This is a genomic window from Arthrobacter sp. R4 (genome assembly GCF_051365025.1).
Lineage (GTDB): Bacteria > Actinomycetota > Actinomycetes > Actinomycetales > Micrococcaceae > Arthrobacter.
The window spans coordinates 56,500-113,282 of record NZ_JBLWIJ010000003.1 but is presented as its reverse complement, the minus strand read 5'-3'; the positions used below and the strand labels follow the sequence as shown (position 1 = coordinate 113,282).

The following is a 56,783-nucleotide window of genomic DNA, read 5'->3' as shown; positions in this document are numbered from 1 at the left end:
AGCAGGCCAATCCTGCCCACGCCCTGTATGCACGCAAGGGACCCAACGGCTGGACGGACATCACGGCCCAGAAGTTCCTCCAGGATGTCAGCGCCCTGGCGAAGGGCCTGATCGCCGGCGGGCTGGAGCCTGGCGACACCGTAGCGGTCATGTCCGCCACCCGCTACGAGTGGACGCTGGTGGACTTCGCCATCTGGTTCGCCGGGGGCGTCACGGTGCCGATCTACGAGACTTCGTCGGCAAGCCAGATCGAGTGGATCCTGCATGACTCCGGGGCTCTCAGGGTCTTCGCGGAGGACCACGGAAAGGTTGCGCTGGTAGCCAAGGTCCTGGCGGCTTCCGAGCTCCTCAAGGACCGTCTGGTTAACGTCGTGAGAATGGACCACGACGGCGTCGCCCCGGATCTCGCGAGCCTCGCCGCTGCCGGCATGGGGGTTACCGACGCCGAGCTCGAACGGCACCGCTCCGCGGCTGCACTGAACGACGTCGCGTCCCTCGTGTACACGTCCGGGACTACCGGTAACCCGAAGGGCTGTGAAATCACCCATGGGAACTTCGCCCTGGTGGCCAAGAACATCGTGGCCTTCCTCCCGGAGCTCCTGGTGCAGGAGAACGCCCGAACCTTGATGTTCCTGCCGCTGGCTCACGTCCTGGCACGTGCGGTCCAGGTGGTGTGCCTGAGTGCCGGGGCCACGCTGGGGCACACGGGCACCGCAGCACAGCTACTGGAGGACCTGGCCACCTTCAGGCCGACGTTCTTGTTGGTGGTGCCGCGAATTTTCGAGAAAGTCCGGGCCGGCGCCGCGCAAAAGGCCGCCCTTGCCGGCAAATCGGGCATCTTCAGTACCGCATCGGCTGCTGCGATCCGTTTTTCGAAGGAGCAGGACGAAGCTGCCCGGGGTGAGGGCAGCGGGCCCGGTTTCCTGTCCCGCACCGCTCATGCACTCTTCGACCGGCTGCTGTACCCCAAACTCCGCCAAGCCATGGGCGGTCAGATCCGCTACACCGTTTCCGGGGCCAGCCCCCTTGCTGCTGAGGACGCCCATTTTTTCCGTGGTGCCGGCATTCCCGTCCTTGAGGGGTATGGCCTGACCGAAACTACCGCACCCTGCACTGTGAACACCCCCACCATGACCAGGGTGGGCAGCGTGGGCATACCCATTCCCGGCACTACCATCCGAGTCGCTGAGGATGGCGAGATCCTGGTGAAGGGCATCGGCGTTTTCAAGGGATACCACGCCAACGAGGCCGCCAACGCGGAGGCTTTTGTGGACGGATTCTTCCGCACCGGGGACCTTGGCCGGCTTGACCCCGAGGGGTTCCTGACGATCACGGGACGGAAGAAGGACATGCTGGTCACTGCCGGCGGGAAGAACGTTGTTCCCGGTCCCCTCGAGGAAAAGATCCGCGCCCACCAACTGGTGGGTCACGCCGTGGTCGTGGGAGAAGGGAAGCCGTTCGTCTCCGCCCTTGTCAGCCTGGATCAGGAAGGCCTGGAGAGCTGGTGTGCGCTGCACAAGGTGCCGGCACTGTCCCGGCGCGAAGCCGCGGCTGATCCGCGGGTGCGGGCGGCCATCCAGGAAGCAGTGGACCAGGCCAACGCACTGGTCTCCCAGGCCGAATCCATCCGCAGCTTCGCAGTGCTGGACGCCCAGTTCACCCTCGATTCAGGGCACCTGACGCCGTCGCTCAAACTCAAGAGGGCCGCCGTCGTCCGCGATTTCGACGCGGAAATCACCAAGCTTTACGGCTGAACTGCCCCCGGGGGCGGAGCCGCCCGCCCCTACACGGCCTCGACCTTTGCCGAGGCCTCCTGCTCGTCATCGGTCAGGCCGCGGCGGCGGCGTGTAGGCCACGTCAGAACCAGGGTTGCCAGCGCCACAAGCAGCACGAGGGCGGCTATCACGATTCCGGCGTCGATCCAGAACTGGCCCGGGAACAGCCTGATCAGGGTGTCCTCCAGCGCAAAGGTCCATGTCCCGCTGGCGAAGAAGATGCGGTGGAATTCGGTGAAGAACTGTTGCCAGCCCAGCACGGCCAGCGCACCGAGACCCAGGATGATCACCAGGGTCAGGATTGATCCTGCGAAGAGGCCGCGGCGCACCCCGCCATTGCTTCGGCGGCGCAGGTAGGCGATCGCGATGATGCTGACGAGGATCAGGAGGGCACCGGCGCCGAAAGCGGAAAGGATGACGAGTTTCACGTCCGCCATGTGGCTGACCTCGCTGCCTTTGAAGAGCTCGTCTCCGCTGCGGTTGACGAGTTCGCCCAGGTAGCGGGGCCCGGACCAGTTGCTGAGGTAGTCAACGGCGTAGGAGCCGTAGGTCATTCTGTCGTCCGTGCTGAAGCCGTAACCGTCGCCCGGAAATCCGGGGCGGTTGTACTCGATCCAGAGGAACAGGGGGCTGGTGACGGCGCGGACTCCCAGGACCAGGAGGATGACGGGATACATGATGGCGAGCAGCACCTGCATCACACGCGGCGTCAGCGGCTTGGCCTTTGCCGCACTCTCGCGCTCGGCGTTGCGCCGCTCAACTTCTTCCTGTGGCGGACGGACCTGGAGGGCCGAGGTGGGCAGCGGTTCGCTGAACAGCGGCGGACCTTCTTCGCCCGCAGGTTCGACGGCGGCCTCGGCAGCCTTGCGGCCAGCCCGGCTTTCGGGCTGCGGGGAAGTTTCCCCGTTGCTGCCTGTGCTCTTCGACGGCCCGGTGCTGTCAGGCCGTTTTGAGGGCCCCGTCTTGTCCGGGCTGCCTGACGGGGAGTCACTCATCCACGAAAAGGCCGGCTCATCCGAATCCGCCGAGGTGTCCAAGAGGGGATCCGGCTGCGGCTCCTTGCGTTTGGCAGGGGTCGGAGAATTGTCATTCACAGCAGCGTCACTTCCGTTGGGGTCCGTGGAGCCGGCTCGGGTCCGGGCAGCACAAGTATCTCTTGACGAGCCTACCGTCCGGTCCTCCGGCAGTGCGAGGTGCCACCCCGGGCAGGCATCGATTCAGGCTGCGATTTCGCTGTACCCGGCATCCTCGGTGCCAAGGTCACCGCGGGCCCCCGCCAGATAGGCCCGCCGGCCCCAGACCAGTACATACAGCCAGTACGCGGCCAGTACCGCGGACCCAATGCCAATCTTCGCCCACACAGGCAAGGGACTGGGGGTCACGAATCCTTCCACCAGGCCGGAGACGAACAGCACCAGCACCAGCCCCAGCGCCACGGTGATCAGGGACCGGCCTTCCTGCGCGACGGCACGGCCGCGGGTGCGGCGGCCAGGGGAAACCATGGCCCAGAAGATCCGCAGCCCCGCGGCGCAGGCGATGAACACCGCCGTCAGTTCCATCAGGCCGTGCGGGAGGATGTAACTGTAGAAAACGTCGGTCTTGCCGGAGGCGGCGAAAATACCGGCAGCAATGCCAACACCCTGGGCGTTGCTGAACAGGATCATGGGCACCCAAAACCCTGTGATCCCCAAGGCAACGGCCTGCGCGCTGATCCAGGCGTTGTTGGTCCAGACGGCACCGGCGAACGAGGCTGCCGGGTTTTCCGAGTAGTAGTCGATGAAGTCCTCTTCGACGTACTGCCGGACAGCTTCTTCGGACGCGACAGCACGGAGCGCCTCCGGCGAGGTCCCAATCCACAGCGCGTACGCGGCGCCGATCAGGATGAACGCTGCCCCGCAGGCCACCGTCAGCCATCGCAGGCGGTACAGCGCGGCAGGCAGTGCGACGACAAAGAAGCGGGCCAGATCGGCCGCAAAATTCGAGCGGGCTCCCGTGAAGCGAGTCCTCGACTGGGCCAGGGTTGCCGAGAGTGACGCCGAGAGCCCACTTTCAGGGGCGATGGAGCGGATGAGGGAAAGGTGCGCGGAAGTCAGCTGGTACAAGCGCAGCAGTTCGTCGGCTTCGGCCCCGCTGAGGCGGCGTTTGAAGGCAAGCTTGTGCAGCCTCGACCAAGTATCCCCATTGACGGCGGAGAAGGCATCCATATCCACGGCTACAGCCTAACCTCACGCCATTAGACTGTGAGCGTCTGCAGGATAATTCGCGTGGAACGGAACACCGCATTGAGCTCAATCGTCACGGGCGAGGCCGTTGTCCTGGAACTGCGTCCCGCCTCCTTCGCCGCGCGTGCGCTGGGGCTGCTGCTGGATGTGATGGTCAACGTGGTCCTGCTGGTGCTCATGCTGTTCGGCGTGGCCGCCGCCAGCGCCGAACTCGATGAAGCTGCCGCCCGGGCCCTGATGCTTTCCAGCGTGGTGTTCTGCTTTGTGATTGTCCCGGTGGCGGTGGAAACCCTGAGCCGGGGCCTCTCGCTGGGAAAGCTGGCTGCGGGTCTGCGCGTGGTGCGAGACGATGGCGGCGCCATCCGCTTCCGGCATGCCGTCATCCGCGGGCTGACCGGCTTCCTGGAGATCTACCTCACCCTCGGCGGTCTTGCCATTGCTGTGGCGCTCTTCAATGACAGGTCCAAGCGGCTCGGGGACATCATGGCGGGAACGTACGCCCTCCGGAGCCGCGTGCCCGTTGAAGGGGCGGCCCCGGTGTATATGCCGCCCCGGCTGCGCGCCTGGGCAGCAGCAGCCGATATCGGCCGCATCCCGGACGCCACTGCCCGCCAGGCATCCCAGTTCATTCGCCAGGCGGGCCGGATGTCACCACTGTCGCGTGCAGGCATGGCCGCCTCGATTGCGACCGAACTGGCAAGGCATGTGGCACCTCCCCCGCCGCCGGGAACCGGCCCTGACGAGTACCTGGCCGCCGTGGTTGCCGAGCGCCGCAACCGGGAGCTGTCGCGGCTCGGCGAGGCCCGTCGTCGTAATTCCGTAGTGGGCGAGCGCCTGGAACGGCTCCCGTTTGGGTCGTGACGGTCAGTTGTCGTACTCAGCCCAAGGGATGTTCCAGTCACCGTAGCCGTCTTCGTGGGCCGCGTAATCCCCTTCGGTGTTGATGATCTGCACCACATCACCAGTGGTCATGTTGTCAAAGACCCAGGCGGCGCCGTCGGGGGCGAAGCCGATGCAGCCATGCGAGACGTTTTTGTTTCCGATGTACGGGAATGCTGATTCGAGCGCCTGATGAATGTAGGCGCCGCTGAGCGTCAGGCGGATTGCGTACTCAACATCCACTTCGCCGTAGTAGGCGGGATCCCCGGGCTTGAGGCCGATGCTCGCTGCCCTGAAGTGGTCGTAGCGGTTCTTCTCCATCAGAACGGCATAGCCGCGGGCGGAGGGGAAGCGCTCATCTCCCATGCTGACCGGCAGCGTCTTCACTACTTGGTCGTTGACGCTCAGGGTAAACGTGTGCGCGGCGGCGTCGGCGACGGCCACCCGCTTGTCGCCGAAGTTGACCTTGACTTTTTTGTTGAAGTTGGCGATCTGCCCGTTTCCGAGGTCAACGCCGAAGAGCTGCATGTCCATGGTGACTGTGGAATTGGCCGCCCAGAAGGCCTCCGGCCGGTACCGGACCATTGTGTCGCTGAACCAGTGGAAGGCTCCGGTCTGGCCGGCGCTGGAGGTGATCTTGATGGCCTTTTCGACGTCGGCACGGTTCACCACCGGTTCGCTGAAAATGACCTGGAGGGGCTGGCCCACACCGACCTTCATGCCATCCAGCGGGTAGATGGCTGCATCCGCTTCATGCGTGCTTGAAACAGTACTGAACGAGTGCGTTGTGCTGGTTTCGCGCCCGGCCCCGTCGGTGACCACGTAGGTGTAGCTGTACTCGGTGTTGAACTTGAGGGGTTCGGCGGCGGTCCAACTGCTCCCGTCGTCAGCAAAGGTGCCCTGAACGGGGTCGCCGGCCGTGCTGGTCAGCGTGACGCTCTCGATCCGCCCGTTGCCAACCTTGACGGCGACAGGCGCTGCTGGATTGACCTGCTTGGCGCCGTCGGCCGGTGCGACATCCACCTTCACCGGAGCAATCACGGGCGACGCGATGCCGGGGGCCGAGCGGACAGCAGAGCCCGCCTCGGATTCCAAAGAAGCATTGGCCAGGCCCGGCGCTACCGCGGCGAACGCCCCGCCGGCAGCGGCCAGGACGCACACCATAGCCACCAGGAAGATCTTCTTGGCGGTTCCGGGACGGCGCGGCTTATTGTCAGGCTCCATATATCGATCTTATGGGTAACAGGTAACAACCCCGGGCACGGCCGGCGCCCGGGGCGTCACGCCTCAGTAACGATAGTGCTCTGGCTTATAGGGGCCCGCGACGTCGAGGTCAAGGTAGTCGGCCTGCTCCTTGGAGAGTTCCGTCAATTCGACGTCGAGGGCCGCGAGGTGGAGGCGGGCAACCTTTTCGTCCAGGATCTTCGGCAGCACATACACCTGGTTGACGTACTCGCGCTCCCCTTCGGGCTGGTCGCGCTTGGTCCACAGCTCGATCTGGGCGATCGTCTGGTTGGCGAAGGAGTTGCTCATCACGAAGGACGGGTGGCCCGTGGCATTGCCAAGGTTCAGCAGCCGCCCCTCGGACAGGACGATGATGGAGCGCTCTTCTGCGGTCCCGGCGTCGAAGACCCACTCATGCACCTGGGGCTTGATTTCCACTTTCTTGATGCCGGGGATCCGGGCCAGTCCTGCCATGTCGATCTCGTTGTCGAAGTGGCCGATGTTGCCCACGATGGCCTTGTCACGCATGCCGGCCATGTGCTCGGCCAGGATGACATCCTTGTTGCCGGTAGTGGTGATGAAGATGTGGCCTTCGCCCAGCACGGACTCCAGCTTTGCCACCTGGTAGCCGTCCATGGCAGCCTGGAGCGCGCAGATGGGGTCGATTTCAGTGACAATGACCCGCGAACCCTGACCGCGGAACGCCTCAGCGGCGCCCTTGCCGACGTCGCCGTAGCCGCAGACGACGGCGACCTTGCCACCCATCAGGACATCGGTGGCGCGGTTGATGCCGTCCGGCAGTGAATGGCGGATGCCGTACTTGTTATCGAACTTGCTCTTGGTGACGGAGTCGTTGACGTTGATAGCCGGGAACAACAGCTTGCCCTGTTCAGCCAACTGGTAGAGGCGGTGCACGCCGGTGGTCGTTTCCTCCGTGACGCCGCGCAGGCGGGAACCGATGCGGGTCCACTTTTGCGCGTCCTCCTGCAGGGACGCACGCAGGACATCCAGGAAGACAATGCCTTCTTCGGATTCGTCCGCGGCGGCGGCCGGAACGGCGCCAAGGGCCTCGAACTCGACTCCCTTGTGCACCAGCATGGTGGCGTCTCCGCCGTCGTCGAGGATCATGTTCGGCCCGAGGTCAGGGTCGGTGTCGGCCCCGGGCCAGGTCAGGATCTGCTGGGCAGTCCACCAGTATTCTTCAAGGGTCTCGCCCTTCCACGCGAAGACTGGAACGCCCTGTGGATCCTCAACAGTCCCTTTGCCTACGACGACGGCAGCAGCGGCTTCGTCCTGGGTGGAGAAGATGTTGCAGGAAGCCCAGCGGACCTCCGCGCCCAGGGCTGTGAGCGTCTCGATCAGCACGGCGGTCTGGACCGTCATGTGGAGGGAACCGGCGATCCTCGCGCCCTTGAGCGGCTGCGTGGGTCCGAATTCTGCGCGGAGCGACATTAGCCCGGGCATTTCGTGCTCCGCGAGGCGGATCTGGTGCCGGCCGGCCTCTGCCAGTGAGATGTCGGCAACCTTGTAATCAAAAGTCATGGGGATCCTTTGCTCTGTCCGATGGGGGCGACGGGCGTCAGTGCGCCTGCGGTGGGTGGGGCGGGTGATGGAGGCTTATGGCGTGTCGTCAGCGGCGGCCGAACCAGACCGGGAGTCGTGCTGGTCCGAGCCGGCGGCGTTGGCAGCCTGAAGCAGTTCCGGCGGCAGGAGCAGCGGAATGCCGTCCTCGATCGCGTAGCGGAGCTTTTCGCCGGAGTCCCCAGCCGCCGTCGAGACGAGTTCCTCGCCTTCCTGGATCAGCTTCGACCCGGTGACGGGGCAGCGCAGGACTGACAACAGTTCAGGACTGATCTTTGGCATGGTTGATGCTCCCTGGAGGGCCTGTTTGCCCCGGTGGCTGACTGATTAGCAGGTTCCAGCCTACCGCCAGATGGGCGTCAGGACGGTTCACGGAGCACACGGAGGTGGCCACGGCGGGCACCTTCGGCAGCAGCCGGCGCCTCGAGTGCTGAGTGGGTCAGTCGCTGCGCCTGCGACGCGGGAGCCTGCGGTGGGAGAGCTGCGGCTTCCCGGACGGCATTGGCCAATGCCAGGAGGTCATCGGGCCCGGGCTGGTGGGGTGTGGACGGCATCGCCAGCCGGAGGACTTCCCAGCCGCGGGGCACTGTCAGTGACCCGGCATGCTGCTCGCACAAATCGTAACAATGCGGCTCGGCGTACGTGGCCAGGGGGCCCAGGACGGCCGTGGAGTCTGCGTATACGTACGTCAGAGTGGCCACCGCCGACTGGCGGCAGCCTGATCTTGAACATTGACGGATAGCTCCCACGACATCCCAGACTACTCGCTGTCGCCGCCGGTTCCCTGCATTGCCCCCGCACGCCGCGCCATGGCGGCCGTGGCACTTTATGTCGCGCAATCGAGCCGCCGGGTTTAGAGTCAATGTATGCAGTCATCGAACCATGATTCAGGCTTTACGGTCCGGTTGGCTGACCCGGGTGTCCGCAGTGGGGACACCGGTTCGGACTCCCCGGGCAGGAGTTTCGCGATGCGCCGCCGGAACAGGCACGGGCGCGGCCTGCGGGGCGAGCTGATGCTGCCCACCCATCCCGGTTACCGGACCCGGTCAGACCGGTTCGATGACATGGTTCTCGACTCCGCGCAACGGCTCCACGATATCTGGGGCAAAACCCTGGACGGTGTCCGGTTTGCCGTGGACGAAATACCCCCTCAGCTGGAACAACTCGTGGCCGACGCCGGTGCGGCCCCCATGGGTTCCTATACTCCGGCCACCGCTGACGAGGGTCCCATCATCACCCTGTACCGCCGAGTCGTGGAACAGGGCTGCGCCAGCCGGGAAGAGCTCCAGGACCTGGTCCACGACGTCGTTGTGGAACACACAGCCGAGATGCTTGGCGTGGCGCCCGAAACCCTCGACCCGGTGTACCGCCGCCGTTACTGATTACTGACTACCGGACAGTGGTCCTGCCGCCACGAGTTCGGTCAGTACCCGAGCGTGACCGGAACTTGTTCCTGGCCTGACGCGGCGGGCATGAGGGCGAGCGAAGAGATGTCCTCCCGCCCGTCCTGCTGCAGCAACAGCGCCCCGTACGCGGCGTCTCCCGAGGCGGAAACGATATACCCCACCACGGTGGATTCTTCGACCTTCTCGGGGACATCGATTGACGTGGTGGTTCCCCCTGCAATGTCCGCCGTAGACGCGGCCTGGATCTTGCCGTCGGCTGTGATGGCCGAGTAAGAAATGGAAGCCCGGTCCGCCAGGGCGCCAAAAATCAGGATTCGTTTGCCGCCCTGGGGCACCGGCACCACGTGCTGGCTGCCCAGCCGAACTCCAGCCGCGGCCCACGCGACGTCGGACGCCTGGTTGTCCTTGAGCCCGCGCGTCACCCGTGCCGCAGCTACAAACGACACGTCGGAGGTGGCGGCCACGGTGTAGTGGCCTGTCGGAACGCCCGCCAGGGAAACCTCGGTCACTGAACCGGCTTTGGCAGTAACCACTCCCCCGCCCGGCAACGCTTTCTGGCCGTCGCGCCCAAACAACTTGATCTCCACCACCGCGTCTGATTGCCCCGGGACAGTGATTTGCAGTGCAGGGCCGGCGTCCTCGTAGCCCTTTTCGCGGGTAAGGGACGAGAGGGCGCCGGCGTCCTGGATGTCGATGCCGGTCATGACCTGGCGTGCCGCCGGGGCGGCCCCGGGGGAAATGAAATCCACCCCGCCGGGCGTCAGACCCCTCAGTACACTCTGCTGGATCGCTGCGGCCACGGGACCTCCGGCGCTGCGCACGTGGACGCTGAGCTGCGCTTCGCCGGGAGCGAGTCCTGCCAGGACGATGGACCTCGTACTGCCTGGTGCCACCAGCAGGCCGCGGCTTCCTGGCGCCTGGATCTGGCCCTTGGTGCCGTACAGCTCCAGGCTTACGGTAGCTGGCGTGGTCGAGGCATTGCTGAGGGTCAGGACGGAGGTGCGCCCCAGCGTGGTGCTGGCACCGGCCAGCCATACGTCGTTGGAAGGCGGCTGGCAATTGGCAGCAGCGAAACCCTGGAGATCGCCATCGGTTGCCGAGAACTTCATCAGTGCCGCCGCCGAGGCCTTTTGGCCGTTCCGGGCATCAGCGCTCAAGACGCTCGCGGCGTCCACGGCCCGTTGTTCGATGACGCCGGCTTTGAGCTCCTGCGGACCGGCTGCCCCGCCTGCCTGGGCGTCGTCCCGCGCGATTTCGACGGCGGCGGTCCCGTCAAGGGCGGACAGCCGGCTGCCGGGGAGGACCCCGCCGGGAGCACTGATGACGGCGCCGGAGACGACGCTGCGTGCTGTCGCGGATTTCGGACTGAACTGAGGATCGGTACCTGCTTCGGTACCTTCCAGGAGCCGGGCAGGACCCGGGCAGACGCCAACGCTGGAGCCTGCCGGCACAGCAGCCAGCGCGGCCGGAAGGCTTCGGCTGCCCGCCGGTTCGGGAGCAAGCGTGCCCGCGGCAATGATTCCCCCGGCGGCGGCAAATATCGCCGCGGAGGAGACCAGGCCGGTCAAGAGGCCCTTGCGGGACGCGTTGCCCCCTTCCGGGGTTTTGTCCTTATGCATTCTGGTGTTCCTTACGCAAGGAGCCTTCATCCCGGGACAGCCCGGTATTGGGCCGGCGGGCCGGCATGGGGATCGCGAGCATGACAGTGAGGCCAATGACGGTGATCTGCAGGATGGCGGACCACAGCGCCCAGGGGTTCTCGTAGCGGATGGTGAGCTGCCCCGCCGAAGGCGGCAGGGTAAACGCCTGGGCCCAGCCTGAGGTAGTGGACGTGAGCTTCCGGCCATTCAACCAGGCGCTCCACCCGGGATCTGCACGTTCAGCGAGTACCACCAGCCTTCCGTCAGTTCCCTCAGGGACTGCCGTGTCGACGTCGTCAAAACCTGACGGCAGCAGCGCAATAGCGGCGCCTTTGCTGTCAACGATCCGGGCACGGTGGGCAACATCCGCCGGCTGCAGGACGGGCTGGTTCAACGGAGTGATCCGCCAGAGCCACCCGACGTCCGTCTGTCCGACGGCGATGAGTCCAGGCACTGCGTCCATCCTGCTGGCGGTCAGCTGGGCAGCAGTATCCACAGAACGCAGAACCACAAACCCCACCCCCAGCTGCTCCAGTTCAGGGCGGGGGTCGACTCCTTCTCCGGCCACGATGGTTGCTACGACGCCGCGGAGTGTGCTTGTGACGGTGTCGTCGTCGCGCACTGTTTCGATGCCAGGCGCGCCCAGGATGTTCCGGGACGACGCGATGGTGGACAGGCTGTCCAAGGTGGTGCCGGCACCGCGCATCAGGGCAGCGTTGAATGTGCCGTCTTCGGAGGTGCTGATCAGCAGCGTCCGAGTCTGCTCCGGGCCTGTTCCGCGGTCGATTGCGGTGGCCGGGAGGGTCCGGGGATCACCGGCTTCCACCAGCCGGGGAACGCCGAGCGGTTCGCCTGCTGCATTCTGGGGCGGACCCGCCGCGGTGGCTTGCCTGAGCAGGTTCTGGGCGGACCAGGCTGCCATTCCGGCCAAAGGGCCGGCCAGCAGCAGGACCGTGGCCAGCGCGACGGCAGAACGAAGGAGGATTTTCTGCGGCCTTGTGGCAGCGGAGACCCCGTCCGCGGCATCGAGTAGCCGTTCGGCGCCGATGAGTGCGGCACCCAGCAAGGCGAAGCCGGCCGCCGAGACCGACGGGCCGGTGAAGGGTGTCACCAAGGTGTCCGCGTTGACGGCGGTGGCGACGTGGCTGGCCAACCAGCCGGCAGCAAGGACGATGAGTGCGGCCAACCAGAGGGCACGTGCCGCGTGGCTCCGCTTTCCCGGCACCAGAATCGCCGCAGCCGCGAGGACCAGCACGGGCACGGCTACCAGCAGGGCGAGCAGCAGGGCCCACGGGACGGCGCCGCTGAAGAACGGAAGTCCGGAGAGCCCGCCGTCGGCGGTGAACCTGATCGGCTGGCCCAGGATCTGCTGCCACAAGGGGGCGCCCGTGAAACCCAGCGGAAGGCCTGGATCAGCAAGCAGTGCGCGCGGCCTGTCCAGCACGGACAGGGCGAACGGGATGAACAGCGCCGCGCTGGGGAGCAGGGCCCACCAAACGGTGCGGCCGCGACGGCCCAGCAGGAGCCCGCACAGGACAATGACGACGGCGGCCGGGGCCAGCAGCGAAGGTGCGGAGGCGGCGACGACCGCCAGGGCCAGGCCTGCGGCCGCAGCGGCCGTCCAGGACGGCGTGCCGTTGATTCCCGGCTTCTCCGGCGGCCTCTCGGTGAAGCGCCGGTCACCGGGCGATGGCAGCAGGAAGCGACCGTGTCCCAGGGCGGTGCCGGTGGCGCGCAGCAGTGCCAGGACAACCACGGGGATCATGATGTGCGCGATCAAGGCGCCAACCCGGCCCTGGTTCAACGCGACCTGCAGTGCCGGCGCGGCTGCCCAGAACAGGGCGGCGACAAGGCGGAACCTGCGTCGGAGCGTCAGGGCGCCGGAGGCGAACCAAGCCGTCAGACCGGCCAGCGGGGCCGCCAGCAGGAGCAGCCATGCCATGGCGCCGTTTGCGTCGCCGCCGCCCAACAGGCCGAGGATCCATAACACGTAGCCGAAAGGGTCACCCTTGCCTGGCAGACCGGCGCCCAGGCTGATCCACCAACTGGACGCGTGATGCCAGATCTCACCGAGGGTGGAGGAGACAGGTATCAGGGCACCGCCGGAAACAGCCTCTGCACGAAAGAGGCCGGAGAGTGCAGTCAGAGATGCCACGGACGCAATCAATACCGTTGCCAGCGCGCCGCTGCCCACCCAGCCTCGTTCACTGGTGGTCAGGGCGGCAAAATCATCAGCTGAATCGCCGCTCGGCTGGTCGGCGAGGGGATCCTTTTTGAGGCCTTCCGTGGGCAAGGCGTCGGATCCCAGCGCCTCCATGAGGGAGCGGCGGTGGCTCCAGACCTCGCGGCGGGACGTCTGAAGCTTGCTGACCACCGAGCGGCGGATGCGTCGCGTTCGTGCGGCAGCCCGACGCGCCTTGGCCACTGCGCCCGGCCGGCCCAAGGCTGTCAAGGTGGCTGCGAACTGGGCAAACCCGTACCCCGGATCCTTGACCGCGATGCTGAGGACCAGTTTGAAGATGCTCCCAAGGAGCGCGCCAACCGCGTGCAGCGGCACCTTCCATAGCGGTGCGTGCTTGAGCCGTAGGTGAACCTGTGCTTTCCTGGCGGCGGAAGCGTTCCCGAGGGCATGGGGTCTGTGGGCCACATGGAACATCCTGGCGGTAGGCACCACCACCACCCGGTGGCCGGCAAGGCGGTTTCGCCAGCAAAAATCGATGTCGTCACCGCTGCCTGGCAGTGCGGGGTCAAATCCCTGCAACTGTTCCCAAACGTCCCGGCGGACCAGCATCCCGGCCGAGTTCACCGCGAAGGTGTCGCTGCGGCCATCGTATTGGCCCTGGTCCAGCTCGTCAGCATCGATCAGGGTGAGGCGTTCCGCCCACCTGCTGGTGGAAAGTCCGACGTCGATCAGCCGGCGCTGGGCGTGCCAGTCGAGCTGTTTGCAGCCGGCGACCGTCACCGAGGGTGCGCGTTCGACTGCGCCTAGCAGTTCGGCCAGCGCTTCCGGGCACGGTGCGGCGTCGTCGTGAAGCAGCCAGATCCACTCCGTGGACGCACTTTCGGGATGTCCGGCCCAAGGCGACAGGGCTTCGAGTCCGGCACGGACGGCGCCGCCCATGCCGGTTTTGGAATGCGGAAAGTTGATGACATTGGGTTCGCCGAGGGCCCGTGCCAAAAGGGTTTCGGAGTCGTCCCTGGAGCCTGTGTCGACACCAATGGCTGAGTCGACAGGCCGGGTCTGGTCAGCCAAGGCAGCCAGGGTTCTGGGGAGATAGGCACTGCCGTTGTGGGACACCACAACGGCAGTGACATGCACTTCCTGAAGAATTAGATTGCTCGCTTCCTTAGCCGCCGGCGCTCACGCTCGGAAAGGCCTCCCCAAATGCCAAACCGTTCGTCGTTAGCCAGCGCGTATTCAAGGCATTGGGACCGCACGTTGCATGCGCCACAGACCTTCTTGGCATCGCGGGTCGATCCTCCCTTTTCAGGGAAGAATGCTTCCGGATCCGTCTGGGCGCACAGGGCGTCAGTCTGCCAGCCCAGTTCGCCCTCGTCGTCGAAGTCCTGCTGGAAGGGCAGCCCGATCCATACCGGCTGCGTAGTACTTCCGCCAGCAGGGACCTGGAGTTCCATGGGCGGATCCAGATCGTCATCGTCCTGGTCGTGTCCGCCGTCCAGCAGCGCTTCATGGGCTGCGAGGAATGCAGTTGCCTGATCCTCAAAAGACTCTTTGGTGTTGCGGTTGTAACGCTCGGCGGCGTCCGGATCCGCAGGATCCACGTACCAGTCGCTCGGCACGCCTCGTGAACGGTATTTCACCGTCGCCTGACCGGCGACGACTGCATCTTCATGGATACGCTCTGCTTGCCCCACGGCGACCCTCCTGATGTTGCTGCCCCTGCCTGGATACTTGGACACTCGGTTGTGTGCCGGTACTCGCGCAATGGCGTTCGATATCTAATTACACGCGTGTAACTACAGGCGAGTCAAGCCGCGGAGGGATAATAATCAACAATCCCGGACAACTCGGGTCACGCCACGCCCGGGAATTTTTGCCGACACGCCCGCCCGGGAAGCCCAGTCACTCAAGGAGCTTCGACTTTCCTGCCAAAACCCATGGAATTCGGGCAAAAACTACAGCGTGAGCGTGAATAACGCAAGCGAAATGAGAAACTGATGTGAGTAACATCACAGACTGCGCACAGATTCGTGGCTCAGTTTTACTCCCGTCCGGGGCCCACGAAGCCGGTGACTGGCTCAGGCTGCCGTGCCAAGATGTAGCAATGAGCATCCCAGCGATCGAACTGATGACAACCCTGCGCTCCGGACATTCCACATCGCCGCGCCTGACCTGGTACGGACCGGACTCAGAGCGGGTCGAACTTTCCGGGCGGGTGCTGGATAACTGGGTTGCCAAGACCAGCAACCTGCTGCAGGACGAACTCGACGCCGAGCCAGGTATGCGGGTGAACCTTGACCTTCCGGCACACTGGAAGTCGGTCATTTGGGCCCTTGCCGCCTGGCAGGTCGGAATGGAAACCGTGTTGGACGGCGGTGAAGCCAACTATCTTGTGACGGATCGGCCGGATTCAACCGGCACGTACGACGCCGTCGTTGCCGTTGCCCTTCCGGCGCTGGCAATGCGGTGGCCAGGTGAGCTGCCTGGTGGCTTCATCGATTACGCCTCCGAAGTCCGCTCACACGGTGACGTGTTTATGGCCCACACCGATCCTTCGGCTTCAGGATGCGCCGTGCGCGGCAGCGACGGCCGGCGCCACCTCCATGAGGGACTGCTCACCGGCTTTGCAGCCCCGCACGAAGAGGGAGTCCGCCTGCTGGTGGCAGCTGCAGACGGCCTGGAAGCGGCCTTGTCGAACTCCCTGGGCGCCTGGCACAGTGGCGGGTCCGTGCTGCTGGCTCATCCGGACGTGGACCTGACGGACAAGCTCCTGGCGGCTGAACGCATCCGCGGCAAGTAGCGTTGCCGGACCCACGCCTGCTGACTGCTGGAACCCGGCTTTAGGACTGGCGGGGGCTTTCCGGAGCTTCCCTCTCCGGGTGTTCTCCGCCCTGGGCGGCAGCAGCGGCTTCCTTATCAAGTTGGTGCAGCTCGATGAGCTCGTGGTCGTGGTAGAACTCCGGCTCCTGGTCCAGTTCCTCATTGAAGACCCAGAAGCGGTAGGCGAAGAACCGGAATATGGTGCCCAGGACCAGGCCCACCACGCTGCCGGCAATAAACAGGGAGGGCTTGTCGTTCAGGTCCAGGATGTACTTCGCGAACCAGACACAGCCGGAGGCGATGAGGAGTCCCACAAGGTTCATCACCGCAAAAAGCCCCGCTTCACGGGCCACGTTGGCCTGCTTGCGGTGGCGGAACGTCCAGTAGCGGTTGGCAACCCAGGAGAAAATACTGGCCACGATCGTGGCTACAGCCTTGGCCCAGACCTCGCTGCCATGCATCGGTCCGGTGAACAGCCAGATGTAGACTGCCGAGTCAATGACAAAGGCCACACCGCCCACCGCACCGAATTTGGCCACTTCACGCCAAAACAGCGAGGCGAGCCCCCGGATTCGATCTGCAAGTGAACTAAACATGACCCTCCATGGCCGTCAGAAACTGTGGGCCACACGGCCAAAAGCCTATTTTAGCGCTGAATTGCCCCACACCACCTCCACCTATGGGGAACGCGGAGGCCAAATTCCCCTAAAATCGCTGCCCGTGCCGTCCGGAAGCCGGGATCCGGCGCGCTTTTCTGTAGGCTGGCACTTGTGACTTTTCCAGTAATCGGCGTGGTTGGCGGCGGCCAGCTCGCGCGCATGATGGCCCCAGCCGCCACCGCCCTAGGCTTTGAACTCCGCGTCCTGGCTGAGGCGGAGGACGTTTCAGCAGTTTCAGCCGTTGCCACCTCGCCAGTAGGTGACTACAAGGATCTCCAGACCCTCCTCGACTTCGCGGAAGGCCTGGATGTCATGACCTTTGACCACGAGCACGTGCCCACGGACCACCTCCGTGAGCTGATTTCCGCGGGCGTCAACGTCCAGCCCGGCCCGGACGCCCTGGTCAATGCGCAGGACAAGCTCGTGATGCGGGCCGCAATCGACAGGCTTGAGCTTCCGAACCCGGCCTGGGCCGCTGTCACGGACGTGGCAGGGTTGGTGGACTTCGGCGACGAGATCGGCTGGCCGGTAGTCCTCAAGATGCCTCGCGGCGGCTACGACGGCAAGGGCGTGCGGATCATTGACTCCCCGGAGGAGGCCGCCGATGCCGCTCCGTGGTTCGAAGCCATGAGCCCGCTACTGGCCGAAGCCAAGGTCGATTTCAGCCGTGAGCTGTCCGCCCTGGTCGCGCGCACCCCTGACGGCCAAGCCCGCGCGTGGCCCGTGGCCCACACAATTCAGGTCGACGGCGTCTGCGACGAGGTCATCGCGCCCGCCCTGGACATCGCACTGGACGTCGCGGCGGCTGCCGAAGAAGCGGCCTTGCGGATCGCGGGCGAACTCGGCGTTACCGGTGTGATGGCTGTAGAGCTTTTCGAAACGCCGGGATCCGGCTCCGGTTTCCTCATCAACGAACTGGCCATGAGGCCCCACAACACCGGGCACTGGACCCAGGACGGTTCAGTGACCAGCCAGTTTGAACAGCACCTCCGGGCCGTCTTGAACCTCCCGTTGGGCGCCACCGATGTCCTTGGCCCGGTCATCGTGATGAAGAACTTCCTCGGCGGAGACAACCAGGACCTCTTCTCCGCCTTTCCGGCCGCCTTGGCCAGCGAACCGGCGGCAAAGGTCCACTGCTATGGCAAGTCGGTGCGCCCCGGGCGCAAGATCGGCCATGTCAACCTCGCGGGAGCCTCCACGGATGAGGTGGACTCAGTACGGCAGCGCGCGGCGAGGGTGGCCGCAATCATCCGCGACGGCCGCGTTCCGGCCGAAGAAACAGCACGGATTTCCGAGGAGAACGCATGACCACTGAAACGACGCCAGAGACCAGCACCAGCGAAGTCAGCCCCATTGTGGGCCTGGTGATGGGCTCGGACTCGGATTGGCCGGTCATGGAAGCCGCCGCTGACGCGTTGGCTGAATTTGGCATACCTTTTGAAGCTGACGTCGTCTCCGCGCACAGGATGCCTGCTGAGATGATCCGCTATGGCCAGAGCGCCCATGAGCGCGGATTGCGGGTCATCATCGCCGGCGCGGGTGGCGCGGCACACCTCCCCGGCATGCTCGCGAGCGTGACGCCCCTGCCCGTCATCGGTGTCCCCGTCCCGCTGAAGACCCTGGATGGAATGGACTCCCTGCTGTCGATCGTGCAGATGCCGGCCGGCGTTCCCGTGGCCACGGTATCCATCGCCGGTGCCCGCAACGCAGGCCTGCTTGCCGTTCGTATCCTGGCCTCGGGCACGGACCAGCTGGCCGCGTCCCTCCGCGCCGACCTCCTGGATTTCGCCCAGGAACTCAATGACGTTGCCACCCGTAAGGGAGCCAACCTTCGGCAAAAAGTCAGTGAAGTCTTCGCTGACGGCAATGGTGTCCTCCGGGGCAGCCGCTAAGGTACCCGAAGATGTCCAGAAGCGAAACGCAGCAGCCCTCCGCCGGAACAGTCATGACTGATCCTGTCCGGTATCCGTCCAACGCCTCGGCCCCCGTCCGAACCAAAAGGGCCTTTGTCCTGCTGCTGATGACCCTCCTGGTTCCGGGCAGTGCCCAGATTGTGGCAGGCGACCGTAAGCTCGGCCGCATCGCGCTGCGGGTCACCCTCTGTGTATGGGCATTGCTGGTTGCCACCGTGCTGCTGCTGGTCCTCAACAGGTCGCTGCTCATCAACATCATCACCAATCCGTTCGCTTCGCTGCTGATCGTTGTAGTCCTGGTGGCCCTCGCCCTCGGGTGGGCGCTTCTCTTCATCAACACCCTGCGGCTGATCCGCCCTGTGCTGCTGGCACCGGGGGCGCGGCCCGCCGTCGGAATTGCCTTGGTACTTGCCCTGGTCCTGAGCAGCGGATCCCTCGGTTACGCCGCCTACCTGCTAAATGTTGGCCGCAACGCCATCGGCAGTATCTTCTCGGCCGGCCCGGCCATCGATCCTGTGGAAGGCCGCTACAACTTCCTGATGATGGGCGGCGACGCGGGCGACGACCGCACTGGCCGGCGCCCGGACAGCCTGTCAGTGCTCAGCGTCGATGCCAAAACTGGCCAGACTGCCATCATCTCCGTACCGCGCAACCTTCAGAACGCCCAGTTCAGCGAGGGCTCCCCGATGCGCAAGATCTATCCCGACGGCTACGACTGCGGCAACGAATGCCTCATCAACGCCATCAACACCGAAGTCACCAACGAGCACTCAGACCTCTACCCCGGCGTGGCCGACCCCGGCGCCCAGGCCACCCTTGAAGCGGTGTCAGGCACGCTCGGCATCACCGTCCAGGCCTACGTATTGGTGGACATGGACGGCTTCGCCAAGCTGATCGACGCCATGGGCGGTATCAGGATCAAGGCCGGCGGCTGGGTCCCGATGAGCGGGGACATGATCGACGAGGCAAACGGCATCCACGGCATGCCCCTTGGTTGGATCCCCGCGGGGGAACAGCACCTGGACGGCTACCACGCACTCTGGTACGGACGCTCCCGTGAATTCGTCGACGACTACGCCCGCATCCAGCGCCAGCAATGCGTTCAGCAGGCCATGCTGAAGCAACTGGATCCGGCTACGCTGCTGTCCAAGTTCGAGGACATCGCAAACGCCGGCACTAAGGTTGTGGACTCAAACATCTCATCGACCCAACTGGGGAGTTTTGTGGAGCTTGCCATGAAGGCCAAGGGCCAGGAAGTCAAGCGGCTCACCATCGGTCCGCCCGACTTCGACGCGTCTTTTTCCACCGTGCCCGACTTCGATGTCATCCACGACAGAGTTGACCAGCTGCTCGCTTCCGCGTCCGGCCCGCAGGCTGCCGCACCTGTCGACGGCATGGTGCAATCCTCCGCAGCCAGCGGCCGGCTGCAGGCGTCCGCTCCGCTGCGACCCACCGTCCTGGCAGGCGGCGCACTGGCGCAGCAGTCAACGCCGCCGTCGTCGGACTTCACTCCGGTGACGACAACCCCAGACGGTGAGCCGATCACCGAGGCGATGCTGAACCAGCTCAAGAGCGAGGGCAACGAGCAGGCGCTCCGTGAGCTCGTTGCCTCAAACGGCCTCTGCGCACCCTTGTAGGTGCCCACTCCCCCGCAGACCGCATGCCCCCGTAGACCTGAAGACCAAGAAATGGATACCGGCTGTGTACGAAATTGAGAACGTCCTCCGCGATTACGCGTGGGGATCCACGACGGCGATTGCCGGCCTCCTTGGCCGCACCGAGTCCGGCCGTCCAGAAGCCGAACTCTGGATCGGAGCCCACCCGGATTCCCCTTCCGTCGCGCGCCGCCCGGATGGGTCAACGGTTCCCCTCGATCAGATGATCTCCGAGGATCCCGAGCATTTTCTTGGCGCTGAAGGGGTCGCCGGATTTGGGCCGAGACTTCCCTTCCTGGCCAAGGTCCTTGCGGCGGCGCAGCCCCTCTCGCTGCAGGTCCATCCGAGCATCGAGCAGGCGCGGGAGGGTTTCGCGCGGGAGAATGCCGACGGCGTTGCACCCGATGCTGCACACCGGAACTACCGGGATGACAACCACAAGCCCGAAATGGTCTTCGCCCTCACGCCGTTCGAGGCGCTGTGCGGATTCCGGCCGGCGGCGCAAACGCGCAGCATCCTGCTGCACCTGGCCGCCGCGTTCGACGCCGTCGAAGCGGACCAGCCACGGGTGCTGTCTGAACTCGTGGAAGACCTCGGAGACTCCAACGAGAGTGCGGGCCTCCGGAAGGCCTTCGAGCGCCTGATCGCAGGCGGTACCGAGGTTGCCGAGGCCACGGCGCTGGTCGCCGGTGTGCTCGTTTCCGGCGCTTCCCTCGAACCGTACAAGTCCGAGCTCTCGACGGTGGTCAGCCTCAACGAAAAATACCCGGGTGATCCTGGTGTGCTGATATCGCTGCTTCTGAACCGGATTTCCCTGGCGCCGGGCGAGGCGGTCTACCTCCCTGCCGGCAACGTGCACGCCTACCTCCATGGCATGGGCGTGGAAGTCATGGCTTCCTCGGACAACGTGCTCCGTGGCGGATTGACTCCGAAGTTCATTGATGTCCCCGAACTCCTGCGCACCATTGAGTTCAAGTCCGTCCAGGTCCCCATGCTCAACCCGGTAGTTTCCGAACTCGGCCAGGAGCTGTACCAGCCGCCGTTCCGCGAGTTCCAGCTGCAGCGGATCGAACTGGTGCCCGGAGCGTCGCCCGTTCCGCTCGCCCAATCAGGAGCGGCCGTGGTGATTGTGGTCGAGGGATCCGTGTACCTCGACTCTCCCAAGGGCGATCTGCAGCTCGCCCGCGGCGGGAGTGCATTCCTCGCTGCCGCCGATGCGCCGGTTAATGTCCACGTGGCTGCCGGGGCCGAGGAGGCGGCAGTAGCCTTCGCCGTCACCACGTCCATGAAAGCCTGATCCGTGGAGTATTTCCTCCAAACTCCCGCCTGGGCCGACGTCCTGTCCTCGCTCGGCCGTACGGTCCATCAGCAATCCGGCCCAGGTTGGAGCTTCCTGGCCGTTGAAGAGAAGAACCCTGCCGGCAAGGTGCTCTACGCCCCTTACGGCCCGGTTGCATCCTCCACTGACGCGTTCGACGCCGCCCTTGCCGCCCTCGTGGAGCTGGCCCGTTCCTGCGGCGCTGTCTTTGTCCGGATCGAACCGGTAACCGCCGGTCTGTCCCTTTCAACGGCAGCGGACGAACTCCGGCGCAGGGGCCTCCAGCCCGCACCAAGCAACCCGCAGCCTGAACTCAGCTGGATCGTGGACCTGGACGGTGACTTCAAGGACGTCCTGGCCGCCATGAAGCCCGTGAACCGGAACCTCTACCGGAACATCCACAAGAAGGGCGTTACGTTCCGGACGTCACAGGACCCGAAGGACATCAGCATCCTGCTGGAGTTCCTTCATATGACGGCGCGGCGCAACGGATTCAAGCCGCAGAGCGACGACTACCTGACCCGGGTGGCTGCTTCGCTGATGCCGGCGGGAGCCGCCACCCTCTTCATCGCCGAACTGCACGGGGAGCCCATCGCCGCAGCCCTGGCCTACGATTCCGCGGATACCCGTACATACGCCCATGCAGCCCTGGACGACACCCACCGGAAGCTCAGCGCGGGAATCCCGCTCCTCGTGACCCTGATGGCCGATGCAAAGGACCAGGGCCTCAAGCACGTCGACCTCTGGGGCGTGGCACCTGCTGACCAGCCCGGCCACAAATGGGCAGGCTTCAGCGCCTTCAAGAGGTCATTCGGTGGCCGCGAAATAGCCTATCCCGGCGCCTGGGACCTCCCGGTGAAGAAGCTGCGTTACAACGCCTACCAAGTGGCGCGCCACTTGCGGGACAAGCTGCGGACCCTCCGCTCCCCCTTTGCCCGAACCAAGACCTAAGCCCCTCTAGTTCGACGCGGGCATACAGTTGAGGCCCCGGATCCAAGCGAATCCGGGGCCTCAACTGTATGCCGACGCACCCTGGGGCGCGGGCGACGAACCTAGTTCTTGCGGGCGTAGCCCTCCCACTTGCTGGCCTGGTGCTCGCCGTCAACGAAGCGGATCGTACCGGACTTGGAGCGCATCACGATGGACTGGGTGAGGACCTTGTCCTTGGAGTAACGGACACCCTTGAGGAGGTCGCCATCCGTGATGCCGGTGGCCGCGAAGTAGCAGTTGTCACTGGACACGAGGTCATTGGTGGAAAGCACGCGCTCCAGGTCGTGGCCGGCGTCGATTGCCTTCTGCTTCTCGTCGTCGCTGGTAGGCCACAGCCGGCCCTGGATGACGCCACCCAGGGACTTGATGGCACAAGCAGCAACGATGCCTTCGGGGGTGCCGCCGATGCCCATCAGTGCGTCAACGCCGGTACCGGAGCGCGCCGCGGCGATGGCACCGGCGACGTCGCCGTCCATGATGAACTTGGTGCGCGCGCCGGCTTCCCGGATCTCCTCGACCAGGGGGCGGTGGCGGTCACGGTCAAGGATCATGACGTTGAGCTGGTTGACCTTCACGCCCTTTGCCTTGGCGATCAGGTGCAGGTTCTGCTTGACCGGCAGCCGCAAGTCAACCATGTCAGCGGCCTCCGGGCCGGTGACGAGCTTTTCCATGTAGAACACGGCGGAGGGGTCGAACATGGAACCACGCTCGGCTACGGCCAGCACTGCGAGGGCGTTGTTGATGCCCAGCGCGGTCAGGCGCGTGCCATCGATGGGGTCTACGGCGACGTCGCATTCAGGGCCGGTGCCGTCGCCAACGTGCTCTCCGTTGAAGAGCATAGGGGCTTCGTCCTTCTCGCCTTCGCCGATAACCACAACACCATTGAAGTGGACCGTATGAAGGAAGGAGCGCATGGCGTCAACGGCCGCGCCGTCGGCTTTGTTCTTGTCCCCGAAGCCAACCCAGTGGCCACCGGCAATAGCCGCGGCCTCGGTGACGCGGACAAGTTCCAGGGCGAGGTTGCGGTCCGGCTCGTCGATCCCCACAGCCAGGGACGGCGAAATGGTGGAGTACTGCTGGGTCATGGGCGAAGGTGACACGTGAACCTCTTCTTCGAGTGGCGATCATTGGACCCGCTCCGCCTGTTCCGGCGGATACGGTGATTCCTCTGCTACCGATCATAGTCGGGGCGCCGCCTCTCAGTCGTGGCATGACGCTGCCCCGCAATGTGCGCTGCCGGGATGGCAGTGCATCAAGAGCGCCTCGAGTGTGAGTTGGACGCCCGGATGGGCGACTATAGAGGGGTGAGTGATATGCAGGAAAAGACCAGCCCCGGCCAGGACGCCTCCGGTTCCGGGAGTGCCGGCAAAGCCCCGGAGGGTGACGGGCAGCAGCCCGTCAAGCCCGTCATCCCGGCTGCCGCAGCCAAGCGTGCCAACGCCTCGGTGATCGGCATGGTCATTGCGCTGCTGGTCAGTATCGCCGCGTTCCTGCCGATCGTGCTGATGAACCCGTTTCCGAAAAGTGACGGCTTCCGGCCTGACATTAACGTCAGCGAGGTGGCCCGGAACGCCACAGATGTGGCAGGATTCACACCCGTCGCGCCGGAGACCGGCGACACATTCACGTCCAACTACGCCCGCTGGGAGTCCGGCAGTGGCAGCGGCGTCCCCACGTGGGAAGTAGGCTTCCTGACTCCCAATGACTCCTTCATCGGCTTGGTCCAGACCCGGCAGGCCAATCCCACCTGGCTCCTCCAGGAAACGGGAAACGCCCCCGTCACGGGAACCCGCAGCGCAGGCGGCCAGGAGTGGGAGCTTCGGGATACGGGCAAGGGCGAGCGGAGCATGGTCCTCACATACCGGGGCACCACCGTTGTCCTCACTGGACCCGCTAAGTTGGACGAGTTTGTGGTCCTGGCGGACGCCGTCGTGAAGTCCATGGAAAGTAACCCCGCCGTCACGGTTTCACCCTCGGCGGTCCCCACATCGTAAGGTAGGGCCGTGGCAACCTACCTGACTCCGGCCCTGGCCTGGCGACGACTCCGCGAAGGCAACGAACGCTTCGTCAACGGCGAATCCTCCCACCCCAACCAGGATGCATCCCGGCGGTCTTCGCTCGTGGAGAACCAGCATCCCTTCGCTGTGATCTTCGGCTGCTCCGACTCCCGCCTCGCGGCCGAAATTATCTTCGACGTAGGACTCGGTGACGTTTTTGTGGTGCGGACAGCCGGCCAGGTCATTGACGACGCCGTCCTTGGCTCACTCGAATACAGCATCGGCGTGCTCGGGGTGCCGCTGATCGTGGTGCTGGGACATGACAGCTGCGGTGCCGTCAGCGCCACAAAGTCCGCGGTCGAAACCGGCCAGATGCCGGCGGGCTTCATCCGGGACCTCGTCGAGCGCATCACGCCGTCCGTCCTGACGTCGCTCCGCAACAACAAACCGGAGGTCAACGACATGGTGGTGGAGCACGTCAAGCAGACCTCGCACCGCCTCGTGGACAGCTCCCGTGTGATTTCGGACGCAATCGAGACCGGCCGGGCAGCGGTCATCGGCCTTTCCTACAGCCTCGCCGATGGCCACGCGGACCTTGTTTCCGGAATCGGAGAGCTCTGATCTGACGCCCTGCGGCGGTTGCGGGGCACCCGTAGCATGCCGTTCACGGTTTTCGATGCGGCCTCTGCGCGTCCTAAGCTAGCCCCATGACTTCCACTGAAGAATTCCGTATTGAACACGACACGATGGGCGAAGTCCGCGTCCCCGTGAACGCGCTGTACCGTGCACAGACGCAGCGTGCAGTTGAAAACTTCCCCATCTCCGGCAAGACCCTGGAACGCGCCCACATCGAAGCCCTCGCCCGGGTCAAGAAGGCAGCCGCCCAGGCCAACGCAGAACTTGGAGTGCTCGACGGCGAGCTGGCCAAGGCGATTGCAGAGGCCGCCGATGAGGTAGCTGCCGGCAAGTACGACGGCGATTTCCCGATCGACGTTTTCCAGACCGGCTCCGGCACCTCCTCGAACATGAACACGAACGAGGTCATCGCCGAACTGGCCACCCGCGCCCTCAAGGCCGCCGGCAGCGATAAAGTCGTCCACCCGAACGACCACGTCAACGCCTCGCAGTCCTCCAATGACGTCTTCCCCACGTCCGTGCACGTTGCCGCCACCTCGGCCCTGATCAACGACCTCATTCCGGCCCTCGGCTACCTGGCAGAGGCGCTGGAGCGCAAGGCCGTGGAGTTCAAGGACGTCGTCAAGTCCGGCCGTACCCACCTGATGGACGCCACCCCGGTCACGCTGGGCCAGGAGTTCGGCGGCTACGCTGCCCAGGTCCGCTACGGCATCGAGCGCATCAACGCCTCGCTCCCCCGCGTGGCTGAAGTTCCGCTCGGCGGCACGGCCGTGGGCACCGGCATCAATACCCCGGCCGGGTTCCCGGAGCGGGTCATCGAACTGCTCGCGACCGACACCGGCCTGCCGCTGACCGAGGCCCGCGACCACTTCGAAGCCCAAGCCAACCGCGACGGCCTGATCGAAGCATCCAGCCAGCTACGCAACATTGCGATCTCCTTCATGAAGATCAACAACGACCTCCGCTGGATGGGCTCCGGCCCCAACACCGGCCTGGGCGAAATCGCCATCCCTGACCTGCAGCCCGGGTCCTCGATCATGCCAGGTAAGGTCAACCCGGTCATCTGCGAGGCGTCCATCATGGTTGCCGCGCAGGTCATCGGCAACGACACCGCCATCGCGTGGTCCGGTACCAACGGCGCCTTCGAGTTGAACGTCGGCATCCCCGTCATGGCTGCCAACCTGCTCGAGTCCGTCCGCCTGCTGGCCAACACCAGCCGCGTCATGGCCGACAAGATGATCGACGGGATCACGGCAAACGTTGAGCGCGCACGCTTCCTCGCAGAGGCATCACCGTCCATCGTCACGCCGCTGAACAAGTACATCGGCTACGAGAACGCAGCGAAGATCGCCAAGAAGGCAGTCGCCGAGGGCCTTACCATCCGTGAGACCGTCGTGGCCATGGGCTTCCTGGAGCGCGGCGAGGTCACCGAGGAGCAGCTGGATACCGCACTGGACGTTATGTCCATGACGCGCCCGCCGCACAAGGCATAGCTCCCCCGGCTCCATAACGAACACGTCGGCCGCTCAGCTGGCGGATTCAGGGGGTCGTTGCAACACCGTTGGCGGTTAGTTCGCCAAGAGTAAATCACGCAGACGCTCGGCTGGGGTATCCCAGCCGAGCGTTTTGCGTGGCCGTCCGTTGAGTTCCTGGGCGACGTGGTTGAGGTCCCCGGGCATGTCGGCGGCCAGGGTGAACAGCGGGTATCAAGGACGACGACGGCGAACTGGTCTCCCAGCACTGCCCGCGGCTGTGCGCGGGTCAGGGCTCGAAGTGGGCTGCCTCCGCCGGGGCCAGGGCGCGGCGGATGCTCGTGAGGTGGCCTGGCATCAACTCAGGCAGGTCATTCGGGCTGAACCAGCCGACGTCGAGCGACTCGTCGTCGTTAACCCGTGCCGTCCCTGAAACGTAACGGCAGAGGAAGACCACATCCAGGAATTCGCAGACGTCGCCGTTGGGATACGTAAACGGGCCGACGGTGCCCACCGAGACAACCCGCTCGGCTTCGGCCACCACTGCGGTTTCCTCGAAGATTTCACGCACGAGTCCCCTGGCGGGCGGTTCACCGGGATCCAGCATGCCACTGATGAGCGCCCAGTGGCCGTTGTCGGCACGCCGGGCCAAGAGGACCCGGCCGGAGTGGTCAAGGACCACGCCGCGGACACCGGGTACCCACAGGGAGTCGTGGCCGACCTTCTCGCGAAGCTTGAGGATGTAGTCAGGTGCAGGCATGCTGCCAGCCTAACGTCCGACGGCGGGCGGCGGCCGGAAGCTGCGGCGTATGTGTAGCGGCATATGGAATTGAGTTCAGGCCGGATTGGGTCAGGCAGGCAAAAGCATGGCGGCGGCAGCGCCTGCCAGCATGAACGGGCCGAACGGGATGGAGGATTTCAATGTGCCTCGGCGGGTGGCCAGCAGGGCCAGGCTCCAGAGTCCGCCCAGCAGGAACGCCCCAAAAGTCCCGGCGAAAATGTGTGCCCACCCCAGATATCCCAGGTACATCCCCAGGACGCCCGCGAGCTTTACATCTCCGAATCCCATCCCGGGCGGATAGACCAGCCGCAACACAAAATAGAAGCACCAAAGAACTGCACCCCCGGCCAGGATCCGGAGGGCCGGCAGCCCGAACAAGGCCGCAGCGCCGTCGGGCCCTGCCGGCAGCGCCCACGCACCGGAGACTATGGGGACCACCGCAGCCGCGGCCAGAAGGACACCTGCCACGACGTAGGACGGAAAGACAATACGGTTGGGCAACAGATGGTGGCGCACGTCGATCACGGTCAGGCGTACCGCCATCACCACGAAATAGGCGCACGCCGCCAGGACCAGCCAGAAGGCCAGCGGGGCAGCATCCCAAAGTTCGTCCAGTCGTCCGATCACCCCTCGGATGCTACTGGATTTTCGCTTCCTGCCGGAGGGCCCACGCGTAAACTGTGGATATGTCGACATGGGACACCAGGCGCCGGCCAAATCCGGACCGCGGCGATTCTCCCGCTGACCTGACCACGGTGTTCCGGAACCTCTGCAGGTCTTCACCCTGGAAATGGCAGAGCCTGCGCTTTGAGTACTGGGACGAGCCCTTTGCCGAGGCTCCGGACCCTGCGGCGCCGTTCGTGCGAGCCTGGCTGCGCCGGCCCGGTGCCCTTCGCCTCGAGACCGCCGACGGACTGGTCCTCCACAGCACAACAGGGATCAACGACTCCAAGGACGGGTTCTACGTCAGTGCCACCCGGAAGTCCTGGCTGTTGCCGCCGCACCTTGTGGCGCCCGTTTACGACGACGGCGGCCTGGTGCGGCGCCGCCCCGAGGCAGCATACGGAGAACCCGGCTTCGGCAACGGCCGCTTTTCAGCCGCCCTGGATCCCGTTGAGCTGGCAGGGAACGCCCCGGTACCCCTGGAATTTCCGGGCAGCAACGCCGTGGACGTCATTGAGGTAGGCCGGGTCGACCACGACGGGCGCGCGACCCTCGAGGCCGTCATCACCCCATCCGCCGCCTATCACGCCGCAGATCCTGCCGCACCGCTGTGCATGCCCGGCAGCAACCGCGTGCGGATTGACCTGGAAACAGGCGTCTGCGTGTCCAGCCAGTCACTGGAAGCCGCCACCCCTGACTACGGGCACTGGCTCCGGATCATCGCAGTTGACGAGTACATGCTCGACGATCTCTTCCTCGCGGAGTCCATGAACCTTACGGATGTCCGGCGCCACATCACCTGGGATATCTCCGCCTGAGCCTGGGCGGGACCACGTGTGGCGGCGGCTTGACAGGCCCTACGGCCGGCCTTGGGCTAGGCTTCCGTGATGACCGCGCTGACTTCCCTCTGGCCCCTCTTCGGCCTCACGCTGACCACACCACGCCTGATATTGCGGCCCATCACGGACGACGACATTCCGGCTGCGGTGGCGGCGGCCCGGAGCGGAGTACACGAACCGGGCAGGAATCCCTTCAGCACACCCTGGGCGGAGCTCCCCGCGGAGGAACTCGGGCCGAAAATGGCGCAGTTCTATTGGCGCTGCCGGAGCGAGGCCACGCCGGAGTCCTGGACCCTGCTCCTGGGCATCTGGCACGAGGGCGAGTTCATCGGATGCCAGGACATCGGCGCCAAGGACTTTGCCGCCCTCAAGACCGTCAGCACTGGCTCCTGGCTCAAGCAGTCCGTCCACGGGCACGGGCTCGGCAAGGAGATGCGCGCTGCCGTTGCACTCTACGCCTTCGACTGGCTCAAGGCCGAGGTGGCAGAGTCCGAAGCCGCCGCCTGGAACGCAGCCTCCCTGGGCGTGTCCCGCGCGCTCGGCTACGAACTCAACGGCGTCGCACGGATGTCCTGGGGCGGCAATATGGAGGAAGTCCAAAAAGTCCGCCTCACCCCAGCGACCTTCAAACGCCCCGACTGGACCCTGAAAGTACAGGGCCACGAGCCCGCCGCAAAGTTCCTCGGCATCGGTTAGTGCCGGGCAGCGGCTGGATTCGTCCGCCCCCAGCACTTCGCTGGCGATTTCATAGCACCGGGGCATAGAGTTGTGGCTGGGTTTGCGGCCCCGGCCCTTCTCCGTCGCTAGACACGGCGCAAAAGGGCCTCTCCGGTCGCTGGGTGAACGAGGAAAAGGCCCGTGGAGGAGCTCTGTTACCAGGGCAGCGATCGGTGAGCGTTCGGAGCGGGTGAGGGTGATGTGGCCGAACGGTAAATGGCCTTTCAGGGTTTCGATGACGCCGTTGATGTCGAAGTAGGCCACTTTACGTAGCTGAGATGAACACTCATTCTGAGTATTTGCAACACTCAACTTCCCTAGTTCCGGCCACTCAATTTGGCCTACAACACCACTCGGGCTTGAGGAGACCCTCTAGGCTTCGAGAATCGAGCGGACTCAGGGTAACTGAAGCAGCTATGAGAAGAGGCCTCTCGTCCTGTCCTTCCAACATAGTGTGGAGCGGAGAAATGAGAACCTTGAGAATTGCCCTTGTCGGGACATTGACGATTGCCCTGTTGTTGACCGGCGTATGCCCCGGATTAGCAGTGTCGAATGGGACATCCAGTGGCAGCGCGATCGTCCCAGAAACTGTCGAAACAAAGCTCGGGGCGATAGATCCGACCATGACTCTGGCGGATCAGGCGCGAGTGCTTTTTCCGGCTGAACCGAAGATGCAGTTCGCCTTCATCAGTCAAGCCGTCGCCGTCGACCTACAGGCAGCAGGCGCTCGAACGGACATCCATCCCCGTGCGCTTCCCATTGCCCTCGCTCCCTTTGTTGCCGTCTTGGCACGCTGCGTTCGGGGCGCATTGGGAGGCGGGGTAGTTAACGAAGTCATCACATTAGTGCATGAGGGCAAGCAAGCCGACGCTCAAAGCCGGGTATATGCCTTGGTGGGGGAATGAATCAGTTCTGTTTTCCCCCCGTTTCTCAAGCCCATTGCACACCGGGCCCAAAATGAGCTTGCCGGGGCCGTTTTGTGGGTGATCGTTCAACTGGCCCCAAAGAGGTAGATGTTGGAAAACTCGAAACGCCCAGACAAAACAGTACGGAAATCGCAAATTGGACGGGCGGCGCTCTTGACCATCGTTGTGATGATCGCCAACTACAACTGGTGGACTGGCAGAAATCTGGTTCGAGAGATACTGGTGGTAGTACTGGCTTTTGCCCTTTCATTGGGTCTCGTGAGCCTTTTTGACTTTGCGAGGCATTGGCTTGGGTCCCGGCGCAGACCATAACAAAATCACTCAAGGCTGACCGAAGAAGGGCCGTGGCCCGATGAACTGGACCACGGCCCCGCACTTACCGTAAGTGGCTAGATCTCTGCCCCTTCGAGGAGCTCTGTGACCAGGGCTGCGATCGGTGAGCGTTCGGAGCGGGTGAGGGTGATGTGGCCGAACAGCGGATGGCCTTTCAAGGTTTCGACGACGGCAGCGATGCCGTCGTGCCGGCCAACACGCAGGTTGTCGCGCTGGGCGATGTCGTGGGTGAGGACAATCTTGGAGTTCTGGCCGATGCGGCTCATCACTGTGAGGAGCACGTTCTTCTCCAGGGACTGGGCCTCGTCGACGATCACGAAGGCGTCATGCAGGGACCGACCGCGGATGTGGGTCAGGGGCATGACTTCCAGCATGCCCCGGTCCATGACCTCTTCCACGACTTCCTGGCTGACCAAAGCGCCCAAGGTGTCAAAGACGGCCTGCGCCCACGGGTTCATCTTTTCCGACTCGGAGCCGGGCAAGTAACCGAGCTCCTGCCCGCCCACCGCGTAGAGAGGCCGGAACACAATGACTTTCCGATGCTCGCGTCGTTCCAAGACCGCTTCCAGGCCTGCGCACAGGGCCAGCGCCGACTTGCCGGTTCCGGCCCGCCCACCGATGGATACAATCCCGACGGCGGGATCCATCAGCATGTCGATGGCCAGCCGCTGCTCCGCAGAACGTCCGTGCAGCCCGAAGACGTCGCGGTCTCCCTTGACGAGCCGAACCTGTTTGTCGGCGCCTACGCGGCCCAGGGCCGAGCCCCTGTTCGAGAGAAGCACCAGCCCGGTGTTGACCGGCATTTCTGCGGCCGCGGGGATGAAGACGGGTTCGTGGCCGTACAGGGTGGAGATTTCTTCTTCGCTGGCCTCCACTTCCGCGACGCCGGTCCAGCCGGAGTCCTTCACCAATTCGTTGCGGTACTCGTCTGCGGTCAGCCCCATGGCGGAGGCTTTGACGCGCATGGGAAGGTCCTTTGAGACCACCGTGACGTTCCGGCCTTCGTTGGCGAGGTTCTTGGCTACAGCCAGGATCCTGCTGTCGTTATCACCACTGCGGAAGCCCATGGGAAGCACCTCAGCGGAAATGTGGTTCATTTCCACCATGAGCGTCCCGCCGTCGTCGCCTATCGGGATGGGCCGGTTGAGGCCCCCGTGTTTGACGCGGAGGTCGTCGAGCAGCCGCAGGGCTTTGCGGGCAAAGTAGCCGAGTTCGGGATCGTGCCGCTTGGCCTCCAGCTCGCTGATGACCACGATCGGAACAATGACCTCGTGCTCAGCGAAACGCAGCAGTGCGCGGGGGTCAGAGAGCAGGACGGACGTGTCAATGACGAAGCTGCTGATGGTGGCATCCCTTCCGGAGACAGCAAAACCGGCCGCAGGCTTTTCGTCTGCTGCACCGGTTGTTGAGGTTGCTCGCGTGGCGCGAGAGGTAGCTTTCTGTCCCTGATCAAAAACGACCTCGGGCAGTTGTTCAGAAATAGCCACATCGACTCCAGCCCCGGGCGTGCCCGGAATTGTTATTGGTGAGGCGGCTCGGCCTGGAGGCCGGACTCGGCCTCCCATACAACCGGTGCGAAACATCGCTCCATGTACTGGCCTCCCCGATCAGCCGGCGGTTTTGCCTGCTGATGGTTACAACGTAAATCCATCGTCAGTAATTTCCGGCTTCATCCGTCGGCGATTCCTGTTGCGGCCATGTGAATTCCGCGTGAACGGCGCCGCTGCCGCAACTGTCAGGTGCCGAAGCGCCGCTGCCTGCCTGCGTAGTCGCGAAGTGCTCGGAGGAAGTCCACTTTTCGGAAGGCCGGCCATAGCGCTTCACAGAAATAGAACTCGCTGTAGGCGCTCTGCCACATCAGGAATCCGGACAAACGCTGTTCGCCGGAGGTCCTGATCACGAGGTCGGGGTCGGGCTGGCCGCGGGTGTACAGAAAACGCGAAATGTCATCAACGCTCAGGCTGTCGGCCAGCTTCGAGATATCCGCGCCGTTCGCAACTGCATCGTGGAGCAACTCACGGACGGCATCCACGATCTCCCTGCGTCCGCCATAACCCACTGCAACGTTAACGTGGATCTTTTCACGCACGGGCGTCCGTGCTGTCAGTTTGTTCAGCCGTTCAGCGAGGTAATCAGGCAGCAGTTCCGGCGCGCCCATCGCATGGACCGAGATGTTCGCGTCCTCATCCAGGCGGTCCAGGGTGTTGGCGATAATCCCCATTAGCAGGTCCAGTTCTTCGCTGGACCTGCTCATGTTGTCGGTGGAAAGCATGTAAAGGGTGACTACTTTGACACCGAGTTCCTGGCACCAGCCAAGGAACTCGTGAATCTTATCCGCTCCTGCCTGGTGGCCCTGGCTGGTGGGCGCATTGAACTGTTTCGCCCAACGCCGGTTGCCATCCACCATCACACCGATATGCCTCGGGATACGGTCCCCGGCGAGGTCCCTAAGTAGCCTGCGCTCATAGAAGCCATAGAGGAACCCGGGCAATTCCACGCGGAGACTCACCTGACTTCCCTTGCTGTACGACGCCTTGCACATCCTAGGCTACCGTCCACAGGCGGGAGGACGGAGCCGGGACTTCATGTAGAAGGCATGCCAAAGGTTACCCGTGGGTAACTTACTGGAGCGTAGGTTATTCTGGAGCAATGAACAGCGAGACTTCAAACGGCCAGCCAGGCAAGGGGACGGAGGGAAATTCGGGTCCCGTCGATGATGCCGCCGTCCGGTTGGCGGAACTGCTCATGATCAAACCTAAGTGGCGCGGCTGGATCCACACCGTCACGGCGCCTCTGGCCCTCCTTGCAGGGGTTGTCCTCGTACTGCTCGCCCCTGCGGCGGACCTGAAAATCGCCTCCGCAATCTACGCAGCTACCGGGGTCCTGCTCTTCGGCATCAGCGCCGTCTACCACCGCGGCAACTGGTCTCCCGGCGTCAGGATTGTCCTGAAGCGGCTGGACCACACCAACATCATGCTGGTCATCGCGGGCAGCTATACCCCGCTGGCATGGTCCCTCCTGGAACGCCCGAAGGCCGTGCTGCTGCTTTGGATCATCTGGACCGGGGCCATCCTGGGTGTACTTTTCCGGCTGCTGTGGACGCATGCCCCACGCTGGTTATACGTGCCGATCTACATCGCCCTGGGCTGCGGTGCGCTGTTCTACCTGCCCGAGTTCTTCGCAGCCAGTGTCCCGGCCGCCGTCCTGATCTGCGTCGGCGGCATCCTGTACATTACCGGCGCCGTCTTCTACGCCCTCAGGAAGCCCAACTTCAGCTATGAGCACTTCGGCTTCCACGAACTGTTCCACGCCCTCACCGTGCTGGCCTTTGCCGCCCACTTTGCGGCGATCGCTATCGCCGTCCTCGGCTGACGGCCCGCCCTAATCCCGAGGCTGGGAACGGTCGGGAGCTGCGCCCGTCCCGTTTCCTTCACCTTCGGCATCATAGTCCGGCGTACCCGTACCGTCATGGGCATCGGCAGCGTCGACATCCGCTGCTGCTGCTGCCGCCATGCGCTCCTCCTCCACCTGCGCCCGGTAGCGGACCCGGCGGATACGGCGCACCATATCCACGATGAGCAAGGTGGTTGCCAGCACAAAGAAGGCAGTCATGATGAAGCCCCACAGGCCCGGGGTGATTTGGTCCTCCGACACGCCCTCACGCAATGAAGGTGTGGGCAGCGGGGACGGTGTGGTGGCCAGGGCCAGGAGCAAGTGGTGCACGGTATAAACCTTCTATGGAAACTGACAGGCGTCCGGCCGTGGACTGAGGATCCGGCCACGGCGGGGCGCTCTTCTACGCGGCATAGAAATTGCCTGCTGCCTCTATCTTAGCCCCGCGAAAAGATCCTTCTCCGGCAGCTTCGCGGGAATCCGGGACTGGATCAGCGAGTAGTCTTCCCACGGCCAGGCGCGGCGCTGCATCTCAGGGGCGACGGCGAAGAAGAAGCCCAGCGGGTCCACCTGCGTCCTGTGGGCCCGGAGGGCGTCGTCGCGGGCCTCGAAGTAGTCACCGCAGTCAATCTGCGTGGTGGTGGGATGTCCTGCAGGCGGTGGAGTGTGGCCTTCTGCGTCCGTTTCCAGCCAGGCGGCGAGCCGTTCGGCATAGGGAGACTGCAGGCCAGCTTCCTCCAAGGCAAAATGCAGCGCCCGGAACCGCTCAGGGCTGAACGCCCGGTCGTAGTAGAGCTTGCTGGGCGCCCAGGCCTCGCCGGTGTCCGGGTAGCGGTCAGGATCACCGGCAGCTTCGAAGGCTTCCACAGCCACCTTGTGCGCCATAATGTGGTCCGGGTGGGGATAACCGCCGTTTTCGTCGTAGCTGATGATTACCTGGGGCTTGAATTCCCGGACCAGCCGCACCAGTGGCGCAGCAGCGCGCTCCAACGGTTGCGTGGCAAACGAGCCAGGCGGGAGGGGCGGAAGCGGATCACCTTCAGGGAGGCCGGAGTCCACGAACCCCAGCCAACGTTGACGGATGCCCAGTATCTTGGCCGCGCGCTCCATCTCAAGGCGCCGCGCCCCCGCCATGTCCCTTTTCGGGTGGGGTTCGCCTTCCACTGCGGGGTTCTGGATATCTCCCCTGGACCCGTCCGTGCACGTGGCCACCATGACGTCCACGCCTGAGGCTGCGTACATGGCCATGGTTGCAGCGCCCTTGCTGGACTCGTCATCCGGGTGGGCATGGACGGCGAGCAGGCGGAGCGTGGCCGGGGTGGAGCTGGACGCTGTCATGGGTGGACGGCTCCTTCATCTTCTGTAGCCGTTGTGCTGGCCGCTTGAACTGGAGTGAGGCTGGCTGGTTCCGGAAATCCGGGGCCCGGATCCGCACTAAACTGGACTGGTGACTTCCCAGGATCAGCCCGCCGTTTCCGCGCCAGCAGACACTAGCCTAGCCAATCGTTATGGCCGTCAAAAGCGCGGGCTCTCCCCCATGGCGAAGCGAATCATCGGTGCGGGGGCGCTGGCGGGCGGAATCGGCTTCATGGCCTGGGTTTCCACGTCCTCAGCCGTCTCCAGCGTGACGTTCAAGGACATCGGCTACAGCACCACCGACGCCACCCAGGCAGAAGTGGATTTCCAGGTCACCCGGGAGCGGGGGACAGCCGTGAAATGTGCCGTCAAAGCATTGGATTCAAAGTTTGCCGTGGTGGGTTGGAAAGTGGTGGACATCCCGCCCGGTGAGGCTGACCAGACGGCCGACGGCGGCCGGACCATTTCCCAGCGCATCGTGGTAAGGACCGAGTCACTGTCCGTGTCCGGAGTAGTGGACAGCTGCTGGATTCCGGACGGCGGCAATTAGCAGAATGTGATCTACGCCGCTTGCGTATTGGGTTATGTCCAGAGGATTGACTACAATGGAGCAATACCTTTACCCCGCTGAGCTGGTTACTGAGTTCCACAAGTGGCCACCGTGGCGGGGTCTTTTGCATGTATGACCGAAGAGGAGAAGTCCGTGTCGACCACCAACAGCGCGCCTGCAGCCTGGCTCACACAGGAAGCTTTTGACCGCCTGAAGGCAGAGCTGGACCACCTTTCCGGCGCTGGCCGGGCAGAAATTGTCCAGAAGATTGAAGCTGCCCGCCAGGAGGGTGACCTCAAGGAAAACGGCGGCTACCATGCAGCCAAGGAAGAACAGGGCAAGATCGAAGCCCGCATCCGCCAGCTCACGGCGCTGCTGCGTGATGCCCATGTGGGGGAAGCTCCCGCCGACGACGGAATCGTCGAACCCGGCATGATCGTGGTTGCCAAAATCGCCGGCGACGAAGAGACCTTCCTGCTCGGCTCCCGCGAAATCGCCGGCGACTCCGACATTGATGTCTTCAGCGAAAAGTCGCCGCTTGGTGCGGCCATTGTTGGCCACAAAGAGGGCGACACCCTGAGCTACACGGCGCCTAACGGCAAGGACATCACGGTGGAGATCCTCTCTGCCAAGCCTTACGCCGCGTAATAGTTTTTTGAAGGAAAGAGCCGGCCACCCGCAGTTGGCCGGCTCTTTTGTGCCTGTGATCGGTGCCTAGGTCCCTTGCCGGGGCCGCATTAGCAGGGCAGCGGCCACTCCACCCACTGCACCGCCCAGGTGCGCCTGCCAGGAAATGTATCCCGCCACGAAGGGCAGCACGCCGAGCAGGATGCTGCCGTAGACCATGAACAGGACGACGGCCAGCAGGATTTGGCGCCAACTGTGGTTGAAGAAGCCCCGCACCAGCAGGAACGCGAAGAGTCCAAAGACCAGTCCGGACGCGCCCACGGTCACGCCGCCGTTACCGATGAGCCACACTGTCAGCCCGGAACCCAGCCAACTGAACGCCAGCGCCGTCAGGAACACCCGGAGCCCGGACAGGAACACCAGGAATCCGAAAATGATCAGAGGCAGGGCGTTCGAGAGCAGGTGGTTCAGGCTCGCATGGAGCAGTGGGAAAGTGAAGATGTCCAGGAGCCCGTCCAGGCTCCGTGGCCGCAGGCCAAAGGTCCTGTTCAATGAATGGAGGGTGAGCATGTTGACGATCTCGATAACAAAGAGGACGACGGCGAACCCGCCCACCACCAGCAACCCGCCTTTAGCGCGGGAGGCGGTTGTTTCCCGGCTCCGCGGCTGCCCGTCCCCCAGCGCATCCAGCATGGCTGCCTAGTGGACCACTATGGGCTGGAAGCCCTCAGCACGGAGGGCACCAAGCACTTGCTCGCAGTGCTCATGTCCCTTGGTTTCAAGATTCACGGTGATGGACACGTCTCCCATGCTAATGGAACCGCCCACCCTTGTGTGGTCCAGCCCAGTCACGTTGGCATCGTTCTCGGCAATGATCCGGGCAATAGTGGCTAGGGAGCCCGGCCGGTCATCCAGCATCATCCGCACGGTCATGTAGCGCCCGGCGGCGGACAGGCCACGCTGGATGACTTTGAGCATCAGCATCGGATCGATGTTGCCGCCGGACAGGATCACCGCTGTGGTGCCGGGATTCTCAATCTTTCCGTCCATGAGTGCGGCAACGCCCACGGCACCGGCAGGCTCCACTACCAGCTTGGCCCGTTCCAGCAGGAAGATCAGCGCACGGGCCAAGGAATCCTCGCTGACGGTAACTACATCGTCCACGAGCTCACGGATGATGCTGAATGGCAGCTGGCCGGGGCGGCCCACGGCGATGCCGTCGGCCATGGTGGATACCTTCTTCAAGGGAACCAGTGCATCTGCGGCGAGTGAAGGCGGGTAGGCGGCCGCGTTCTCCGCCTGGACGCCGATGATGCGGATTTCCCGCCCCAACTCACGTGCTCGGGCCTTGACGGCCACCGCAACCCCTGCCAGGAGGCCGCCGCCGCCAACACCCATCAGGATGGTGTCGACGTTGGGGATCTGCTCGAGTATCTCGAGGCCGATGGTGCCTTGGCCGGCCACCACGTCCACGTTGTCAAAGGGGTGGACAAAAACGGTTCCGGACTCGTTGGCGTAGCGCTGCGCTTCAGCCAGCGCCTCGTCAACGTTGTGGCCGTGGAGGACCACCTCCGCGCCATGGCTGCGGGTGGCTGCCAGTTTGGGAAGGGCCACGCCCAGGGGCATGTAGATGCGTGCCTTGATGCCGAGGCTCTTCGCGGCAACAGCTACACCCTGCGCGTGGTTTCCGGCGGACGCTGCAACAACGCCGCGCTTCTTTTCCTCTGGCGACAGCCGGGCCATCCGGACATAGGCGCCCCGGACTTTGAATGATCCTGCCCGCTGCAGGTTCTCGCACTTGAAGAAGACGTCCCCGCCCACCATGCTCCCGAGGGCCCGCGACGATTCCACTGGTGTCCGGGCAATAATCCCCTCAAGCAGCTTCTGCGCCTCCAGGACATCGTCCAGCGACACGGGAAGGGTTTCGAGGATGTTCACGGACTATTCTCCTTTGGCAGATTCTGCTCCGGTGCCCTGGCCTGCGGTGCCGGCCTGGGTTTCCGGATTGTGTGCGTTTGTGCTGGTCACAGCTTCCTTGCTGTCCCTGGGTTTCCAGCCGGGCAGTCTGACGTCCTTAATCGTGTCATCCTGGCCTGAGCCAACCATCACCGGCCCTCCGGGGGTAGCCAGCACTTGTTCATGTTCCCATGTTCTGCCGGCGATGTAGCGAATCGCCGAGTTTGCTACAGCGAGGATGGGAACAGAAAACAGCGCGCCGGGAATTCCGGAAAGGTATGAACCGGCCGCCACAGCCAGGATCACAGCCACCGGGTGCAGCGCGACTGCCTTTCCCATCACGAGCGGCTGCAGGATGTGGCTTTCCAGCTGCTGGACCAGCAGCACGATCCCCAACATGATGAGCGCGTTGACCCAACCATTTGCCACGAGCGCCAGAAGCACAGCCACCGCCCCGGTGACGAGTGCGCCGACGATGGGGATGAAGGAACCCATGAACACCAGCACGCCCAGCGGAAGCGCAAGTGGGACTCCGATGATGGCGGCACCCACGCCGATTCCCACGGCGTCCACAAAAGCCACGAACATTTGGATGCGGGCGTAGCTGACCATGGATGCCCAGCCCTTGCGGCCTGCCCCGAACGTGGCGGCGCGGGCCTTTTTTGGCAGCAGCCGGACCAGGAACGCCCAGATGCGGTCACCTTCCAGGAGGAAGAAAATCAGGACAAACAGCGCGAGGACAAGTCCTGCGGCAAAATGCCCTGCTGTACTTCCAAAAGAAAGGGCTCCGCTCAGGATGCTGCTGCTGTTGTTCTGCAGCGCGGCTGTTGCCTCCTGCAGGTACTGGTCGATCTGGGCCGCCGACAAGTGAAGCGGCCCTTCCGCCAGCCAGCCCTGGATCTGCTGTATCCCGGCCAGCGCCTCGCTCCACAGCTCGCTGAAACCCGCAACAAGCTGCCGTCCCACGAGCGCCAGGGAACCGCCAATCAGACCGAGGAACCCCAGCACGGTGACCGCCACGGCGGCGCCGTTGGGCAGCCGATGATTCCTGAGCCAGCCCACGATGGGGCTGAGCAGGCCAGCCAGCAGCGCTGCCACCATGACGGGAATGATAAGGAAGCTAATCCGGCTGAGGAGCCAGATCAGGGCGCCTCCCACCAACAGGATGAGCCCCAGACGCCAGGCCCATGACGCCGCTATGCGGACACCGTAGGGGATGTCGCGGTCCAGTTCACGGTCCGCCAGGACCCGCAGCGGCGGGGCAGCACGGCCTGCAGTGTCGTCCACACGCCCACTTGGTTGCGGGAGGGTGGAACGGTCGGTTGGGTTGGCGTCCTCAGCTGGCGTCATAGCCTAATACTTCCCCAGCTGCGGGGTTATGGGAAACCGCTACCCGGCTTCGTTGAGGGTGGCGTCGACCCCCCACGTCATGGTGAAGCTGTCCCCCGGCGAAAGCCAGCGGAGCCCGTCCCCGGAGTTGAAGGCATTGGCTGGTCCCGTCATCGGCTCGATGGCCACCGCCCGCGGCCTGCCGGGAAAGTCCGTGGTGACGAATACATGGACGTAGGCGCATGCCTCGTCCTGCCACAGGCTGACGCTGCGGCCGTCCGGAGCGGACAGAGTGTGGCGGGCCGTGCCGCCGTCGAACGTTATGTCCGTCAGTGCGACGTCGATGTCCAGGCTCCCCACACGCCTGCCTGAGCGGAGGTCCGCGTCGCCGCTGACCGGTTCGGAGCTGCGCGGTATCAGCCTCTTGTCGGCAACGAGCCGGGTGTCAGCGGAGACTGTCAGTAGCAGGTCGTCGAGCTCCGTATCGCCGAGCCGCAGGTACGGGTGGGCGCCCAGGACAAACGGTGCCGGCGCCTTGGAGTCATTGACCAGGGTCTGCCGGACCTCGAGGCCCAGGTCCTCCGCCAGCAGATACTCCACCCGGTGGCGCAGCAGGAACGGGTATCCATGCTGGGGGAAAACGGTCGCTTCGAGGGTGACGGAGAACTGCGACTCGTCCACCAAGCTGTAGGAGGCGTTCCGCAGCAGTCCGTGACTGGCGTTGTTCCGGGACACTTCGGTGATGTCCAGTTGCTGCTTCTTGCCATCGAGGTACCAGACGCCGTCCTCCACCCTGTTCGCCCAAGGCGCCAGGGTGATACCCGCCGCACCGGGAGAAATTTCAGCATCGCCGTAAGTCTCGGTGAGTTGTACGCCGCCCCGGCTGTAGAGGCGAAGGCCTGCGGCCAGCTCTGTAACAACTGCGAGCGCATCCCCCCGCCGGAGTTCGTACTGCCGCCCGCTGGCGTAGGACCGGAAGCCGGAAGGGACGCTGGTTTCCGGCAGAGAAGGTGAAGTCATGGGCACCACCGTACATTGCATGACGCCAGCCGTCCCAACAGCGCCACATGTTATCTTTTGTTTGAAACTATTCTTTTTTGAGCTAAATATGCGACAATGATGATGACATTGAGCGGGCCACGTTGGAAGGGGATGTGATGCTTGCAGCACAACGGCAGCATCTGATCCTCCAAGAGGTCCACAACGAGGGAACCGTGCGGGTGGCCACCCTCGCCGCACGTTTCGACGTTTCGGAAATGACCATCCGCCGCGACATCGACGCCCTCGATGCCGGCGGCCTGGTCCTGCGGGTCCACGGAGGAGCCGCTCGAACGGACAGCTTCAGCGCGCTCGAACCCGGGTTCGCCAACAAGTCCGCCCTCGAACAGCCCGCCAAGGCAGCCATCGCGGCCGAGGCACTCAAGTTGGTCCGGCCCGGCATGACGCTGCTCATTTCGGGCGGAACCACAACGTTTGAGCTGGCAAGGCTGCTGCCCCGGAACTTCGACCTCACAGTAGCCACCAACTCGGCTATGGTGGCCGGTTCGCTTGCTGCCCGGGAAGGAACGGGAGAGGACAGCGGCATCCGGACCCTCGTGCTGGGCGGGGAGCGGACACCGTCAGAGGCCCTCGTTGGTCCGCTGACCGTTCAGGCCGTCAGCACCATTGCCGCCGATCTTTGTTTTATGGGCGCGCACGGACTGGATCTCCAGGCTGGGATCACTTCGCCCAACCTCCTCGAAGCCGAGGTCAATGCCGCCATGGTCAGGGCGTCCTCGCGGCTGGTGGTCCTCGCAGACTCAAGCAAGTACGGCGTCATCGGCCTCGCTGGTATCTGCCCCTTGTCCGCGGTGCACATCCTGGTCACCGACAGCGGAATCCGCGCCGCATCCACCGGAGCCCTCGCCGCCCTCCAAAAAGCCGTTTCCGAGGTTCGGACAGTACGGCTTCCGAACAGCCGTAACAGCCATGCGGAACCGGCCAGCGTTACCAGCCCTGATCCCCGGCAGTACCAGCCACCCGTACCCAAAGGAAAAGCCCCATGACAGGTATCACCAGTACGAAGCTCGCCGACGGCCGGGAGCTGATCTATTTCGACGACGCCGCAACGCCGAAGCTCCGCACGGCGGAAACCACCACGGACCACCGGCCGCTGCCGGAGCGGGGCGAGCCAGGCGAAGTACGGTTCGATGCCCTCACGGACGAGTGGGTCGCCGTTGCGGCCCACCGGCAGTCGCGTACGCACCTGCCGCCGGCAGATCAGTGCCCCATCTGCCCCACCACACCGAACAACCCCTCCGAGATCCCCGCGCCGGACTACGACGTGGTGGTGTTTGAAAACCGCTTCCCGTCACTGGGCCCGGACCTGGGGCCCATACCGGCCGCCCCGGAATGGGGAACCACCGGCCCGGCGTATGGACGCTGTGAGGTGGTGTCCTTCACCCCTGAGCACACGGGGTCGTTCAGCGGGTTGGGCGAGGAGCGGGCCCGCACAGTCGTGGAGGCCTGGGCGCACCGAACTGAGGCGCTCAGCAGGATGGCGGGAATCAAACAGGTTTTCCCGTTCGAGAACCGGGGGGCCGACATCGGCGTCACCCTCCACCATCCGCACGGACAGATCTATGCCTACCCATACATCACTCCGAGGGCCGGGGTCCTGGGCGCGGCGGCACGCAAGTTCTACGATGGGTCCGACGGCCGGCAGACCCTCACCGGGTCGCTGCTTCGGGCTGAACGGGAGGACGGAAGCAGGATGGTGATGGAGGGCGAGAACTTCAGCGCCTACGTGCCTTTCGCTGCCCGCTGGCCGCTGGAAATCCATCTGGTACCGCATCGGCAGGTACCCGACCTGGCAGCATTGAGCGGCGAGGAAAAGGATGAGCTGGCGCATGTTTACCTGGACCTGCTCAAACGGCTCGACGCCCTCTACCCCACGCCCACCCCCTACATTTCCGCCTGGCACCAAGCCCCCCTGGACGACCTTTTGCGGCCGGCCAGCTACCTCCACCTGCAGTTGACGTCACCGCGCAGGGCAGCCGACAAACTCAAGTACTTGGCCGGCTCCGAAGCCGCGATGGGCGCGTTCATCAACGACACCACGCCCGAAAGCGTGGCGGAGCGGCTCCGCGCCGTTACCGTCCCGGAGTCCACCCCCACGCCCGCAGCCACTACCGCCGTCCCTCTGGGGGCCCTACCTGAAGGAGCACATGCGTGAGCGCCGCCCCTGACCCGCTGACCACCCAGGCGCCGCCCACTGCCGCGGACCTTGCCACCCGCTTTGAGCGGGAGTTCGGCAGGCTTCCCGACGGCGTCTGGCAGGCGCCGGGCCGCGTCAACCTGATCGGTGAGCACACCGACTACAACGAGGGCTTCGTGCTTCCGTTCGCCATCGACAAGACTGCCAGGGTGGCCGTGGCAGTCCGGCCGGACAGCGCCATCCGGCTCCTGTCCACGTACGGTGACCAGGGCGTAGTCAATGCCGATCTTGGCACCATCGCAGCCGCCTCGGCCAAGGGCTGGACGAAGTATCCCCTCGGTGTCATCTGGGCCCTTCAGCAGCGCGGCATCGCGGTTCCGGGACTGGACCTGCTCCTCGATTCCAACGTTCCCCTCGGCGCAGGCCTGTCCTCGTCGCACGCGATCGAGTGCGCAGTCATCTCAGCGCTCAACGACATCACGGGAGCCGGACTGGAACCGGAGGAGATGGTCCTCGCCACCCAGCGCGCAGAGAACGACTTTGTGGGCGCCCCCACGGGCATCATGGACCAGTCGGCGTCCCTGCGCGGATCCAAGGGCCACGCCGTCTTCCTGGACTGCCGCGACCAGAGCGTCCAGCTGGTTCCTTTTGAAGCCGAGCAATCCGGGCTGGTGATGCTGGTGATCGACACCAAGGTTTCCCACTCCCACGCCGACGGCGGTTACGCCTCACGCCGGGCCTCCTGCGAATTGGGTGCTCAGGTCTTGGGCGTCAAAGCGCTCCGGGACGTCCACGTGGCGGACCTTGAGGAAGCAGCCGGGCTCCTGGACGAGGTCACCTACCGGCGCGTGCGCCACGTGGTCACCGAGAACGACCGGGTGCTGCAGACCGTCGAGCTGCTGGCCAGCGAGGGCCCGGGTTCCATCGGCGCCCTGCTCGACGCCAGCCACGCCTCCATGCGGGACGATTTCGAGATCTCTTGCCCGGAACTGGATCTGGCCGTGGACATCTCCCGCGCCAACGGGGCTATCGGAGCCCGGATGACCGGGGGCGGTTTCGGCGGGGCCGCCATTGCCCTCACCCCGGCAGAGGTGGAGCAGCAGGTGCGCGCCGCCGTCGAACGCGCCTTTTCCGAGGCCGGGCACAAGGCTCCTGACATCTTTACCGTCACCCCGGCCGCCGGAGCGATGCGCCTTTCGTAAGGCGCTCAGAGACACAACAGGAGAGGGTCCCCGCCAGTGCTATATGCACCAGGCGGGGACCCTCTCCTTTTAGGTTTAACGTACGACGGCGGCTGCCGGCTTGGGTGCTAGTCGTCGCCCCGGAGGATAGCGAGCAAGCGGATGATTTCCACGTAAAGCCAGACCAGCGTGACCGTGAGGCCGAACGCTGCCGTCCAGGAGAAGCGCTGCGGAGCGCCGCTCTGGACCCCTGCCTCGATGCTGGTGAAGTCCATAACCAGGGAGAACGCAGCCAGGCCGATGGCCAGGATGCCGATGACGACACCAATGATGCCGCTGCGCAGACCGAAGGGCTCAGTCGTCAGACCGGTCATCATCATGACGAGGTTAACCACCGAGAACAGTGCGTAGCCAACCAGGGCGATCATGAAGAACTTCATGGCCTTGGGCGTGGCCCGTACCTTGCCGCTCTTGAACAGGAGCAGCGTCACGGTGAAGACGGACAAGGTGCCGATGACAGCCTGGAGACCAACGCCCGGGTACATGGTGTCCAGTACGCGGGTGAGACCGCCGAGGAAGAGACCCTCAAGACCGGCATACGCGAGAATCAGCGCAGGTGACGGCTGCTTCTTGAAGGTGTTGACGAGTGCCAGAACGAAGCCGCCGAGGGCACCAACGATCATCAGCATGCTCGCGAGGCCCATGCTGACGAACATTGTCACCGCTGCGCCGACCAGCAGCACTCCGAGGCAGGCGGCCGTCTTGACGATGACGTCGTCGTAGGTCATCCGGCCAGTGTCCGCGGGACCCGCGGCCGGCTGGTTGTACATCTGCTGCAGCTGCTCGTTGGTCATGTTTTGAGCAGCGTAGCCGCCCTGGCCGTCCATGACCTGACCGGGGGCGCGGCCGTACGCCTGCTGTCCATAAGGCTGGCCGTAGGGCTGCTGGCCGTAAGGTGCCTGCCCGTAAGGCGCCTGCGGGACAGGCGGCGCCTGCGTTGCTTCACGGAAATTCTTTCCGTTGAAGATCGGGTTTCCGCCAAGTGCCATTGCTGGTGTCCTCCAAGTAAGGGGTGGGTGCTGAACCTTATGATTCACGTTACCAATTTCCACGCCTCACCGCCGCCGAAAGTTCCCGCCCCTTGCGGGAAGCAACCCAACTGTGACATGGGACGTCGTCCGAAGCGGGCGACGACAATCCCCGCAGGGCAGACCGAATGTTAAGAAATACCGGGGATCAACAAAAGTTTCTTTAGTCAGCCTAACGATAGAGGCAGGTCCTGCTACACAGTTGTTATCTGATCGCTACCCGAAGGCCGCTTCGGGCGGCATTTTTCGCCTCCGCAGCGCTGTAACATAAGGCCAAGCCGGGTGACGAAAATCACAGATGTGCAGCGTTTGCTGATATCAGTACCGCATCATCGTCTGCCCGGCTTCGTTCGCAGCGGTTGCAAAGGCGCAGCCGAGACCACCCCCAAGCGGAGGTTTTCTATTTTGAAAAGCACACCGAGAGGCCTGTTGCACAAGCGGCCGGGCAGATTGCTAAAGGCTGTGGGGGCGATCTTCGCTGCCATTGTCACAATCCTGCTCGTCGTCGCTCCCGCGTCGCAAGCCACTACACCGTCACCGACACCATCCCCGTCACCGACGGTATTCCAGAACAGCATCAGCGGATTCCTTCGGGATGACGAACGTGCACCCATCGCAGATGTCACCATCACTGCCAAAAGCGGAGATTTCACGGGAACCACAAAATCCGGCGCCAATGGCGCATGGACTATCGGAGTGCCCGTCCAAGGCACCTATGAAATAGAGCTGGATGAGTCCACGCTGCCCGAGGGAATCAAGCTGGCCGAGGGCCAGGAGAACCCCCGCAACGTCTCGTTCAGCCAGACATCCAATCTCTCGGTGATCTTCACTTTTGGCGAGGGAATTGTGGTCCAGGAGCAGAACTTCGCCCAGAACCTGCTCAACCGCCTGGTGGCTGGCCTGAGCTTCGGCCTCCTGCTGGCGTTGGCGTCCGTGGGACTCTCACTCATTTTCGGTACTACAGGCCTGACGAACTTTGCCCACGGTGAAATGGTCACCTTGGGCGCCGTGGCTATGTTTGGCCTCAGCGCGATGAACCTGCCCTTCTGGCTCGCCGGAATCCTGGCGCTCTTGATCGGTGGCCTGTCCGGCTATATCCAGGACGCAGGCCTGTGGAAGCCACTGCGCGCCCGCGGGACGGGCCTTGTCCCCATGATGATCGTCAGCATCGGCCTTGCGTTGGCCGCCCGCTATGTCATTCAGTTCTACTTCGGTGGTGCCACCCAGCAACTGCCGTTCGCCCAGTCCAGCGAGATCCAGCTTGGGCCTGTCTCCATCTCGCCCAATAATCTGTGGTCCCTCGTCATCAGCGCCATTGTCATAGGTTTGATCGGCGTCATCCTGCTCAAAACCCGCTTGGGAAAGGCCACGCGCGCGGTGGCAGATAACCCGGCGTTGGCGGCCGCATCGGGCATCGACGTCGACTCCGTGATCCGCATCGTCTGGGTAGCAGGCGGAATGCTGGCGGCGCTCGGCGGCATCCTGTGGGCGTATTACCGGCCCGGCGTGACGTTCGACATGGGCTCCCAAATCCTGCTGTTGATCTTCGCCGGCGTCACCCTGGGTGGCCTAGGGACTGTTTTCGGGGCCCTGATCGGGTCACTCATCGTCGGTATTTTCGTGGAACTGACCACCGTCTTCGGCCTCGCCGCCGATCTGAAATTCGTGGGAGCACTGTTCATCATGATTGTTGTCCTCTTGTTTCGTCCCCAGGGCATCCTGGGCCGTCGTGAGCGTGTGGGTTAGGAGGCCGCCATGGACTACGGATTCGTTTTCTCCAGCGCTGCCAGCGAAATATTCAGCCCGACAACGGCTGCTTATGCCCTTGCAGCCCTCGGCCTGGCCGTTCACTTCGGCTACTCCGGCCTGCTGAACTTCGGGCAGGCCGGCTTCATGGCTGTGGGCGCCTATGGCTTTGCCATCTCGACGTTGTCTTTCGGGGTTCCATTCTTTGTTGGTCTGCTCATCGCCGTCGTCAGTTCCTGCCTGTTTGCCCTGCTGCTGGGTATCCCCACCCTGCGGCTAAGGGCTGACTACTTGGCCATCGTTACTATCGCCGCAGCCGAAATTGTCCGCTACGTCGTAACCACCAACCAAATGGATGCAGTGACAGGATCGGCCGACGGCCTAGGTGCCTTCGAGGGTGGGTTCTATTCCATGAACCCTTTCCCCGAAGGGTCCTACCTGGGCATGAATAACCGCGACTTCTTCATCCGGGTCGTTGCCTGGACCTTGGTGGTCCTATGCTGCCTTGTCATCTGGCTGTTGATGCGCAGCCCCTGGGGGCGTGTGCTCAAGGGCATCCGGGAAGACGAGAACGCTGTCCGTTCCCTTGGCAAGAACGTCTATGCCTACAAGATGCAGGCGCTGATCATCGGCGGTGTCCTCGGCGCCCTCGCCGGCATGGTGTTCACACTTCCGCGCGGCGCAGTCCAGCCCGCGAACTATGGCACCGAGCTGACGTTTTTCCTCTGGACATGCCTGCTGCTGGGCGGCATGGCCACCGTCCTGGGGCCTGTTATCGGCGCCATGATCTTCTGGGTGGTCTTGTCCCTGACACAGGGCATCCTGTCCGGCCTTATTGAATCCGGCGCGGTGACCTGGCTGACCACAGTCCAGGCGGGCCAGCTGCGCTTTATCCTTGTTGGCATCGCCCTGATGCTGTTGATGATCTTCAGGCCGCAGGGCGTCTTTGGCAATAAGAAGGAGCTGGCATTCGCATGAGTCACGGTGCACATTCAATGAATGAAAATGTACACAGCACGGCACACAACGACGCAGCCATCGACTATATGACTGACACCAGTCCGATTGCCGCCGGCGACATCGCCCCGGGCTGCAAGAAGAGGGACCCCATCGTGGTGGCCGAGAACGTCACCCGGACCTTCGGCGGCATCAACGCCGTCGACGTCCAATACCTGGAGATCCCACGGCACAAAATCACCGCCCTGATCGGCCCCAACGGGGCAGGCAAGACGACCCTCTTCAACCTCCTTACCGGCTTCGATACGCCCAACTCCGGCAAATGGCAGTTTGAAGGAAAGAACATCGAGGGTGTCTCCTCGTACAAGCTGGCCCGCATGGGCATGGTGCGCACTTTCCAGCTCACCAAGGTCATGGGCAAGCTCACCGTTATGGAGAACATGCGCCTTGGCGGATCCAGCCAGCCCGGCGAACGGCTCTCGAAGGCACTGTTCAAGGGGATTTGGGGCGGCCGGGAGAAGGAAATTACGGCCCAGGCGGACGTCCTGCTGGAGAAGTTCAAGCTCGACGTCAAGAAAGATGACTACGCGGCTTCACTGTCAGGCGGCCAGCGCAAGCTGCTCGAAATGGCGCGCGCCCTGATGGTCCGGCCCAAGCTGGTGATGCTGGACGAACCGATGGCCGGCGTCAACCCGGCTTTGACGCAGTCGCTGCTGGACCACATCAAGAACCTCAAGGCTGAAGGCATGACCGTGTTGTTCGTGGAACACGATATGAACATGGTCAGGCACATTGCCGACTGGGTTGTTGTCATGGCCGAGGGGAAGATTGTGGCGGAGGGTCCCCCTGCCGATGTTATGAAGAACCCTGCTGTTATTGACGCTTACCTGGGAGCCCACCATGACGTCGATCTTGGTGACACTGAAGGCATCAGGGAACTCGAAGCAGTACTTGAAGCAGACGAGGAATCGATTGTGGGTACGGAAAACGCCGGCATCATCGCTGTTGACGCAGTGACCACCGAGGCCAAAGATGCAGACCTTAAGCAACCCGACCTCAGCCCGGAAGCCCACCAGGCTCCGGCCGCCGATGAACCCCTTTCTCCCGAGTCCGGCCTGAGAGAAGCTGGCACCACAGACAAGGACAAAGAATGAGTGCCACCAGCGCTGCCCCTTCCACCTCGACAAGGCCGGCGGATGACGTCGTCGTCAGGGTAACCGACCTTGTGGCCGGTTACCTCCCGGGTGTGAACATCCTCAATGGTTGCAGCATCGAAGCCCGGAAGGGCGAACTGATCGGCATCATCGGACCCAACGGGGCAGGCAAGTCGACGCTGCTCAAGGCCATGTTCGGCTTGGTAAAAGTCCATTCCGGCTCCGTAGTTGTCCGCGGTAAGGACATCACAGGGCTAAAAGCCAACAAGCTGGTCACCCAGGGCGTGGGCTTCGTGCCGCAGAACAACAACGTCTTTGCCACCCTCACCATCGAGGAAAACATGCAGATGGGGATGTTCCAGAGGCCCAAGGACTTCTCCGAACGGTTTGAGTTCGTCGTTAGCCTGTTTCCGGAGCTTGGCAAGCGACGGGCCCAGCGTGCAGGGTCCCTCTCCGGCGGTGAACGCCAAATGGTGGCCATGGGACGGGCACTGATGATGGAACCGGCCGTCCTGCTGCTCGACGAGCCATCCGCCGGCCTCTCCCCCGTCAAGCAGGATGAGACGTTCCTGCGGGTCCATGAGATCAACAGGGCAGGCGTTTCCGTCATTATGGTCGAACAGAACGCCCGGCGCTGCCTTCAGATCTGCGACCGGGGCTACGTCCTGGACCAGGGCAAGGATGCGTACACAGGCACTGGACGGGAGCTCATGAAGGATCCCAAGGTCATCCAACTCTACCTGGGCACCCTCGCCGACACGGTGGAGTAAAGCCGCACAGCGGAGGGCCCTCGTTCAGACCTTTCTGAACGAGGGCCCTCCTCTTTGTGAACGACTCAGCCCGGCTACAACGAAGGCCCCCGTCCGTGGACGGGGGCCTTCGTTGTAGCGTCAGTTAAGGCTCGGCTTACAGCTTGCCGAATTCTTCCTTGACTGGCTGCGGCTTGTTCGTGTCATCGTACTGGTAGATACCGATGTAGGCTTCGGTCGGATCACCGGCATCGGAGAAGGTTACCGGACCCGACTGGCCGTCGTAGTCGATATCCTTGCCATTGCGGAGCAACGTGACGCACGAGGCGAAGGTGTTGCACTTCTCACCGACCTCGGAGACAGCCTTCAGTTGCTTGGCAATGTCCGCACCCTTGGTGCTCTTAGCCGCTTCCGAGGCCAGGGCAATCAGGTTGACGGCGTCGTAGGACTCGCCGGCGTAGTTGTAGTCCTTCAGCGCCGGATCGATGGCCTGAAGTGACTTCTTGAAGTCCTCCTTGGCGAACGTTCCGGGCTGGGTGCCCTGCGCGCCCTTCAAGGTGCCGGGCTGGAAGTCCTTGCTGTAGTCGGATGTGTTGCCGTCCACCAGGAACAGCTGCGTTGGCTTGATCCCCTTGCCCGTCAGCAATGGAATGATGCTCTTGGCTTCGTCAAAGGTGATCAGTGCGATAGCGTCCGGCTTGGCAGCAATGACTTTGTCCACCTGGGCGCTGAACTGGGAGTCGCCGGTGTTATACAGCTGCTCCTCAACGACCTTGCCGCCAGCACCTTCGAAGGCCTCCTTGACGTTCTTCTGGAGACCTGTTCCATAGGCGTCGTTCAGGACGATCATTCCGACCGTCTGTGCTCCACAGGCAGCGATGTAGTTGCCCAGGACCTTGCCCTGCACCACGTCTGAGGGTGCGGTGCGCCAGTACAGGCCCTTGTCATCCCAGGTGGTGAAGTCCGGCGAGGTGTTTGCCGGGGAGAAGTGAAGCACGCCGGCCCCGGTGATCTGGCCGATCACGGTCTTGGATACAGAAGAGGAAGCTGCGCCAATAACCGCGCTGACTCCCTGACCAAGCAGCGCAGTAGTGGACTGCGTGGCGATGTCGGTTTTGGTGTCGCCGGAGTCGCGATGGATAACTTCCACTGGCTTACCCAGAACACCGCCTGCTGCGTTGACCTCCTGAACGCCGAGGTTAACACCAGCGATTTCGGGTGGCCCAAGGTATGCCAGGTTGCCGGTCGTGGGCAGGAGCGAGCCGAGCTTCAACGGCGTGTCCGTGGTGGTGGTGGACGGCGGAACAGCGCCCGTGGGAGCTGCCGCGGCTGAGGTGCTGGCGCCAGCACCGGCACCCGCCGGGCAAGAGATTGCGCCCTGAGGTGCGGTGGTGGTTTCCGTCGAGCTCGGCGTGGAGGTACCACCACAAGCTGTAGCCAGAAAGGCGACGCCGACGCTAAGCGCTGTGAGCTTTGCGATACGGGGTGCCGCCGGGGAAAGTGAAATCATTGACAATCTCCTGGATCGAAAGGTGCGAACGGCCTTTGATGCGGATGATCAGGTGTTCCTGATTTAACTTTCAAGCTAGTGCATATCCAAGGCGGATATAAGTGACTGAGGTCACATCCTTATAACAGTCGTTGCATATGCGAAATCTCCGGGCCGGACAGTCCGCAGAGGTCAAGGAAGACACGCTACACAGCGCAGAATGACGGCGGTATTGGAAGAAGTTGTGCCCCAGGCGAGACTCGAACTCGCAACACGCGGATTTTAAGTCCGCTGCCTCTGCCAATTGGGCTACTGGGGCGCCCGGTCAATGGTATCTCGTCACATCCGGTCGAAGGGCGCGGCATACCGGAACGTGCCATGAACTCCCCCCGGCCACACCGCCAGCGGCAGGAGCTGGAAGTTGTCCGCCCAAGCCTTTTCGGGAGGCAGGACACCGAGGGAAGTAGCCGGCACAAAGCCGAAGCGTGGGTAGTACTCGGTGCTGCCAAGCAGCGCGATGCCGCTCTCCCCCGCAGCGTTTGCCCGGGCGATGGTCTCATTCATCAGTGCACTCCCAATGCCGTGCCGCTGCAGCCTGGGCGTCACCCCAATCGGCCCGAGCCCCAGCAGCTCATGCCCGGCCACCCAGCCACGCGTACTGATGACGTGGCCAACAACCTCGCCGTCCAGGACGCCCACAATGCTGAACTCCGGCAGGTACTCCTCGCATTCAAACAACTGGCGGAGCAGTTCCACTTCAACAGGTTCTCCCTCCGCAGGCAGGCCGGTGGCCGGCGAGACGGCGAAGGCCTCTGCCGTCAATGCCAGGATCGCGGCCCGGTCAGCCTCCGTCTCGTTGCGCAGCACAAGCTCCGGTTTGGGCTGGTGGCGGCTCTCTGCAGAGAGTTCGGCCACGGCTTCGAGAGCACGGGCGGCGTCGGCGACCGGTACCAGCAGGTGGTCATGATGGAACCCGGCGAGCACGTTGCAGCTGATCCGCGCCTCGGTCAGTGCCTTTCCGACGGCGGCAGTCAGGCCGACTGCCTCAAGCTCTGAATGCACCTCCAACGTGATCCACGCTGCCACGAAGTCATAGGCCAGGCCCAGGCGGTCCGCTTCTACCCGGGGAAGGACCACTGTGAGTCCCTCAGCCTCGCGCACCGCGGCTTCGATTCCGGCGGCGAGTGGCCTGCCGTGGGGCCACAGGACGTAGACGTACTCCCCCTCGCGTACCACCGGGTGAAGGGAGGCCAGCAGGGTCTGGAGGTTCATTTCACCAGTCATGGTGCCCAGTCTATGAGGACGGACCTTCCGGACGGCCAGGGCACTCCGGCAGTGCCCACCAACGCAAACGGCGGCCATCCCCTCGCAGGGGACAGCCGCCGTCGGGCGTTGGACCGTGTGGCCCGGGACGCGCGAGCTACTTGGCGTCAGCGGTGACTGGTTTCTGGGGGTCGACCTTGGTCTTCTCCGCAGATCCTGGGGCACCGGGCAGCGGCGCGTCAGCCGGCGAACCCGCAGGCGCAGCAGGGGCTGCGGCTGGCTTGGGGGCCGGGGTGGCCGCTGCAACGAAGGCGCCGCGGGGGTTGTCGAGGTCGATCAGCTGCGTGGTGTCGCGGCCCGCGAAGAAGCTGATGATCCAGTTGAAGATCACGCGGAATTTGCGCTCGAACGTGGGCATTGCCATGCCGTGGTATCCACGGTGGGCGAGCCAGGCCAGGCCGCCCTTGAGGCCGATGCTGCCGACGAGGTTGATGTTCGCAACACCCTTCCACTCGCCGAAGCCGGCCACGGCACCGAGGTTCTTGTGCTTGTAGTCCTTCAGCGGCTTGTCCCAGCGGGAAGCCCACAGGTTCTTCGCGAGTCGCTTGGCCTGGCGAAGGGCGTGCTGGGCGTTCGGAACGCACGTACCGTCCGGCAGGCCACTGCCCGTGAGGTCCGGTACGGCGGCGATGTCGCCGGCGGCCCAGGCGTTCTCGACGATCCCCTCGTCCCCACCAATGCGCAGGTCAGGAAGGGTGCGGACGCGGCCGCGCGGCTCGAGCGGGAAGTCGGTGGAGCGGACCATCGGGTTGGCCTGCACGCCGGCAGTCCAGACCAGGGTGTCTGCTTCGAAGTCCTGCGCCGGCGTCTTGTCCGGGAGGTTGATGAGCTTGATGGAGCCCTCGGCATTGTCCAGGGAGGTGTTCAGCAGGACCTCGATGCCGCGGCTGCGGAGGTGCTCCACAACCCATTCGGCCTGCTTGGCCGTTACCTCGGGCATGATGCGTCCCATGGCCTCGACCAGGACGAAGCGGATTTCCTCCTGCTTGACGCGGGGGTTGTTCCTGACCGCCGCGCGGGCGAGGTCTTCCATCTCGGTGATGCACTCGATACCGGCAAAGCCGCCGCCCACCACCACGAAGGTCAGTGCCTTGGCGCGTGCTGCGGGATCGGTGATGGTGGATGCTGCTTCAATGCGCTCCAGCACCTTGTTGCGAAGGGCCACAGCCTCTTCGATGGTCTTCAGGCCGATGCCCTTGTCCGCGAGGCCCTTGATGGGGAAGGTGCGGGTGATGGCGCCTGCGGCCATGACGACGTCGAAGTAGGGAACCTCAAAGTTCTCGCCGCCGTCCGTGGGAGCCACAACGGCGGTGCGGTTGGCGTGGTCGATCGAGGTGACGCGGCCCTGGATCAGTTCAGTCTGCTTGAGGTGCTGGCGGTGGGAGACCACGGCGTGGCGGGCTTCGATGTTGCCGCCTGCTACCTCGGGGAGGAACGGCTGGTAGGTCATGTAGGGCAGTGGATCAACGAGGGTGACGATGCCACCGGCATTCGCGATCTTCTTCTGCAGTTTGAGTGCTACGTACAGGCCGACGTACCCGCCGCCGACGACGAGTACCCGGGGACGGTCCTGGAGCTCTGGGGTGGTTGCCATGATTTAAGAATACAGTACTTTGTGAAAATCTTCACTAACTACCGCCCGGCTATGGCTTGCCTCCCGAATCAACGGCGTCCAGGACCCCGGTATCGGGTTCTTCATGGGCCAGGCGGGGATTGCGGGCGGCCCTCCGCAGCTGGATCGCGGCTGCCGCGATGATGACCACAAAAAGCACGGCGAACCCAATAACGACGGCGGCGCCGAGGGCGGAGTCACGCTGCGACGGAGCCTCTGCGGCGGGCACTGTGGCCTCGGGCAAGGTGGGTACTGCGCTGGGGACGTCGGTGGTGGGCACTGGCGCGGGCGTTGACAGGTTGCCGCGGCGATGCACGCGGATCCAGTCCGAGATGGAGCCCAGCGGGTTGCTGGCGGCTTCGGGAACTGAATCCTTCAGCGCGGCCTCGGCGTTGAGGACGCCGAACCCGTACAGCGGGTCCTTGCCCGGTGCGCCGGCGTCCTTCGCGGTGGTGACGATCCGGTTGATGACTTGTTTTGCGCTCATCTCCGGCCACTTCGACCGGATCAGGGCAGCGACTCCGGCCACAATGGGCGTCGCGCCGGAGGTGCCTGCCCATTCGGCGTAGCCGCCGCCGGGCATCCCCCCGAGCAGGTTTTCCGCCGGGGCCGCCACACCGATGCTGATCCCCTGCGAGGACGAGTCGACGCTTGCCACACCCTTGCGGTCCAGCCCGGCCACCGTCAGCACGCCCGGAATAGTTGCCGGTGCACCCACCTGGAGGTTACCGCCCACCCGGTTTCCGGCGGCGGCCACGATAACGACATCTTTCTGCTCCGCATACAGGAACGCCGCATCCCAGCTCTGTGGCCACTGGGGCGTGGTGCTGCCCAGGGAAATGTTGATGACCTTGGCGCCGTTGTCCACGGCCCAGCGGACCGCTTCGGGGATCTGGTCCTGATCGCTCTTCCCGGCAGGGTTGGCGGAACCCAGCCAGGTGGACACTGACAGGATCTGCGCCTCAGGGGCAACACCCACGATTCCGGCCGGTCCGGCGCCGGAGGGGGCAGGGCTTGGACTGGCGGTGGAGCCTGCCGCCTGATGGCCGCGGCCGGCCAGCATCGTGGCTACCAGCGTCCCGTGTTCCGGCTTGGCGCCGATGCTCTTCTGCCCGTCCGGATTTCCGGCCCCCGATGCATCGTAGCCCCCGGCAACGGCCCCCTTGAGGTCGGGGTGCTGGCCGTCCACGCCGCTGTCGATCACAGCGACCTTCACGCCCGAACCCTTCGAGACCTCCCAGGCCTTCGTGATGCCGGACTCGGCCAGCCAGTATTGTTTGTCGCGCTCGGCGTCGGCCTGCGCTGCAGGCGCAACCGCAAGTCCTGCAGCCAGGCTGGCTCCTGCCAGGGTCATCGCCAGGAGAGCGGAGGCGGTCCGGCGGAGCCGGGCTGTTGCTCTGGTCATTTGGGGTCCCATGGTCGGTGACATGAACTCGGGCGGCTGGCGGCGTCGGACTGACACTGCCTGGCTGCTGCCGCTCAGCTGATGCTCAGGGCAATACCGTCAAGAATATCGTGTTCGCTGGCAGTGGCTGTGACGATCCGGCCGCCGCTGAGCCCACGAAGCCGTTCCAGGATGCGCCGCCAGACAAGGCCGCCGGCGCCGATGACGTCCACCCGGCCCGGATGCATGTAAGGCAGCGCGGCACGCTGCGCCCTGGGCATCTCCAGCAGGTCGGTAGCCGCCCCGCGGATGTCGTCGATGGGCAGTTCGGTGCCGTGGATCGCGTCTGGCGAATATTCCGGCAGACGCATCGCGTGGGCTGTGATGGTGGTGATCGATCCGGCCACCCCGACGACGGCGGTGGCACGTTCCAGCGGAACGTCCAGTCCCGCCTTGGTAATGGCGGCATCAACGTCGGCTTCCGCGGCGGCGATCTGTTCAGCAGTGGGCGGGTCTTCCCGCAGGTGGCGTTCAGTCAGCCTGACGCAGCCGATATCCACCGATTTGGCGGCGGTGACGCCGTCGGCGGTGCCGAGCACGAATTCGGTGCTTCCGCCGCCAAGATCAACCACCAATACCTGGGCCCCGTCGAGGATGGGCAGGACACTGCTGGCACCGGCGAAGGAGAGCGCCGCTTCCTCATCGCCGGTGATCACCTCGGGTTCGACTCCGAGGAGGTCGCGGATTCCGTCCACAAAGACCTGGCGGTTACGCGCGTCCCGGCTGGCGGAGGTGGCGACGAAGCGGACTTTCCCGGCGCCGTGGTCGCGGATCAGCCGGGCATAGTCAGCTGTAGCCGCGAAGGTGCGTTCCAGGGCTGCGGGAGCGAGCTCACCGGTGGCGTCCACGCCTTCACCCAGTCGGACAACGCGCATCTCGCGGACCACATCGGCCAGTTTCACCGCCCCGTTGCTGCGGTCAATGTCAGCGATCAGCAGGCGGATGGAATTCGTCCCGCAGTCGATGGCCGCGACGCGGCTCATGGTGTTGCCTCCGTAGTGCTGG

53 protein-coding genes and 1 tRNA gene (2 of these 54 only partly in view) are annotated in these 56,783 nt (G+C 64.1%); 25 read left to right on the top strand and 29 right to left on the bottom strand.

What is annotated here, in order from left to right:
* Positions 1-1,754 carry the 3' portion of an AMP-dependent synthetase/ligase gene (locus ACLKOZ_RS02595; RefSeq protein WP_436472577.1) on the top strand. 73 nt of this gene lie to the left of the window's left edge, so 1,754 of the gene's 1,827 nt are visible here — the last part of the coding sequence; the start codon falls outside the window, past its left edge; the stop codon is at positions 1,752-1,754.
* A 29-nt stretch (positions 1,755-1,783) separates the two neighbouring features.
* Here the strand turns inward: ACLKOZ_RS02595 and ACLKOZ_RS02590 are convergent, their stop codons facing one another.
* Both ACLKOZ_RS02590 and ACLKOZ_RS02585 read right to left on the bottom strand, forming a co-directional pair.
* Positions 1,784-2,869: a TIGR01906 family membrane protein gene (locus ACLKOZ_RS02590; protein ID WP_436472575.1), complete on the bottom strand. Its 1,086-nt coding sequence runs from the start codon at positions 2,867-2,869 to the stop codon at positions 1,784-1,786.
* A 123-nt stretch (positions 2,870-2,992) separates the two neighbouring features.
* Positions 2,993-3,985: a stage II sporulation protein M gene (locus ACLKOZ_RS02585; protein ID WP_436472574.1), complete on the bottom strand. Its 993-nt coding sequence runs from the start codon at positions 3,983-3,985 to the stop codon at positions 2,993-2,995.
* Between the two features lie 72 nt (positions 3,986-4,057).
* On the opposite strand from ACLKOZ_RS02585, the gene ACLKOZ_RS02580 reads away from it, so the two are divergent.
* Entirely contained in the window at positions 4,058-4,858 is an 801-nt protein-coding gene (locus tag ACLKOZ_RS02580) for an RDD family protein (RefSeq protein ID WP_436472605.1), read from the top strand.
* 3 nt (positions 4,859-4,861) lie between these two features.
* Here ACLKOZ_RS02580 and ACLKOZ_RS02575 read toward each other — a convergent pair whose 3' ends face one another.
* The 4 genes from ACLKOZ_RS02575 to ACLKOZ_RS02560 all read right to left on the bottom strand — a co-directional run bounded on the left by ACLKOZ_RS02575 (position 4,862) and on the right by ACLKOZ_RS02560 (position 8,430).
* The gene (locus tag ACLKOZ_RS02575; protein WP_436472572.1) at positions 4,862-6,100 is read right to left on the bottom strand and encodes a L,D-transpeptidase; all 1,239 of its coding nucleotides are present in this window, start codon (positions 6,098-6,100) and stop codon (positions 4,862-4,864) included.
* 63 nt (positions 6,101-6,163) lie between these two features.
* Positions 6,164-7,642 carry an adenosylhomocysteinase gene (gene ahcY / locus ACLKOZ_RS02570; RefSeq protein ID WP_436472570.1) on the bottom strand — a complete coding sequence of 493 codons (1,479 nt, stop codon included), beginning with the start codon at positions 7,640-7,642 and terminating at the stop codon, positions 6,164-6,166.
* Positions 7,643-7,717: 75 nt separating this feature from the next.
* Positions 7,718-7,963, bottom strand: coding sequence for a Trm112 family protein (locus ACLKOZ_RS02565; protein WP_436472568.1), 246 nt, complete (start codon positions 7,961-7,963; stop codon positions 7,718-7,720).
* A 77-nt stretch (positions 7,964-8,040) separates the two neighbouring features.
* Positions 8,041-8,430, bottom strand: coding sequence for a DUF3499 domain-containing protein (locus ACLKOZ_RS02560; RefSeq protein ID WP_337346621.1), 390 nt, complete (start codon positions 8,428-8,430; stop codon positions 8,041-8,043).
* A 117-nt stretch (positions 8,431-8,547) separates the two neighbouring features.
* Here ACLKOZ_RS02560 and ACLKOZ_RS02555 point away from each other — a divergent pair, with 117 nt between their 5' ends.
* Positions 8,548-9,063 carry a metallopeptidase family protein gene (locus ACLKOZ_RS02555; RefSeq protein WP_337346622.1) on the top strand — a complete coding sequence of 172 codons (516 nt, stop codon included), beginning with the start codon at positions 8,548-8,550 and terminating at the stop codon, positions 9,061-9,063.
* 41 nt (positions 9,064-9,104) lie between these two features.
* Here the strand turns inward: ACLKOZ_RS02555 and ACLKOZ_RS02550 are convergent, their stop codons facing one another.
* Genes ACLKOZ_RS02550 through ACLKOZ_RS02540 form a run of 3 tightly spaced genes read right to left on the bottom strand, consistent with a single transcriptional unit; the run spans position 9,105 to position 14,603 of the window.
* Positions 9,105-10,706: a DUF5719 family protein gene (locus ACLKOZ_RS02550; RefSeq protein WP_436472566.1), complete on the bottom strand. Its 1,602-nt coding sequence runs from the start codon at positions 10,704-10,706 to the stop codon at positions 9,105-9,107.
* Complete coding sequence (locus tag ACLKOZ_RS02545; RefSeq protein ID WP_436472564.1) at positions 10,699-14,046, bottom strand: glycosyltransferase family 2 protein; 3,348 nt, start codon at positions 14,044-14,046, stop codon at positions 10,699-10,701. Before ACLKOZ_RS02545 ends, ACLKOZ_RS02550 begins: the two co-directional genes overlap by 8 nt.
* 11 nt (positions 14,047-14,057) lie before the next feature.
* On the bottom strand, positions 14,058-14,603 hold the full coding sequence (locus tag ACLKOZ_RS02540; RefSeq protein WP_337350041.1) for a WhiB family transcriptional regulator: 546 nt from the start codon (positions 14,601-14,603) through the stop codon (positions 14,058-14,060).
* A 410-nt stretch (positions 14,604-15,013) separates the two neighbouring features.
* Here ACLKOZ_RS02540 and ACLKOZ_RS02535 point away from each other — a divergent pair, with 410 nt between their 5' ends.
* Positions 15,014-15,709, top strand: coding sequence for a TIGR03089 family protein (locus tag ACLKOZ_RS02535; RefSeq protein ID WP_436472561.1), 696 nt, complete (start codon positions 15,014-15,016; stop codon positions 15,707-15,709).
* A gap of 40 nt (positions 15,710-15,749) precedes the next feature.
* Here the strand turns inward: ACLKOZ_RS02535 and ACLKOZ_RS02530 are convergent, their stop codons facing one another.
* On the bottom strand, positions 15,750-16,325 hold the full coding sequence (locus ACLKOZ_RS02530) for a GtrA family protein (RefSeq protein ID WP_436472559.1): 576 nt from the start codon (positions 16,323-16,325) through the stop codon (positions 15,750-15,752).
* Positions 16,326-16,499: 174 nt separating this feature from the next.
* On the opposite strand from ACLKOZ_RS02530, the gene ACLKOZ_RS02525 reads away from it, so the two are divergent.
* The 5 genes from ACLKOZ_RS02525 (at position 16,500) to ACLKOZ_RS02505 (ending at position 22,225) form a co-directional block, all read left to right on the top strand.
* Positions 16,500-17,696, top strand: coding sequence for a 5-(carboxyamino)imidazole ribonucleotide synthase (locus tag ACLKOZ_RS02525; RefSeq protein ID WP_436472557.1), 1,197 nt, complete (start codon positions 16,500-16,502; stop codon positions 17,694-17,696).
* Positions 17,693-18,280, top strand: coding sequence for a 5-(carboxyamino)imidazole ribonucleotide mutase (purE, locus tag ACLKOZ_RS02520; RefSeq protein WP_436472555.1), 588 nt, complete (start codon positions 17,693-17,695; stop codon positions 18,278-18,280). The genes ACLKOZ_RS02525 and purE overlap by 4 nt, the downstream gene beginning before the upstream one ends.
* Positions 18,281-18,291: 11 nt before the next feature.
* Complete coding sequence (locus tag ACLKOZ_RS02515) at positions 18,292-19,938, top strand: LCP family protein (RefSeq protein WP_436472553.1); 1,647 nt, start codon at positions 18,292-18,294, stop codon at positions 19,936-19,938.
* 64 nt (positions 19,939-20,002) lie between these two features.
* Positions 20,003-21,253, top strand: a complete 1,251-nt coding sequence (gene manA, locus ACLKOZ_RS02510) for a mannose-6-phosphate isomerase, class I (protein WP_436472551.1) — start codon at positions 20,003-20,005, stop codon at positions 21,251-21,253.
* Between the two features lie 3 nt (positions 21,254-21,256).
* A complete protein-coding gene (locus tag ACLKOZ_RS02505; protein WP_436472549.1) occupies positions 21,257-22,225 on the top strand; it encodes a lipid II:glycine glycyltransferase FemX in 969 nt (322 codons plus the stop codon).
* Positions 22,226-22,326: 101 nt separating this feature from the next.
* Here the strand turns inward: ACLKOZ_RS02505 and glpX are convergent, their stop codons facing one another.
* Entirely contained in the window at positions 22,327-23,349 is a 1,023-nt protein-coding gene (glpX, locus tag ACLKOZ_RS02500; RefSeq protein ID WP_337346747.1) for a class II fructose-bisphosphatase, read from the bottom strand.
* Between the two features lie 228 nt (positions 23,350-23,577).
* On the opposite strand from glpX, the gene ACLKOZ_RS02495 reads away from it, so the two are divergent.
* The 3 genes from ACLKOZ_RS02495 (at position 23,578) to ACLKOZ_RS02485 (ending at position 26,390) form a co-directional block, all read left to right on the top strand.
* Positions 23,578-24,258 carry a DUF4245 domain-containing protein gene (locus ACLKOZ_RS02495; protein WP_337350415.1) on the top strand — a complete coding sequence of 227 codons (681 nt, stop codon included), beginning with the start codon at positions 23,578-23,580 and terminating at the stop codon, positions 24,256-24,258.
* Positions 24,259-24,267: 9 nt separating this feature from the next.
* The gene (locus tag ACLKOZ_RS02490; protein ID WP_436472547.1) at positions 24,268-24,882 is read left to right on the top strand and encodes a carbonic anhydrase; all 615 of its coding nucleotides are present in this window, start codon (positions 24,268-24,270) and stop codon (positions 24,880-24,882) included.
* A gap of 86 nt (positions 24,883-24,968) precedes the next feature.
* Positions 24,969-26,390 carry a class II fumarate hydratase gene (locus tag ACLKOZ_RS02485; protein WP_436472545.1) on the top strand — a complete coding sequence of 474 codons (1,422 nt, stop codon included), beginning with the start codon at positions 24,969-24,971 and terminating at the stop codon, positions 26,388-26,390.
* A gap of 268 nt (positions 26,391-26,658) precedes the next feature.
* On the opposite strand, the gene ACLKOZ_RS02480 is transcribed toward ACLKOZ_RS02485, so the two are convergent.
* Positions 26,659-27,129 carry an NUDIX hydrolase gene (locus ACLKOZ_RS02480; protein WP_436472543.1) on the bottom strand — a complete coding sequence of 157 codons (471 nt, stop codon included), beginning with the start codon at positions 27,127-27,129 and terminating at the stop codon, positions 26,659-26,661.
* Positions 27,130-27,219: 90 nt separating this feature from the next.
* The gene (locus ACLKOZ_RS02475; RefSeq protein WP_436472541.1) at positions 27,220-27,777 is read right to left on the bottom strand and encodes a prepilin peptidase; all 558 of its coding nucleotides are present in this window, start codon (positions 27,775-27,777) and stop codon (positions 27,220-27,222) included.
* Between the two features lie 59 nt (positions 27,778-27,836).
* Between ACLKOZ_RS02475 and ACLKOZ_RS02470 the strand changes: the two genes are divergently transcribed.
* The 3 genes from ACLKOZ_RS02470 (at position 27,837) to ACLKOZ_RS02460 (ending at position 30,274) form a co-directional block, all read left to right on the top strand.
* Positions 27,837-28,631, top strand: coding sequence for a hypothetical protein (locus ACLKOZ_RS02470; RefSeq protein ID WP_436472539.1), 795 nt, complete (start codon positions 27,837-27,839; stop codon positions 28,629-28,631).
* A gap of 69 nt (positions 28,632-28,700) precedes the next feature.
* Positions 28,701-29,348 carry a GNAT family N-acetyltransferase gene (locus tag ACLKOZ_RS02465; RefSeq protein WP_436472537.1) on the top strand — a complete coding sequence of 216 codons (648 nt, stop codon included), beginning with the start codon at positions 28,701-28,703 and terminating at the stop codon, positions 29,346-29,348.
* 488 nt (positions 29,349-29,836) lie between these two features.
* Positions 29,837-30,274, top strand: coding sequence for a hypothetical protein (locus tag ACLKOZ_RS02460; protein WP_436472535.1), 438 nt, complete (start codon positions 29,837-29,839; stop codon positions 30,272-30,274).
* A 410-nt stretch (positions 30,275-30,684) separates the two neighbouring features.
* Here ACLKOZ_RS02460 and ACLKOZ_RS02455 read toward each other — a convergent pair whose 3' ends face one another.
* Positions 30,685-32,115 carry a PhoH family protein gene (locus ACLKOZ_RS02455; protein ID WP_436472533.1) on the bottom strand — a complete coding sequence of 477 codons (1,431 nt, stop codon included), beginning with the start codon at positions 32,113-32,115 and terminating at the stop codon, positions 30,685-30,687.
* Between the two features lie 248 nt (positions 32,116-32,363).
* The gene (locus ACLKOZ_RS02450) at positions 32,364-33,125 is read right to left on the bottom strand and encodes an isoprenyl transferase (protein WP_337346749.1); all 762 of its coding nucleotides are present in this window, start codon (positions 33,123-33,125) and stop codon (positions 32,364-32,366) included.
* Between the two features lie 152 nt (positions 33,126-33,277).
* On the opposite strand from ACLKOZ_RS02450, the gene trhA reads away from it, so the two are divergent.
* Positions 33,278-34,000 (top strand): PAQR family membrane homeostasis protein TrhA, encoded by a 723-nt coding sequence (gene trhA, locus ACLKOZ_RS02445; RefSeq protein WP_436472531.1) that lies wholly within the window; start codon positions 33,278-33,280, stop codon positions 33,998-34,000.
* 9 nt (positions 34,001-34,009) lie between these two features.
* Here the strand turns inward: trhA and ACLKOZ_RS02440 are convergent, their stop codons facing one another.
* Both ACLKOZ_RS02440 and mca read right to left on the bottom strand, forming a co-directional pair.
* Entirely contained in the window at positions 34,010-34,351 is a 342-nt protein-coding gene (locus ACLKOZ_RS02440) for a hypothetical protein (RefSeq protein WP_436472529.1), read from the bottom strand.
* A gap of 102 nt (positions 34,352-34,453) precedes the next feature.
* On the bottom strand, positions 34,454-35,359 hold the full coding sequence (mca, locus tag ACLKOZ_RS02435; RefSeq protein WP_436472527.1) for a mycothiol conjugate amidase Mca: 906 nt from the start codon (positions 35,357-35,359) through the stop codon (positions 34,454-34,456).
* 109 nt (positions 35,360-35,468) lie between these two features.
* Here mca and ACLKOZ_RS02430 point away from each other — a divergent pair, with 109 nt between their 5' ends.
* Together ACLKOZ_RS02430 and greA are read left to right on the top strand one after the other, a co-directional pair.
* The gene (locus tag ACLKOZ_RS02430) at positions 35,469-35,927 is read left to right on the top strand and encodes a DUF4307 domain-containing protein (RefSeq protein ID WP_436472526.1); all 459 of its coding nucleotides are present in this window, start codon (positions 35,469-35,471) and stop codon (positions 35,925-35,927) included.
* Between the two features lie 153 nt (positions 35,928-36,080).
* Positions 36,081-36,575 carry a transcription elongation factor GreA gene (gene greA / locus ACLKOZ_RS02425; protein WP_066290572.1) on the top strand — a complete coding sequence of 165 codons (495 nt, stop codon included), beginning with the start codon at positions 36,081-36,083 and terminating at the stop codon, positions 36,573-36,575.
* A gap of 66 nt (positions 36,576-36,641) precedes the next feature.
* On the opposite strand, the gene ACLKOZ_RS02420 is transcribed toward greA, so the two are convergent.
* Genes ACLKOZ_RS02420 through ACLKOZ_RS02405 form a run of 4 tightly spaced genes read right to left on the bottom strand, consistent with a single transcriptional unit; the run spans position 36,642 to position 40,859 of the window.
* On the bottom strand, positions 36,642-37,247 hold the full coding sequence (locus ACLKOZ_RS02420) for a rhomboid family intramembrane serine protease (RefSeq protein WP_436472525.1): 606 nt from the start codon (positions 37,245-37,247) through the stop codon (positions 36,642-36,644).
* A gap of 6 nt (positions 37,248-37,253) precedes the next feature.
* Positions 37,254-38,492, bottom strand: coding sequence for a threonine ammonia-lyase (gene ilvA, locus ACLKOZ_RS02415; protein WP_337346645.1), 1,239 nt, complete (start codon positions 38,490-38,492; stop codon positions 37,254-37,256).
* A gap of 3 nt (positions 38,493-38,495) precedes the next feature.
* Positions 38,496-39,860, bottom strand: coding sequence for an AI-2E family transporter (locus ACLKOZ_RS02410; protein WP_436472524.1), 1,365 nt, complete (start codon positions 39,858-39,860; stop codon positions 38,496-38,498).
* Between the two features lie 39 nt (positions 39,861-39,899).
* Complete coding sequence (locus ACLKOZ_RS02405) at positions 39,900-40,859, bottom strand: aldose 1-epimerase family protein (protein WP_436472523.1); 960 nt, start codon at positions 40,857-40,859, stop codon at positions 39,900-39,902.
* A 137-nt stretch (positions 40,860-40,996) separates the two neighbouring features.
* On the opposite strand from ACLKOZ_RS02405, the gene ACLKOZ_RS02400 reads away from it, so the two are divergent.
* The 3 genes from ACLKOZ_RS02400 to galK are packed head-to-tail and all read left to right on the top strand — an operon-like array spanning position 40,997 to position 44,237.
* Positions 40,997-41,884, top strand: coding sequence for a DeoR/GlpR family DNA-binding transcription regulator (locus ACLKOZ_RS02400; RefSeq protein ID WP_436472522.1), 888 nt, complete (start codon positions 40,997-40,999; stop codon positions 41,882-41,884).
* Complete coding sequence (galT, locus tag ACLKOZ_RS02395) at positions 41,881-43,053, top strand: galactose-1-phosphate uridylyltransferase (protein WP_436472521.1); 1,173 nt, start codon at positions 41,881-41,883, stop codon at positions 43,051-43,053. Before ACLKOZ_RS02400 ends, galT begins: the two co-directional genes overlap by 4 nt.
* Positions 43,050-44,237, top strand: a complete 1,188-nt coding sequence (gene galK / locus ACLKOZ_RS02390) for a galactokinase (RefSeq protein ID WP_436472520.1) — start codon at positions 43,050-43,052, stop codon at positions 44,235-44,237. The genes galT and galK overlap by 4 nt, the downstream gene beginning before the upstream one ends.
* A 107-nt stretch (positions 44,238-44,344) precedes the next feature.
* Here the strand turns inward: galK and ACLKOZ_RS02385 are convergent, their stop codons facing one another.
* Complete coding sequence (locus tag ACLKOZ_RS02385; protein ID WP_337346651.1) at positions 44,345-45,265, bottom strand: Bax inhibitor-1/YccA family protein; 921 nt, start codon at positions 45,263-45,265, stop codon at positions 44,345-44,347.
* A gap of 501 nt (positions 45,266-45,766) precedes the next feature.
* On the opposite strand from ACLKOZ_RS02385, the gene ACLKOZ_RS02380 reads away from it, so the two are divergent.
* From ACLKOZ_RS02380 to ACLKOZ_RS02365, 4 genes are read left to right on the top strand one after another with little or no spacing between them, the layout of a single operon-like run.
* Positions 45,767-47,050, top strand: coding sequence for a branched-chain amino acid ABC transporter permease (locus ACLKOZ_RS02380; RefSeq protein ID WP_436472519.1), 1,284 nt, complete (start codon positions 45,767-45,769; stop codon positions 47,048-47,050).
* Positions 47,051-47,059: 9 nt separating this feature from the next.
* Positions 47,060-48,028, top strand: coding sequence for a branched-chain amino acid ABC transporter permease (locus ACLKOZ_RS02375; RefSeq protein ID WP_436472518.1), 969 nt, complete (start codon positions 47,060-47,062; stop codon positions 48,026-48,028).
* Between the two features lie 17 nt (positions 48,029-48,045).
* The gene (locus ACLKOZ_RS02370) at positions 48,046-49,161 is read left to right on the top strand and encodes an ABC transporter ATP-binding protein (RefSeq protein WP_337350057.1); all 1,116 of its coding nucleotides are present in this window, start codon (positions 48,046-48,048) and stop codon (positions 49,159-49,161) included.
* On the top strand, positions 49,158-49,931 hold the full coding sequence (locus tag ACLKOZ_RS02365; RefSeq protein ID WP_436472517.1) for an ABC transporter ATP-binding protein: 774 nt from the start codon (positions 49,158-49,160) through the stop codon (positions 49,929-49,931). The genes ACLKOZ_RS02370 and ACLKOZ_RS02365 overlap by 4 nt, the downstream gene beginning before the upstream one ends.
* A 136-nt stretch (positions 49,932-50,067) precedes the next feature.
* On the opposite strand, the gene ACLKOZ_RS02360 is transcribed toward ACLKOZ_RS02365, so the two are convergent.
* The 7 genes from ACLKOZ_RS02360 to ACLKOZ_RS02330 form a co-directional block, all read right to left on the bottom strand.
* Positions 50,068-51,420 (bottom strand): ABC transporter substrate-binding protein, encoded by a 1,353-nt coding sequence (locus ACLKOZ_RS02360; protein ID WP_436472516.1) that lies wholly within the window; start codon positions 51,418-51,420, stop codon positions 50,068-50,070.
* A 224-nt stretch (positions 51,421-51,644) separates the two neighbouring features.
* Positions 51,645-51,718: transfer RNA gene (locus tag ACLKOZ_RS02355), tRNA-Leu, on the bottom strand.
* A gap of 20 nt (positions 51,719-51,738) precedes the next feature.
* Positions 51,739-52,683: an N-acetyltransferase gene (locus ACLKOZ_RS02350; protein ID WP_436472515.1), complete on the bottom strand. Its 945-nt coding sequence runs from the start codon at positions 52,681-52,683 to the stop codon at positions 51,739-51,741.
* Between the two features lie 136 nt (positions 52,684-52,819).
* On the bottom strand, positions 52,820-54,316 hold the full coding sequence (locus ACLKOZ_RS02345; protein WP_436472514.1) for an NAD(P)/FAD-dependent oxidoreductase: 1,497 nt from the start codon (positions 54,314-54,316) through the stop codon (positions 52,820-52,822).
* Between the two features lie 49 nt (positions 54,317-54,365).
* On the bottom strand, positions 54,366-55,739 hold the full coding sequence (locus ACLKOZ_RS02340) for a S8 family serine peptidase (RefSeq protein WP_436472513.1): 1,374 nt from the start codon (positions 55,737-55,739) through the stop codon (positions 54,366-54,368).
* A 74-nt stretch (positions 55,740-55,813) separates the two neighbouring features.
* Positions 55,814-56,761 carry a Ppx/GppA phosphatase family protein gene (locus ACLKOZ_RS02335; protein WP_337346660.1) on the bottom strand — a complete coding sequence of 316 codons (948 nt, stop codon included), beginning with the start codon at positions 56,759-56,761 and terminating at the stop codon, positions 55,814-55,816.
* Positions 56,758-56,783, bottom strand: the final stretch of a protein-coding gene (locus ACLKOZ_RS02330; RefSeq protein WP_436472512.1) for a DUF501 domain-containing protein. 646 nt of this gene lie beyond the right edge of the window; the window shows 26 of its 672 coding nt (coding positions 647-672); the start codon falls outside the window, past its right edge; it ends in the stop codon at positions 56,758-56,760. Before ACLKOZ_RS02330 ends, ACLKOZ_RS02335 begins: the two co-directional genes overlap by 4 nt.

Coding starts and splice junctions, on each gene's coding strand:
- ACLKOZ_RS02575 (WP_436472572.1), bottom strand. CDS start 6,100: ATGGAGCCTGACAATAAGCCGCGCCGTCCCGGAACCGCCAAGAAGATC.
- ahcY (WP_436472570.1), bottom strand. CDS start 7,642: ATGACTTTTGATTACAAGGTTGCCGACATCTCACTGGCAGAGGCCGGC.
- ACLKOZ_RS02565 (WP_436472568.1), bottom strand. CDS start 7,963: ATGCCAAAGATCAGTCCTGAACTGTTGTCAGTCCTGCGCTGCCCCGTC.
- ACLKOZ_RS02555 (WP_337346622.1), top strand. CDS start 8,548: ATGCAGTCATCGAACCATGATTCAGGCTTTACGGTCCGGTTGGCTGAC.
- ACLKOZ_RS02550 (WP_436472566.1), bottom strand. CDS start 10,706: ATGCATAAGGACAAAACCCCGGAAGGGGGCAACGCGTCCCGCAAGGGC.
- ACLKOZ_RS02535 (WP_436472561.1), top strand. CDS start 15,014: ATGAGCATCCCAGCGATCGAACTGATGACAACCCTGCGCTCCGGACAT.
- ACLKOZ_RS02530 (WP_436472559.1), bottom strand. CDS start 16,325: ATGTTTAGTTCACTTGCAGATCGAATCCGGGGGCTCGCCTCGCTGTTT.
- purE (WP_436472555.1), top strand. CDS start 17,693: ATGACCACTGAAACGACGCCAGAGACCAGCACCAGCGAAGTCAGCCCC.
- ACLKOZ_RS02515 (WP_436472553.1), top strand. CDS start 18,292: ATGTCCAGAAGCGAAACGCAGCAGCCCTCCGCCGGAACAGTCATGACT.
- glpX (WP_337346747.1), bottom strand. CDS start 23,349: ATGACCCAGCAGTACTCCACCATTTCGCCGTCCCTGGCTGTGGGGATC.
- ACLKOZ_RS02495 (WP_337350415.1), top strand. CDS start 23,578: ATGCAGGAAAAGACCAGCCCCGGCCAGGACGCCTCCGGTTCCGGGAGT.
- ACLKOZ_RS02485 (WP_436472545.1), top strand. CDS start 24,969: ATGACTTCCACTGAAGAATTCCGTATTGAACACGACACGATGGGCGAA.
- ACLKOZ_RS02480 (WP_436472543.1), bottom strand. CDS start 27,129: ATGCCTGCACCTGACTACATCCTCAAGCTTCGCGAGAAGGTCGGCCAC.
- ACLKOZ_RS02470 (WP_436472539.1), top strand. CDS start 27,837: ATGTCGACATGGGACACCAGGCGCCGGCCAAATCCGGACCGCGGCGAT.
- ACLKOZ_RS02465 (WP_436472537.1), top strand. CDS start 28,701: ATGACCGCGCTGACTTCCCTCTGGCCCCTCTTCGGCCTCACGCTGACC.
- ACLKOZ_RS02460 (WP_436472535.1), top strand. CDS start 29,837: ATGAGAACCTTGAGAATTGCCCTTGTCGGGACATTGACGATTGCCCTG.
- trhA (WP_436472531.1), top strand. CDS start 33,278: ATGAACAGCGAGACTTCAAACGGCCAGCCAGGCAAGGGGACGGAGGGA.
- mca (WP_436472527.1), bottom strand. CDS start 35,359: ATGACAGCGTCCAGCTCCACCCCGGCCACGCTCCGCCTGCTCGCCGTC.
- ACLKOZ_RS02420 (WP_436472525.1), bottom strand. CDS start 37,247: ATGCTGGATGCGCTGGGGGACGGGCAGCCGCGGAGCCGGGAAACAACC.
- ACLKOZ_RS02410 (WP_436472524.1), bottom strand. CDS start 39,860: ATGACGCCAGCTGAGGACGCCAACCCAACCGACCGTTCCACCCTCCCG.
- ACLKOZ_RS02405 (WP_436472523.1), bottom strand. CDS start 40,859: ATGACTTCACCTTCTCTGCCGGAAACCAGCGTCCCTTCCGGCTTCCGG.
- ACLKOZ_RS02400 (WP_436472522.1), top strand. CDS start 40,997: ATGCTTGCAGCACAACGGCAGCATCTGATCCTCCAAGAGGTCCACAAC.
- galT (WP_436472521.1), top strand. CDS start 41,881: ATGACAGGTATCACCAGTACGAAGCTCGCCGACGGCCGGGAGCTGATC.
- ACLKOZ_RS02385 (WP_337346651.1), bottom strand. CDS start 45,265: ATGGCACTTGGCGGAAACCCGATCTTCAACGGAAAGAATTTCCGTGAA.
- ACLKOZ_RS02375 (WP_436472518.1), top strand. CDS start 47,060: ATGGACTACGGATTCGTTTTCTCCAGCGCTGCCAGCGAAATATTCAGC.
- ACLKOZ_RS02370 (WP_337350057.1), top strand. CDS start 48,046: ATGAATGAAAATGTACACAGCACGGCACACAACGACGCAGCCATCGAC.
- ACLKOZ_RS02365 (WP_436472517.1), top strand. CDS start 49,158: ATGAGTGCCACCAGCGCTGCCCCTTCCACCTCGACAAGGCCGGCGGAT.
- ACLKOZ_RS02360 (WP_436472516.1), bottom strand. CDS start 51,420: ATGATTTCACTTTCCCCGGCGGCACCCCGTATCGCAAAGCTCACAGCG.
- ACLKOZ_RS02350 (WP_436472515.1), bottom strand. CDS start 52,683: ATGACTGGTGAAATGAACCTCCAGACCCTGCTGGCCTCCCTTCACCCG.
- ACLKOZ_RS02345 (WP_436472514.1), bottom strand. CDS start 54,316: ATGGCAACCACCCCAGAGCTCCAGGACCGTCCCCGGGTACTCGTCGTC.
- ACLKOZ_RS02340 (WP_436472513.1), bottom strand. CDS start 55,739: ATGACCAGAGCAACAGCCCGGCTCCGCCGGACCGCCTCCGCTCTCCTG.
- ACLKOZ_RS02335 (WP_337346660.1), bottom strand. CDS start 56,761: ATGAGCCGCGTCGCGGCCATCGACTGCGGGACGAATTCCATCCGCCTG.